The 57,671-nt window shown below is 61.1% G+C and carries 49 protein-coding genes (2 of these 49 running past the window's edge); 25 read left to right on the top strand and 24 right to left on the bottom strand.

Annotated features, from left to right (window positions below):
• On the top strand, positions 1 to 874 hold the 3' portion of the coding sequence (locus A7J50_RS13695; protein WP_064452282.1) for a Ku protein. 2 nt of this gene lie to the left of the window's left edge; only the last 874 of its 876 coding nucleotides appear in the window; its start codon straddles the left edge of the window (only 1 of its three bases is visible, at position 1); it ends in the stop codon at positions 872 to 874.
• 18 nt (positions 875 to 892) lie between these two features.
• Positions 893 to 3,367, top strand: coding sequence for a DNA ligase D (ligD, locus tag A7J50_RS13690; protein ID WP_064452281.1), 2,475 nt, complete (start codon positions 893 to 895; stop codon positions 3,365 to 3,367).
• A gap of 19 nt (positions 3,368 to 3,386) precedes the next feature.
• Here the strand turns inward: ligD and lpxO are convergent, their stop codons facing one another.
• Positions 3,387 to 4,286: a lipid A hydroxylase LpxO gene (lpxO, locus tag A7J50_RS13685; protein ID WP_064452280.1), complete on the bottom strand. Its 900-nt coding sequence runs from the start codon at positions 4,284 to 4,286 to the stop codon at positions 3,387 to 3,389.
• A gap of 252 nt (positions 4,287 to 4,538) precedes the next feature.
• Positions 4,539 to 5,882 (bottom strand): Wzz/FepE/Etk N-terminal domain-containing protein, encoded by a 1,344-nt coding sequence (locus tag A7J50_RS13680; protein WP_064452279.1) that lies wholly within the window; start codon positions 5,880 to 5,882, stop codon positions 4,539 to 4,541.
• A gap of 375 nt (positions 5,883 to 6,257) precedes the next feature.
• Here A7J50_RS13680 and A7J50_RS13675 point away from each other — a divergent pair, with 375 nt between their 5' ends.
• Positions 6,258 to 6,644, top strand: coding sequence for a TIGR03067 domain-containing protein (locus A7J50_RS13675; protein ID WP_064452278.1), 387 nt, complete (start codon positions 6,258 to 6,260; stop codon positions 6,642 to 6,644).
• A gap of 136 nt (positions 6,645 to 6,780) precedes the next feature.
• Here A7J50_RS13675 and A7J50_RS13670 read toward each other — a convergent pair whose 3' ends face one another.
• Positions 6,781 to 7,593, bottom strand: a complete 813-nt coding sequence (locus A7J50_RS13670) for a class I SAM-dependent methyltransferase (RefSeq protein ID WP_064452277.1) — start codon at positions 7,591 to 7,593, stop codon at positions 6,781 to 6,783.
• Between the two features lie 154 nt (positions 7,594 to 7,747).
• On the opposite strand from A7J50_RS13670, the gene A7J50_RS13665 reads away from it, so the two are divergent.
• From A7J50_RS13665 to A7J50_RS13655, 3 genes are all read left to right on the top strand, one after another.
• Positions 7,748 to 8,986, top strand: coding sequence for an MFS transporter (locus A7J50_RS13665; RefSeq protein ID WP_064454930.1), 1,239 nt, complete (start codon positions 7,748 to 7,750; stop codon positions 8,984 to 8,986).
• 142 nt (positions 8,987 to 9,128) lie between these two features.
• The gene (locus A7J50_RS13660) at positions 9,129 to 10,715 is read left to right on the top strand and encodes an ABC-F family ATPase (protein ID WP_074851754.1); all 1,587 of its coding nucleotides are present in this window, start codon (positions 9,129 to 9,131) and stop codon (positions 10,713 to 10,715) included.
• A 265-nt stretch (positions 10,716 to 10,980) separates the two neighbouring features.
• Positions 10,981 to 12,156, top strand: a complete 1,176-nt coding sequence (locus A7J50_RS13655) for an MFS transporter (protein ID WP_064452275.1) — start codon at positions 10,981 to 10,983, stop codon at positions 12,154 to 12,156.
• Here the strand turns inward: A7J50_RS13655 and A7J50_RS13650 are convergent.
• The gene (locus tag A7J50_RS13650; protein WP_064452274.1) at positions 12,150 to 13,187 is read right to left on the bottom strand and encodes an alpha/beta hydrolase family protein; all 1,038 of its coding nucleotides are present in this window, start codon (positions 13,185 to 13,187) and stop codon (positions 12,150 to 12,152) included. The two genes, A7J50_RS13655 and A7J50_RS13650, sit on opposite strands and share 7 nt — an antisense overlap.
• Positions 13,188 to 13,428: 241 nt before the next feature.
• Positions 13,429 to 14,040, bottom strand: coding sequence for an FMN-dependent NADH-azoreductase (locus A7J50_RS13645; RefSeq protein ID WP_064452273.1), 612 nt, complete (start codon positions 14,038 to 14,040; stop codon positions 13,429 to 13,431).
• A 232-nt stretch (positions 14,041 to 14,272) separates the two neighbouring features.
• Here A7J50_RS13645 and A7J50_RS13640 point away from each other — a divergent pair, with 232 nt between their 5' ends.
• The 3 genes from A7J50_RS13640 to A7J50_RS13630 all read left to right on the top strand — a co-directional run bounded on the left by A7J50_RS13640 (position 14,273) and on the right by A7J50_RS13630 (position 16,839).
• Complete coding sequence (locus tag A7J50_RS13640) at positions 14,273 to 15,445, top strand: MFS transporter (protein ID WP_064452272.1); 1,173 nt, start codon at positions 14,273 to 14,275, stop codon at positions 15,443 to 15,445.
• Between the two features lie 135 nt (positions 15,446 to 15,580).
• Complete coding sequence (locus A7J50_RS13635) at positions 15,581 to 16,489, top strand: LysR substrate-binding domain-containing protein (protein ID WP_064452271.1); 909 nt, start codon at positions 15,581 to 15,583, stop codon at positions 16,487 to 16,489.
• Complete coding sequence (locus A7J50_RS13630) at positions 16,486 to 16,839, top strand: MmcQ/YjbR family DNA-binding protein (RefSeq protein ID WP_064452270.1); 354 nt, start codon at positions 16,486 to 16,488, stop codon at positions 16,837 to 16,839. Before A7J50_RS13635 ends, A7J50_RS13630 begins: the two co-directional genes overlap by 4 nt.
• A gap of 4 nt (positions 16,840 to 16,843) precedes the next feature.
• Here the strand turns inward: A7J50_RS13630 and A7J50_RS13625 are convergent, their stop codons facing one another.
• The 3 genes from A7J50_RS13625 to A7J50_RS13615 all read right to left on the bottom strand — a co-directional run bounded on the left by A7J50_RS13625 (position 16,844) and on the right by A7J50_RS13615 (position 19,461).
• Positions 16,844 to 18,130: an amidase gene (locus A7J50_RS13625; protein ID WP_064452269.1), complete on the bottom strand. Its 1,287-nt coding sequence runs from the start codon at positions 18,128 to 18,130 to the stop codon at positions 16,844 to 16,846.
• Between the two features lie 120 nt (positions 18,131 to 18,250).
• Positions 18,251 to 18,634 (bottom strand): DUF1294 domain-containing protein, encoded by a 384-nt coding sequence (locus A7J50_RS13620; RefSeq protein ID WP_064452268.1) that lies wholly within the window; start codon positions 18,632 to 18,634, stop codon positions 18,251 to 18,253.
• Positions 18,631 to 19,461, bottom strand: coding sequence for an undecaprenyl-diphosphate phosphatase (locus tag A7J50_RS13615; protein ID WP_064454929.1), 831 nt, complete (start codon positions 19,459 to 19,461; stop codon positions 18,631 to 18,633). Before A7J50_RS13615 ends, A7J50_RS13620 begins: the two co-directional genes overlap by 4 nt.
• Positions 19,462 to 19,690: 229 nt before the next feature.
• On the opposite strand from A7J50_RS13615, the gene A7J50_RS13610 reads away from it, so the two are divergent.
• The 3 genes from A7J50_RS13610 to A7J50_RS13600 all read left to right on the top strand — a co-directional run bounded on the left by A7J50_RS13610 (position 19,691) and on the right by A7J50_RS13600 (position 22,532).
• The gene (locus A7J50_RS13610) at positions 19,691 to 21,325 is read left to right on the top strand and encodes a methyl-accepting chemotaxis protein (protein WP_064452267.1); all 1,635 of its coding nucleotides are present in this window, start codon (positions 19,691 to 19,693) and stop codon (positions 21,323 to 21,325) included.
• 101 nt (positions 21,326 to 21,426) lie between these two features.
• Positions 21,427 to 21,990: a nicotinamide riboside transporter PnuC gene (gene pnuC, locus A7J50_RS13605; RefSeq protein WP_064452266.1), complete on the top strand. Its 564-nt coding sequence runs from the start codon at positions 21,427 to 21,429 to the stop codon at positions 21,988 to 21,990.
• Complete coding sequence (locus tag A7J50_RS13600; protein ID WP_064452265.1) at positions 21,987 to 22,532, top strand: AAA family ATPase; 546 nt, start codon at positions 21,987 to 21,989, stop codon at positions 22,530 to 22,532. The genes pnuC and A7J50_RS13600 overlap by 4 nt, the downstream gene beginning before the upstream one ends.
• Positions 22,533 to 22,542: 10 nt before the next feature.
• Here the strand turns inward: A7J50_RS13600 and ggt are convergent, their stop codons facing one another.
• Positions 22,543 to 24,267, bottom strand: coding sequence for a gamma-glutamyltransferase (gene ggt / locus A7J50_RS13595; protein ID WP_064452264.1), 1,725 nt, complete (start codon positions 24,265 to 24,267; stop codon positions 22,543 to 22,545).
• Between the two features lie 159 nt (positions 24,268 to 24,426).
• Here ggt and A7J50_RS13590 point away from each other — a divergent pair, with 159 nt between their 5' ends.
• Entirely contained in the window at positions 24,427 to 25,074 is a 648-nt protein-coding gene (locus A7J50_RS13590) for a TetR family transcriptional regulator (protein WP_064452263.1), read from the top strand.
• Between the two features lie 1,119 nt (positions 25,075 to 26,193).
• Here A7J50_RS13590 and A7J50_RS13585 read toward each other — a convergent pair.
• The 4 genes from A7J50_RS13585 to A7J50_RS13570 all read right to left on the bottom strand — a co-directional run bounded on the left by A7J50_RS13585 (position 26,194) and on the right by A7J50_RS13570 (position 32,177).
• Positions 26,194 to 29,718, bottom strand: a complete 3,525-nt coding sequence (locus A7J50_RS13585) for a molybdopterin cofactor-binding domain-containing protein (RefSeq protein ID WP_064452262.1) — start codon at positions 29,716 to 29,718, stop codon at positions 26,194 to 26,196.
• A complete protein-coding gene (locus tag A7J50_RS13580; protein ID WP_064452261.1) occupies positions 29,715 to 30,206 on the bottom strand; it encodes a (2Fe-2S)-binding protein in 492 nt (163 codons plus the stop codon). Before A7J50_RS13580 ends, A7J50_RS13585 begins: the two co-directional genes overlap by 4 nt.
• 292 nt (positions 30,207 to 30,498) lie before the next feature.
• Complete coding sequence (locus A7J50_RS13575; RefSeq protein WP_053256240.1) at positions 30,499 to 30,933, bottom strand: MarR family winged helix-turn-helix transcriptional regulator; 435 nt, start codon at positions 30,931 to 30,933, stop codon at positions 30,499 to 30,501.
• Positions 30,934 to 31,124: 191 nt separating this feature from the next.
• Positions 31,125 to 32,177, bottom strand: a complete 1,053-nt coding sequence (locus A7J50_RS13570) for a 2,5-dihydroxypyridine 5,6-dioxygenase (RefSeq protein WP_064452260.1) — start codon at positions 32,175 to 32,177, stop codon at positions 31,125 to 31,127.
• A 307-nt stretch (positions 32,178 to 32,484) separates the two neighbouring features.
• On the opposite strand from A7J50_RS13570, the gene A7J50_RS13565 reads away from it, so the two are divergent.
• The 6 genes from A7J50_RS13565 (at position 32,485) to A7J50_RS13540 (ending at position 38,561) form a co-directional block, all read left to right on the top strand.
• Positions 32,485 to 33,618: an FAD-dependent monooxygenase gene (locus A7J50_RS13565; protein WP_064452259.1), complete on the top strand. Its 1,134-nt coding sequence runs from the start codon at positions 32,485 to 32,487 to the stop codon at positions 33,616 to 33,618.
• Positions 33,615 to 34,412, top strand: coding sequence for an alpha/beta fold hydrolase (locus A7J50_RS13560; protein ID WP_064452258.1), 798 nt, complete (start codon positions 33,615 to 33,617; stop codon positions 34,410 to 34,412). The genes A7J50_RS13565 and A7J50_RS13560 overlap by 4 nt, the downstream gene beginning before the upstream one ends.
• 14 nt (positions 34,413 to 34,426) lie before the next feature.
• Positions 34,427 to 35,179 carry an Asp/Glu racemase gene (locus A7J50_RS13555; RefSeq protein WP_016977977.1) on the top strand — a complete coding sequence of 251 codons (753 nt, stop codon included), beginning with the start codon at positions 34,427 to 34,429 and terminating at the stop codon, positions 35,177 to 35,179.
• Positions 35,180 to 35,190: 11 nt separating this feature from the next.
• Positions 35,191 to 35,823, top strand: a complete 633-nt coding sequence (locus A7J50_RS13550; protein ID WP_064452257.1) for an N-carbamoylsarcosine amidohydrolase — start codon at positions 35,191 to 35,193, stop codon at positions 35,821 to 35,823.
• Positions 35,824 to 36,145: 322 nt separating this feature from the next.
• Positions 36,146 to 37,456, top strand: coding sequence for an MFS transporter (locus A7J50_RS13545; RefSeq protein WP_064452256.1), 1,311 nt, complete (start codon positions 36,146 to 36,148; stop codon positions 37,454 to 37,456).
• 28 nt (positions 37,457 to 37,484) lie between these two features.
• Positions 37,485 to 38,561, top strand: a complete 1,077-nt coding sequence (locus tag A7J50_RS13540) for a nucleoside hydrolase (protein WP_064452255.1) — start codon at positions 37,485 to 37,487, stop codon at positions 38,559 to 38,561.
• A gap of 40 nt (positions 38,562 to 38,601) precedes the next feature.
• Here A7J50_RS13540 and metC read toward each other — a convergent pair whose 3' ends face one another.
• From metC to A7J50_RS13490, 10 genes are all read right to left on the bottom strand, one after another.
• The gene (gene metC / locus A7J50_RS13535) at positions 38,602 to 41,307 is read right to left on the bottom strand and encodes a cystathionine beta-lyase (RefSeq protein ID WP_064452254.1); all 2,706 of its coding nucleotides are present in this window, start codon (positions 41,305 to 41,307) and stop codon (positions 38,602 to 38,604) included.
• 27 nt (positions 41,308 to 41,334) lie between these two features.
• Positions 41,335 to 41,982: a glutathione S-transferase family protein gene (locus A7J50_RS13530; RefSeq protein ID WP_064452253.1), complete on the bottom strand. Its 648-nt coding sequence runs from the start codon at positions 41,980 to 41,982 to the stop codon at positions 41,335 to 41,337.
• 136 nt (positions 41,983 to 42,118) lie between these two features.
• Complete coding sequence (locus A7J50_RS13525; RefSeq protein WP_064452252.1) at positions 42,119 to 42,715, bottom strand: hypothetical protein; 597 nt, start codon at positions 42,713 to 42,715, stop codon at positions 42,119 to 42,121.
• Positions 42,716 to 42,731: 16 nt separating this feature from the next.
• Complete coding sequence (locus A7J50_RS13520) at positions 42,732 to 43,556, bottom strand: amino acid ABC transporter ATP-binding protein (protein WP_064452251.1); 825 nt, start codon at positions 43,554 to 43,556, stop codon at positions 42,732 to 42,734.
• On the bottom strand, positions 43,543 to 44,226 hold the full coding sequence (locus tag A7J50_RS13515) for an amino acid ABC transporter permease (protein ID WP_064452250.1): 684 nt from the start codon (positions 44,224 to 44,226) through the stop codon (positions 43,543 to 43,545). The genes A7J50_RS13520 and A7J50_RS13515 overlap by 14 nt, the downstream gene beginning before the upstream one ends.
• Positions 44,216 to 44,941: an amino acid ABC transporter permease gene (locus A7J50_RS13510; RefSeq protein WP_064452249.1), complete on the bottom strand. Its 726-nt coding sequence runs from the start codon at positions 44,939 to 44,941 to the stop codon at positions 44,216 to 44,218. Before A7J50_RS13510 ends, A7J50_RS13515 begins: the two co-directional genes overlap by 11 nt.
• Positions 44,938 to 46,140 carry an aminotransferase class I/II-fold pyridoxal phosphate-dependent enzyme gene (locus tag A7J50_RS13505; RefSeq protein WP_064452248.1) on the bottom strand — a complete coding sequence of 401 codons (1,203 nt, stop codon included), beginning with the start codon at positions 46,138 to 46,140 and terminating at the stop codon, positions 44,938 to 44,940. Before A7J50_RS13505 ends, A7J50_RS13510 begins: the two co-directional genes overlap by 4 nt.
• Positions 46,137 to 47,558: an FAD-binding oxidoreductase gene (locus A7J50_RS13500; protein ID WP_064452247.1), complete on the bottom strand. Its 1,422-nt coding sequence runs from the start codon at positions 47,556 to 47,558 to the stop codon at positions 46,137 to 46,139. Before A7J50_RS13500 ends, A7J50_RS13505 begins: the two co-directional genes overlap by 4 nt.
• Positions 47,551 to 48,357, bottom strand: coding sequence for a transporter substrate-binding domain-containing protein (locus tag A7J50_RS13495; RefSeq protein WP_064452246.1), 807 nt, complete (start codon positions 48,355 to 48,357; stop codon positions 47,551 to 47,553). The genes A7J50_RS13500 and A7J50_RS13495 overlap by 8 nt, the downstream gene beginning before the upstream one ends.
• Before the next feature lies 1 nt (position 48,358).
• Positions 48,359 to 49,180 (bottom strand): transporter substrate-binding domain-containing protein, encoded by an 822-nt coding sequence (locus A7J50_RS13490; RefSeq protein WP_064452245.1) that lies wholly within the window; start codon positions 49,178 to 49,180, stop codon positions 48,359 to 48,361.
• A 243-nt stretch (positions 49,181 to 49,423) separates the two neighbouring features.
• Here A7J50_RS13490 and A7J50_RS13485 point away from each other — a divergent pair, with 243 nt between their 5' ends.
• On the top strand, positions 49,424 to 50,275 hold the full coding sequence (locus tag A7J50_RS13485; RefSeq protein ID WP_420492090.1) for a LysR substrate-binding domain-containing protein: 852 nt from the start codon (positions 49,424 to 49,426) through the stop codon (positions 50,273 to 50,275).
• 52 nt (positions 50,276 to 50,327) lie between these two features.
• Here the strand turns inward: A7J50_RS13485 and A7J50_RS13480 are convergent, their stop codons facing one another.
• Positions 50,328 to 51,749 carry a PLP-dependent aminotransferase family protein gene (locus A7J50_RS13480; RefSeq protein ID WP_064454928.1) on the bottom strand — a complete coding sequence of 474 codons (1,422 nt, stop codon included), beginning with the start codon at positions 51,747 to 51,749 and terminating at the stop codon, positions 50,328 to 50,330.
• A 131-nt stretch (positions 51,750 to 51,880) separates the two neighbouring features.
• On the opposite strand from A7J50_RS13480, the gene A7J50_RS13475 reads away from it, so the two are divergent.
• From A7J50_RS13475 to A7J50_RS13455, 5 genes are all read left to right on the top strand, one after another.
• Positions 51,881 to 52,357, top strand: coding sequence for a carboxymuconolactone decarboxylase family protein (locus A7J50_RS13475; protein WP_064452243.1), 477 nt, complete (start codon positions 51,881 to 51,883; stop codon positions 52,355 to 52,357).
• Positions 52,350 to 52,790 carry a GNAT family N-acetyltransferase gene (locus A7J50_RS13470; protein ID WP_064452242.1) on the top strand — a complete coding sequence of 147 codons (441 nt, stop codon included), beginning with the start codon at positions 52,350 to 52,352 and terminating at the stop codon, positions 52,788 to 52,790. Before A7J50_RS13475 ends, A7J50_RS13470 begins: the two co-directional genes overlap by 8 nt.
• Complete coding sequence (locus A7J50_RS13465) at positions 52,787 to 53,380, top strand: FMN-dependent NADH-azoreductase (protein ID WP_064452241.1); 594 nt, start codon at positions 52,787 to 52,789, stop codon at positions 53,378 to 53,380. Before A7J50_RS13470 ends, A7J50_RS13465 begins: the two co-directional genes overlap by 4 nt.
• Before the next feature lie 59 nt (positions 53,381 to 53,439).
• A complete protein-coding gene (locus A7J50_RS13460) occupies positions 53,440 to 54,585 on the top strand; it encodes a MalY/PatB family protein (RefSeq protein ID WP_064452240.1) in 1,146 nt (381 codons plus the stop codon).
• Positions 54,586 to 54,679: 94 nt separating this feature from the next.
• On the top strand, positions 54,680 to 57,671 hold the 5' portion of the coding sequence (locus tag A7J50_RS13455; protein ID WP_064452239.1) for a hypothetical protein. The gene runs 356 nt beyond the window's last position; the window shows 2,992 of its 3,348 coding nt (coding positions 1–2,992); it begins with the start codon at positions 54,680 to 54,682; its stop codon lies beyond the right edge, outside the window.

Here is a 57,671-nt window from a genome sequence, read left to right as displayed (position 1 = left end):
GCCAAGGGCAATCTGGAAAGGCGCCATCAGTTTCGGCTTGGTCCATATCCCGGTCTCGCTGGTCTCGGCGACGTCCTCCGAGGGCGTCGATTTTGACTGGCTGGACAAGCGCAGCATGGACCCGGTGGGCTACAAGCGCATCAACAAGGCCACCGGCAAGGAAATCACCAAGGACAATATCGTCAAGGGCGTGGCCTACGAGAAAGGCCGCTATGTGGTGCTCAGCGAAGAAGAAATCCGCTCCGCTCACCCTAAGTCGACCCAAACCATAGAAATCATCGCCTTTGTCGCCGCCGACCAGATCCCTCTGCAAAACATCGACACGCCCTACTTCCTGGCCCCGGACAAACGCGGCGGCAAGGTCTACGCCCTGCTGCGCGAAACGCTGAAGAAAACCGCCAGGGTGGCACTGGCCAATGTGGTCCTGCACACCAAGCAGCACCTGGCGGCGCTGATGCCACTGGACTCGGCGCTGGTACTGGTGATGCTGCGTTGGCCCGCCGAGGTACGCAGCCTGGACGAACTGGAACTGGGCAGCGACGTGACCAAACCGAGTTTGACCAAGGGCGAGTTGGACATGGCCAAGCGCCTGGTGGAAGACATGAGTGCCGACTGGCAGCCCGACGAGTACCGCGACAGCTTCCAGGAAAAGATCATGGCGCTGGTCGCGAAAAAGGCCAAGGCCGGCAAAATCGAAGATGTGGAAAGCCAGGAAGGCAGCGAGGAACGTAAATCGGCCGATGTCATCGACCTGACAGAGCTGCTCAAACGCAGTCTTGCCGGCAAAGCCACCGCCGCCAAGCCCGCGACGAAAAAGGCCGCGCCGAAAAAGCCTGCCGCGAAAACGTCCTCCAAAAAGGCCTCAAGAGCCTGACACCCGCCGGAGAACGTCATGGCGAAGCCCCTGAGTGAATACAACCGCAAGCGCGATTTTGAGATCACCGCAGAGCCCGCAGGCGACGCGCCTGCTGGTAAACGCAAGGCTTCGGCCCTGTCATTCGTGATTCAAAAACATGACGCCCGCAACCTGCACTACGACTTTCGCCTGGAGCTCGATGGCGTACTTAAAAGTTGGGCGGTGCCGAAGGGGCCGAGCCTCGACCCCAGCCAGAAACGCCTGGCGGTTCACGTTGAAGACCACCCTCTGAGCTACGGCACCTTTGAAGGCAGTATTGCGCCCGGCCAATATGGTGCCGGGGATGTGATTGTGTGGGATCGCGGTGTCTGGCAACCCCATGACGAGCCGCACAAGGCGTATGCGGCCGGCAAACTCAAGTTCACCCTGGTCGGTGAAAAACTTTCCGGCGATTGGGCGCTGGTCCGCACTCGGCTCAAGGGCAGCGGCGATAAGGAACAGTGGTTGCTGATCAAGGAAAAGGACCCGCAGGCCAGGCCGACCGCTGACTACGACATCGTCCAGGACCAGCCGAAAAGTGTGCTCAGCGGCGCCGTGGTTGGTACTCCCAAGCCGCCAAAGAAACGCGAGAAAGCGCCCACTGCCCTGCCCGAACAACTCACCCCGCAATTGGCGACCCTGGTTGACCGCGCACCGCCCGGCGACTGGCGGTATGAAATCAAATTCGACGGTTACCGCATGCTGACACGCATACGCGACGGTGAGGTGCGCCTGTTTACCCGCAACGGCAATGACTGGACCGACCGCTTGCCGCGTCAAGTCAAAGCGCTGCAAGCCCTCAAGCTCAAGGACAGCTGGCTGGACGGCGAAGTGGTCAGCCTCAATGCCGACGGCTTGCCAGACTTCCAGGCGCTGCAAAATGCGTTCGATATCGGCCGCAGCCTGGACATCGTCTATTACCTGTTCGACGCGCCTTTTCTGCAAGGGCAAGATCTGCGCGAAGCCCCCGTGGAGGAACGCCGTGCCGCGCTCAAATCCGCGCTGTCCGGCAGCCGCAGCAAATTGCTGCGGTTCTCCGAAGCCTTTACCGCCAACCAGCGCGACATCTTCGAAAGCGCCTGCGACCTGGCACTGGAAGGCGTAATCGGCAAGCGCGCAGGCAGCCCTTATGTTTCCAGCCGCAGTGCCGACTGGATCAAACTCAAGTGCCGCTTGCGCCAGGAGTTCGTGATTGTCGGCTACACGCGCCCCCAAGGCTCACGCAGTGGGTTTGGTGCGCTGCTGCTGGCGGTCAATGACGACGCCGGGCTGGTCTATGCCGGACGCGTAGGTACCGGGTTTGATCAGGCGGCGCTGAAGTCGATCTACGCGCAGCTCACGCCGCTGCAACGCAAAACCTCACCGCTGGAACAGCCCTTGACCCGCACTCAGGCACGCGGTGTGCACTGGGTTGAACCCTCGCTGGTCGGCGAAGTGAATTTCACCGAATGGACCCGCGAAGGCGTGGTGCGCCAGGCGTCATTCGTTGCGTTGCGCACCGATAAGCCGGCGACGCAGATCAATCGTGAGCAGCCACGTAAGGCCAAGTCCCTCACGAAGGCTACGCCGGCGAGAAGCGCCAGCAGCGCTGTGAACATCACCCACCCCGACCGCGTGATTGACCCGCAAAGTGGTACACAAAAACAGCAATTGGCCGCCTACTACGACAGCATCAGTGAATGGATCCTGCCCTTCCTGCGCCACCGGCCCGTCTCGCTGCTGCGTGCACCGCAAGGCATCGAGGGCGAGCAGTTCTTCCAAAAGCACTCTGAGCGACTCGCCATTGCGCATATCAAACAGCTGGACCAGAAGCTCGACCCGGGCCATGCACGCCTGATGGAAATCGACACGGCGAGCGCCCTGATCGGCGCCGTGCAGATGGGCACGGTCGAGCTGCATACCTGGGGCGCCACCTCGGACCACATCGAAACCCCCGACCTGTTTGTACTTGACCTGGACCCGGACCCGGCACTGCCTTGGAAAACCATGCTGGAAGCAGCGCAACTGACACTGTCGGTATTGGATGAGCTTGGGCTCCAGGCCTTCGTCAAGACCAGCGGCGGTAAAGGTCTGCACCTGGTTGTACCGCTCGCGCGCCGGGATGGCTGGGAGACCGTGAAGGCGTTTGCCAAAGCCATCGCGCAGTTCATGGCGCTGCAATTGCCCGAACGCTTTAGTGCTACCTCGGGCCCAAAGAACCGGATCGGCAAGATCTTTATCGACTACCTGCGCAACGCGCGTGGCGCGAGCACCGTCGCCGCCTATTCGGTCAGGGCACGACCTGGCTTGCCGGTATCGGTACCGGTGAGTCGAGAGGAATTGAAAGGGTTACGCGGAGCCCAACAGTGGACGATCGCCAACCTGCACCTGCGGTTGAACAACCTCAAGGGCGATCCGTGGACCGGTTATGCGCACCGGCAGAAGATCAGCAAGACGATGTGGGACAAGCTGGGCGCGAAACCACCGCAGTGATTCGCGCCCGCAGGGCAATTTAGATCAGGATAAAGATCAGCGCCAAACCGGCGAAGATTGCCCATTTTTCCAGGTAGTAGCGTGCACGATTGCGCTTTTTGAGCTCTTTACCACGCAGACGGATCTTGTACAGGCGCGTGAACGCGCGGTTCAAGCCCCCGGTCTTGTCGCCATCATCATTGGGCGAACCGGCAGCTGCCATCACGTTACGGCTGAACCAGCGGTTGAACGCCGCCGCCCAGCGGTACTTCATTGGGCGTTCGATGTCGCAGAACAAAATGATGCGGTTGTGCGGTGTGGTGTTTTCCGCGTAGTGAATGTAGGTCTCATCAAACATCACCGGCTCGCCGTCGCGCCAGTAATAGCTTTCGCCATCCACATTGATGTAGCAGCCAGGGTCATTGGGTGTATCCAGGCCCAAGTGATAGCGGTAGGAACCGGCGTACGGATCGCGGTGGCGTACCAGCTTGGAGCCCGGCGGCAACTCGGCAAACATCGCCGCCTTGATCGAGCCGATGCTTTGCACCAGTTCAGTGGTGCGCGGGCACAGCTTCATCGCCGACGGGTGACTGTCGCCATACCACTTGAGGTAAAAACGCTTCCAGCCGGACTTGAAGAACGAGTTGAAACCCACGTCGTTGTACTGGTCAGAGCGCTTGATCTCGCCTGCCCGCATCAGGTTCTGGCCTTCCTGGCGGATTTCCTCCCAATGCTCCTGTAGCGGGCTCAGGTCCGGAAAATCGCTGGGCGACAGAAAGGGACGGCTTGGCTGCTTGGAAAACATGTAGAGGAAGCAGTTGACCGGCGCGAGGAACGTCGAGTGGTCGCTAAGCTGGCGGCCCAGCTTGTGTCGCACCCTGCCACGCAGGTGAACATACGCAATGGAGGCAACGTAGAGAACAACAATGATGAGTTTCAAGGGATTCGTCACAAGTCAGAAGAGAACAGGCTGCTCCTGCATGCCCACAACGGCCGAGGATAAGTAAGCAGCACCTGAAATCACGATTACACATTGGCAGTTAGTCGCGGGTTTACTGTCCGGACCAATGCCATTGGTGGTTATTTAGCCACAGTTTGTAACCAAAGGTTAACTAAGAATTGTGAAAAGCTGTCTACTAAACGTCATAAGCAAGTATGGACCGGCCTGGTTACCGGCCCATTGCAGGCGTGTTTACCGCGGCGGCTGACCGTCTGTGCGCTCGCCACGTTGGAAACGGCCACTCCCCACAAAGGCGTACGGTTCAGCCTGGCGGTGCACGAGTATAAAGTGACGGATCAGCGCCACCAGCAAGCCCAGGAACACGCCCATCACCAGACTCACCGCGATGATCAGCAGTTTTTTCGGCTTGATGGAGGCCAGCGGCTCCTGGGCGCGGCGGTCGACGGCCACCAGCTTCAAATGGCTCATATCGATGTTGAGGCCGCGTAGCCTGGCGGCTTCCGCCCGAAGCGGTTCGACATCCCGCAAGAAGATATCTTCGTTCCCACGTTTTTGCAGAATCTCAACTTCACGGTTGGATTCCAGCAGTTGAAGCTCTTTGCCAATTTCAGCGACACGGCTATTGGTGAAGTCATCGCTGGTACGCTGTTGCAAGGCAGTTCGCTCGGCTTCCAGGGCTTCAGTGCCGAGGAAATACAACGGGACCTTCTGGTTGCTGATCTCGGTGCGCACCACCTGATTTGAGCCTGCTCGCGTGGTATCGGCCATGGACGATGGCGTCGTCGGCTTCCTGATGCCCATGGTTTTGGCAATCGAGATCGCCTCGGCCAGTTCTGCCAGGCGGTCGGTGCGCTCCATTTTCATCTGCAGGCGCAGCCCACCGAGCTCATCCTGCAATCGGGCACGCTTGAGCCTGTCGGCCTCAAGCAGCGTGGCGATTTTTGATTCCTTTTCCGTTTCATAATTGGCACGGGCGGCGTCGATTTTGCCCTTGAGCTCGCTCAGGCGGTTATTAACGATCACCTTGAGGTCGGCGCCGACTTGCTCACGCTCCGCGGCAATGGCGTAATCGACAAAACCGTTGAGGATCGCAACGCCGTCGACGCCAGCCGGGTATTGCAACTCCAGGCGGATAGAATTGCTCAGGGAATCGGCTTTCTTGGGGTCCGACAGGATCACGTTGATTGAGCTTCGATTGAAATCTTCAAAACTCTGCTCGAGGCTGCGACCCGGCTTCTGGTAGGCATTGAACAGTTGTTCATGACTTTTAAAGAACGCCAGGCGAGCCTCATAGGAATCCAGCTGCGCGCCTACTTTCGCCAGCGCATCAGCGGCAGGCAGTTTGTAAACCTCGGAGCGGTTCAGCGCATCCAGCTCATTGATCGCCGCCGGCCGCAGCACACTGCTGACCTCATACTGCTTGGGCGCCATAAACGCGTAACCCGCTCCCAGTAGGCCTGTAAGAATCGTACAACCCACTATCAACTTTTTTTGCCGCCACAGGGCTTGGAACAATTCAAACAGGTCAATTTCATCTGGCGTTGCCGGCGAATTGAGCGGAGAAGTTTGGTTCAAAATAAGAACACTCTAAAGTTGACAATAGAAAGCCACCGCCCCTGAAATTCGGACTTGAAGCCCGAGAGGCATGGAAACTCAGAGACAACGCCCTGAATACGAATGACCTATGGCAGTCAGACCACTGGGTATGGCGAAAAATCCGATGCTATTAGAGATTGTTTCTGTTTCATGTCGATGAACAGGCAAGGCCGTCCCTTATGTATGACTAAGAATGTCACCAGCGTAGTCAATAGATGACTAAATCGCTGTCAGCCCACAAAAAAAGGCTGTTTGCGCCGCCTGTCAGTAGCGTTACAGTTACACATTGGCCGATTCATTCCCCGTAATGTTGTGCTCACACGGCACCTCAACCTTCAGCAATAAGGAATTTGCATGCAATCTCTGTCAGACCCGGACTATCAAATGCTTCAGGGCGCTTGGGAGCAGACATCCCTGGAAGACAATGGCGTGGTCAACCCAGTTGATGCACACAGCGCACCAGGGGCGATTACCACGATTAGCGGGGATCAATTCGAAGTGAGAACCGTCAGTGGCGAAATATTGCTCGCCGGCAGCTTTTCTCTGGACAGCAGCACTCAGCCTAAAAGCATTACCTGGGTTGACTCCATGGGCGATGACGCCGGCAAGCCCTTGCCCGCCAGCTATCGTCTGGAAAAGAATGACTTTGTGTTTATCGCCGCGGACGAAGGCATGCCGCGCCCGGCTGTATTCAGCACCGGGCCCGGGCAAACCATGCGCACTTTTGTACGCCGAGCCTGAACCACGCGCCATCCGAACTTGCGACACGGTTTTCACATGACCTTCACTTTCCGGCCTATAGGGTGAGGCCTACCTACTCCAGTGAATCACTTGGCCCGCCTCTTCTCGCGGGCTTTTTTTTGCGCGGTCAACCGGCTCAGACGGGACGTTTGCTGGCGGTCAAGGTGAAGCATAGGGGCAACTGGGCCGGTTGGTGCTCGTATTGGTCATACAACTCTTCACGATTTGAATGCGGATACTCTCGCAGATGGTCAACCTGCAACTGCGCCGAGATCAACCCGCTTACGATGCTGCCCAGGGTATGCACGTACCAATAAGACGTCGGCCCGGGAACCTCGTCCAGCCCTTCATAGACAATCGACTGCTGTAACACGAACGGATCGCGCTGGAAGTACGAACTGGTGGGCAACAGCGGATTGGCGGCCCGCGGGTCGAACACTTCGAGGAACGGGTGAGTCTCGTAGATCACCAGGGTGCCACCGGGTTTGAGCGTACTGGCCGCATGCCGCATAAACAGCGCCACATCCGGCATCCAGTTCAGAACGCCAATCGTCACCAGGGCTACATCGAAACGCCCCTGCAAGCCCTCAGGCAGATGATGGATATCGGCTTCAATAAACTCCGGGCTGTGGGGCGAAACATCGGCCAGTTCCCGCGCTTGCAGGAGAAAGGCTCGGGATTGATCGACGCCCACCACGGCGCGCGCGCCCAAGGCGAACAACGACAGGCTTTCGCGACCGTTGTTGCAGCACAATTGCACCACGTCCTTGCCGGCAACGCCGACGTCCTGCAGCAGTGCAGTGATGGTTGGGTCGAGGCAGGAAAAGTCCGCGTGGGCAATCGAGGCCAGCAGTGCATTCCAGTGAGGGCTGTCTTTGTGCAGCGTGGCGGATGCATCCCAGGCGTCTTTGTTGCTGGCGATGGCCTGTTGGGCTGAGGGCATGTCCATTGCGTCTCCAGATAGTCGTTAAAGCAATCTGCGGAAAATAAGCCAATTACCTGTCGGACGAAACCCTCCGCGGAAGCGAAACTTCTACACAAGCCAACAGGTCACTAAGCCAATGAGTGTTCAGCCCTTGAACGCCCCTCCCGAAGAGTTCGCCGTGGCCAATCACGCTGACCTGCGTAATACCTTATCCCTGGACAGCCTGAATTTCTTCCTGGCCGACGTCCGCGACGGGCTGGGACCTTACCTGGCGATCTACCTGCTGGCCGTCCATAAATGGGACCCGGCCAGCATCGGTGTGGTGATGACGCTCGCGGGTATCGCCGGCTTGCTCACTCAGGGCCCGGCGGGCGCACTGATTGACCGCACGCGCAGCAAACGCGCGGTGATAGCCGTGGCCGCCATCCTCGTTACGGTCAGTTGCCTGACGCTGCCGTTTGTCAGCGCTTTCAGTTGGGTAGCCTTGACCCAGGCCGCCAGTGCCGTCGCCGCCTCAGTGTTCGCCCCGGCGATTTCGGCGATTTCGTTGGGGATTACCGGGCCGCGCGCCTTCACCCGCCGTACCGGGCGCAATGAAACCTTCAACCACGCCGGCAACGCCGTGGCGGCGCTGTTGGCCGGCGGGTTGGCGTACCTGTTCGGCCCGGTGGTGGTGTTCTACCTGATGGCCTTTATGGCGTTGGCCAGTATTGTGGCGGTCAGTTGCGTCTCGGCCAAGGCGATAGACCATGAGGTCGCTCGGGGCTTTGACCCGGCCCACACCCGCGATCACGAACAACCCTCCGGCATGAAGGTATTACTGGGCAATCGCCCGCTGCTGCTGTTCGCCATCTGTTGCGCCCTTTTCCACCTGGCCAATGCCGCCATGCTGCCGCTGGTCAGCCAGAAGCTGTCACAGATCAACCTGCAAATGGCCACGCCGCTGACCTCGGCGTGTATCGTCGCCGCACAATTGGTGATGGTGCCGATGGCGTGGCTGGTTGGGCTCAAGGCAGACCTGTGGGGGCGCAAGCCGCTGCTGTTGGCCGGTTTCATGATTTTGCCGCTGCGCGGCGTGCTGTATACGTTGTCCAGCGACCCCTATTGGTTGGTCGCCGTGCAGATGCTCGATGGCATCGGCGCGGGGATTTTCGGCGCGCTGTTCCCGGTCATCGTCAAAGACCTGACCCAGGGCACTGGCCGTTTCAATGTCAGCCTCGGCGCGCTGTCCACGGTGTTTGGGCTGGGCGCGGCACTGAGCAGCAGCCTGGCCGGTTTCGTCGTGCAACAGGCCGGCTATAACGCGGCGTTCCTGACTCTGGCGGGCGTCGCTGCGGTGGCGTTAGCCTTGTTATGGCTGGCCATGCCGGAGACGCTGATGAAACCATCCCTCGCTCGCCATACAACTGTCGCCTGACATATGCGACAATGCGCGCCAAATTCCAACACACATCCAAAATTTTCTGCTCAGCGACCGGGTTTCGCGCCTTGATGTCGCTGTTGACGCATGCCTGAAGGCTCCTGCCGCCACGCTCGCAACCCATTGATAGGTAAAGTAATTGATCTCCACAGCTAACATCACCATGCAGTTCGGCGCCAAGCCGCTCTTCGAGAACGTCTCGGTCAAGTTCGGCGCCGGCAACCGTTATGGTTTGATCGGTGCCAACGGTTGCGGCAAGTCGACCTTCATGAAAATCCTCGGCGGCGACCTCGATCCGTCCGGCGGCCAGGTCATGCTGGAGCCGAACGTACGCCTGGGTAAACTGCGCCAGGACCAGTTCGCCTACGAAGAATTCACCGTACTCGACACCGTGATCATGGGCCACGAGGAACTGTGGAAGGTCAAGGCCGAGCGCGACCGCATCTACTCGCTGCCGGAAATGAGCGAAGACGACGGCATGGCCGTGGCCGAGCTGGAAACCGAATTCGCCGAGATGGACGGCTACACCGCCGAATCCCGTGCCGGTGAGCTGCTGCTGGGCCTGGGTATTCCCCTGGAACAACACTTCGGCCCGATGAGCGAAGTGTCGCCAGGCTGGAAACTGCGCGTATTGCTGGCCCAGGCGTTGTTCTCCGACCCTGAAGTGCTGTTGCTCGACGAACCGACCAACCACCTGGACATCAACACCATCCGCTGGCTGGAAAACATCCTGACCCAGCGCTCCAGCCTGATGATCATCATCTCTCACGACCGTCACTTCCTGAACAGCGTGTGCACCCACATGGCTGACCTGGACTACGGCGAGCTGCGCCTGTTCCCGGGCAACTACGACGAGTACATGACCGTGGCAACCCAGTCCCGCGAGCAACTGCTGTCGGACAACGCCAAGAAGAAAGCGCAGATCTCCGAACTGCAATCGTTCGTCAGCCGCTTCTCGGCCAACGCCTCGAAAGCCAAGCAGGCCACTTCCCGCGCCAAGGCAATCGACAAGATCCAACTGGCCGAGGTCAAGCCTTCGAGCCGCGTGAGCCCGTTCATCCGTTTCGAACAAACCAAGAAACTGCACCGCCAGGCGGTCATCGTCGATCGTATGGCCAAAGGCTTCGACGGCAAGCCGCTGTTCAAGGACTTCAGCTTCCAGGTCGAAGCCGGCGAGCGCGTGGCGATCATCGGCCCGAACGGTATCGGCAAGACCACCCTGCTGCGCACCCTGGTCAATGAACTGACGCCGGATGCGGGTAGCATCAAGTGGACCGACGCCGCAGAATTGGGCTACTACGCCCAAGACCACGCTTCGGACTTTGAAGACGACATGAGCCTGTTCGACTGGATGGGCCAATGGACCCAAGGCGAGCAAGTGATCCGTGGCACCCTGGGCCGCATGCTGTTCTCCAACGATGAGATCCTCAAGTCGGTCAAGGTGATTTCCGGTGGTGAGCAAGGTCGCATGCTGTTCGGCAAGCTGATCCTGCAAAAGCCGAACGTGCTGATCATGGACGAACCGACCAACCACTTGGACATGGAATCCATCGAAGCGCTGAACCTGGCGCTGGAAAACTACCCGGGCACGCTGATCTTCGTCAGCCACGACCGTGAGTTCGTATCGTCCCTGGCCACCCGCATCATCGAGTTGAGCCCAAGCGGCGTGATCGACTTCAGCGGCACCTACGACGACTACCTGCGTAGCCAAGGCGTGGTGTTCTAAGTCACTTAGAGCGCCATTGTGGCAAGCGGGCTTGCCCCGCGTTGGGTTGCGAAGCGGCCCTAAAACCAGACACCGCGTTCTGCCAGGCAGAACGCGGTGTTTTTTATGGCGGCTGCTGCGCGGCCCAACGCAGGGCAAGCCTGCTCGCCACAAAAAAGCCGACCGGGCACACTCCCCTGCGAATCAAACAAACTAGTTAGCCTGCTTCCTTTTCCCCCAAGCCCTTGCCATCATGCCGTCACCGCCCGCCCGCGAACGAGTGACCATGCCTGCCGCCGCCCCCACGCCCCTGTCGATCACCCGGCAGATTGTCTCCATCGTCTTCTACACCTTCATCGCCTTTCTCTGCATCGGCCTGCCGATCGCGGTCATCCCGGGCTATGTGCATGAGCAGTTGGGCTTCAGCGCCGTAGTGGCCGGGCTTACCATCGGCTCGCAATACCTGGCAACGCTGCTCAGCCGTCCAATGGCCGGGCGGATGTCGGACAACGTCGGCACCAAACGCGCGATTGTGCTGGGCCTGTCGGGCATCCTGGCCAGCGGCGTGCTGACGGTTTTCGCAACATTACTCGAGAGCCTGCCTGCCTTGAGCCTGGGCATTCTGATCGTCGCCCGGTTGCTGCTCGGCGTAGCCCAGGGCCTGATCGGCGTGGGAACCATCAGTTGGTGCATGGGTGCGGTAGGCGTCGAACACACAGCACGCTCGATTTCCTGGAATGGCATCGCGTCCTACGGCGCCATTGCGATTGGCGCGCCGCTGGGCGTGGTGATGGTGGCGGACTACGGCTACACCAGCCTCGGAATCGCCCTGTCAGTATTGGCGGCAGTGGGCCTGGTGCTGATCCGCAATAAACCGTCGGTGCCGGTGGTGCGCGGCGAGCGGCTGCCATTCTGGGCGGTGTTCGGGCGCATCGCCCCGTTTGGCGCCAGCCTGTGCCTGGCCTCAATCGGCTACGGCACGCTGACCACCTTTATCACCCTGTATTACCTCAATCGCGGCTGGGTCGGCGCGGCGTACTGCCTCACAGTGTTTGGCGTGTGTTTTATCCTCTCGCGCCTGGTGTTTATCTCGGCCATCAGCCGCTTTGGTGGATTTACGGCGGCGATTGCCTGCATGACCATCGAAACCATGGGCCTGACCCTGCTGTGGCTGGCGCCCTCCACAGGCGTCGCCCTGATCGGTGCCGGCCTGACCGGTTTCGGCTTGTCGCTGGTCTACCCGGCGCTGGGCGTGGAAGCCATCAAACAGGTGCCCAACAGCAGCCGTGGCGCCGGGTTGAGTGCCTATGCCGTGTTTTTTGATTTGGCCCTGGCGATCGCCGGGCCATTGATGGGCGCCGTAGCGCTGAACCTCGGCTACGGCTGGATCTTCTTTTGCGCGGCGCTATTGTCCGTCACAGCGCTGGGCCTGACCGTACTGCTCAAGCGTCGAGCTTACTGATCAGCCGTCTGCAAACCGGCGCGGGTCGATTGCCCGAGGGTGTGGACGAAGAAGCGCCCCGCCTCTGAAATAAGGTCGCGGTGGATGCCTTCGCGGTCTACACCGTCGGCATCTGTACAGATGGCCGGCATTGTCGCCAATTGATCGCTGTCACACGGCGCCATGAATACGAAGTGCCCTGCTCCGGCCAACAGTTTGAAATCCGGTGGCTGCGGCAGTTTGCGGGCCAGGGCGGCGGCATTCTTGTCCACCGCCACCAACTTGTCGCCATCGCCACTGTAGAGCAGCACCGGCACATGCACGTCGGCCAGGGTATGGCGGCCAAACATCAGGCTCAACGGTGCCATCAGCATCAAGGCGTGGATTCGTGGATCGGCCTGCGGCTGCAAGTCATCGCGATCGACCACTAACTCGCCGTTGGTGGTGCAGGCGTCGCGGTCTTCAGGGCGTTCGTGGCAATAGCGACGCAGACGGTCAAAATCCGGCTTGGCACCCGCGAGGATCAATGCAGTTTCTCCGCCGGCCGAATAACCGATAACACCTACCTGATCAACGTTCACGAACGGCGACAGCATCGGGTCGCCGAGGGTGGCCGTGATCGCTGCGGAAATCTGGATCGGCCGCCCATACAAGTTGCTCACCGTGCCCAGTCGGCTGTGGTCCTTGTAGTTGTCGCCAGGGTGCAAAACAGCCACCACCACAAAGCCTTTGCGCGCCAGCGAGGTGGCCAGGTCATGCAGCGCCAGCGGTGTGCCTGTGTTGCCGTGGGACAACATCAGCATGGGGAAACGGCCAATGGCGACCTTGGAGTCTTCCGTGGCGGCGACGTGATAAGGCCCCATCTGCGTGCTGTGGTCATCGTCGGTAGACGGATAGAACGCGATGGCTTTCATCGGCTGCTGATCCAGCGGGTCGAGAAAACTCATGCGGTGGAAGCCCACACTCCAATGCGGGTGCGGTGCTGGCGCGGCGTGCACTGAAATAAGGCTACCGAGCAGGGAAAGAACCAAAACGGCACAAAGACGCATCATGGGGATGTCCACCTTTGCTGCGCGACCACGATTAACACCCGCGGCATATCGATTTGAAAAGTCCATGGTTCAAGGCACTCGCACCGGGTGATAAACCCATACCTGCATAACCTGGGCCAAAGTAGTGACAGCGGGTAAACGAAAAAACTCCGTACTCCGATCGTTTTGAGGCGATCAGAATACAGAGTTTAGGCGCCTGGGCTCAGATTGGAACCGAGCAAAGGCGAAATTTACACAAGCCTTACGCGGCGGCGAACAATTGTTCGTTGATGACGACGTTAGCGTCGCTCAGTGCTTTGCTGCGCACTTCCTCACCGTAGGCCAGGCCTTGGGCGCGGACAAACTCAATGTCAGTGATGCCGAGGAAGCCAAACACCAGCTTCAAGTAGTCTTCGTGGCCGACATTGCTCGCCTGACCGGCGTGCAGGCCACCTGCTGTGGACACAATGATCAGTTTCTTGCCACCGCACAGGCCTTCAGGGCCGGCTTCGGTGTAACGGAACGTCTGGCCGGCCACCGCGATGCGGTCGATCCAGGCCTTGAGCTGCGAAGGCACCGAAAAGTTGTACATCGGCGCGCCAATCACCACAGCGTCGGCAGCGATGAATTCAGCCAGCGATGAAGCGCTCAGCTCAGCTTCGTGCTTTTGTACGGCGTCACGCAACTCGGCAGCGGTGCCCAGCGCACCGAGGGTCACGCCGGAAAAGTGGCTGATGCCTTCGCTGGCCAGGTCGCGGTAAGTCACTTCCACACCCGGCTCAGCCGCTTGCCAGGCCTTGACCACACCAGCGCTGAGCTGACGGGAAGCCGAGTTGTCGCCGAGGATGCTGGAATCGATATGCAACAGTTTCATGTGGGATCTCCAAGTGAGGATCGCGACGAGGCGACCGAGTGAGGTTGATGCTACACATGAACCCAATGTTCGATTAGAGGGCTGAAATGCGATTGTTTGTCCTGCCAGCAGGACAATCCAAATTCAGCAAAAACCCAATCCCACACCGTCGCTGTCCAATCCTCTGCCACGCTGGATTTAACGCGCGCTTCACTTCATTCTCGCCGCAGATTCGACAGCCACCGGGCACGCCATGCACGCACACTCCCCCACCCTGACCAAAGGGCTGACCCTTCTTCTCGCCATTTGCTGCGGGTTTTCGGTCGCCACGATCTACTACAACCAGGCCATGCTGCCGCTGATTGCCAACACCTTCGAGGTGTCCACCGCGCATGTCGGGCAGATCGCCATGCTCACGCAAATCGGTTACGCCTGCGGCCTGCTGCTGTTTGTACCGCTGGGCGATCGCATCAGCCGGCGCACCTTGATCCTGGCGGTGCTGTGCATCAACTTCATCAGCCTGCTGGCCTCGGCCACGGCGCCGTCTTATGCCTGGCTGCTGATAGCGAGCTTGCTGTTGGGGCTGTCGGGCATCAGCGCGCAGGTGATCATTCCCGCTGCCTCGGACCTGAGCGCGCCCGAGCAGAAAGGCGCAGTGCTGGGCCTGATGGTCAGCGGCCTGTCCGCGGGTGGTTTGCTGGCCAGGACCGTCAGCGGTGTGGTCAGCGGCTGGCTGGGCTGGCGCGGCATGTTCGCGATGGCGGCGGCATTGGATGTGGTGCTGTTCCTGGCGATCCTGACGCGCATGCCCGTGTCGATTTCCACCAGCAAACTTGCGTATGGCGCCTTGCTCAAATCCCTGTGGGGCCTGGCCAGGCAATACCCGACCCTGCGCCAATCGGCGATCAAGGGCGCCCTGGTATTTGGCGCATTGAATGTGTTTTGGGGCTCTATGGCCGCGCTGCTGGCCTTGCCGCCGTATGGGTTTTCCAGCGCGCAGGCTGGGCTGCTGGGCCTATCAGCTATCGTCGGCATTCTCTGCGCCTCGACCATCGGCCAACAAACCCGCCGCCATGGCCGTCTGCTGGAGCGCGTCGGCATCACCACGGTGCTCGTGGCGTTTATCCTGATTTACACCCTGGGGCCCCAAGGCTGGTGGTGGCCGATCCTGATCGCGGCGACGTTTCTCGACCTGGGAAACCGGACCAACCAACTGGCCAACCAGACCCGCGTATTGGCACTGGAGCCGTCAGCCACCAGCCGACTCAACACGGTGTTCATGGTGGTTTATTTTATCGGTGGCGCCTTGGGTTCCGCAGCCGGTGCTTTGGCCTCGGAACTCTACGGCTGGCAGGGCCAGGCACTCACCGGTGCGGCGTTTGCCGGGATCGCCCTGTTGCTCACGGCGTTCAGGGCAAGCGAATAAGTCTGTGGCCGGCTGCAGTTCTGAGCCTTGCATGCCTGTCATAGCCAGCGTCCACAAGGCGCTGGCTTTTTTGTAGTGGATTTGCCCTCGTCAGACGCGGATAGTTCGTCCCACTGACAGGACAACAGGTTGACCATGCAAGACCTCAACGACCTCTACTATTTTGCCAAAGTCGTCGAAGCCGGCGGCTTTGCGGCCGCCGGGCGGCTGCTCGGGATTCCCAAGTCACGGTTGTCGCGACGGATTGCCGAGCTGGAAGAACGCCTTGGTGCACGCCTCTTGCAGCGCACCACTCGCCAATTGACCCTCACCGCCGTCGGCGAGCGCTACCTGCGCCATTGCCAGGCCATGCTGCTGGAGGCGGAAATGGCCGACGAAGCCGTGGCGAGCATGTCCAGCGAACCGCGCGGGCGCTTACGGGTCAGTTGCCCGGTGGGCATGGCCCAGCACATGCTGCCGGACATGGTCGCCGGTTTCCTTGCCGCTCACCCGCTTGTACAACTGGAAATGACCCTGGTTAACCGCCGTGTCGACCTGGTGGCCGAAGGCATCGACGTCGCCCTGCGCGTGCGCGAGTTAGGCGATGAAGACCCACTGCTGGTGACCAAGCGCCTGCGCCAGGCCCAGACTATCCTCGTCGCCAGCCCTGAATTCATCCAGGGGCGGCAAATCAACAGCCTCGAAGACCTCAAGCAACTGCCGGTGCTCGGCGCACTTGAAGCTGACCGCCTGGTGCACCTGCGCCTGATCGATCCGCAAGGCAATAGCGAAGACCTGGCGCTGGAAGCCCGCCTGGGCATCGACGATTTCATCGTGCGCAAAGCCTGCGCCATGAAGAGCCTGGGCTTTACCGTGCTGCCAATGATGTATTGCGAAGAGGAATTGGCCAGCGGTCAATTGGTGCAGTTGTTGCCGCAGTGGTCGTCACCCGGCGGCTGGCTGCAGGCGGTCTACCCGCACCGCCGTGGCGTACTGCCGGCCATCCGAGCCTGGATCGACTACCTGGAAGAAGCCTTCAAGGGTTGCGGAGACCGTTTGCTATGAAAATGACCGAAGAACAAGTCGCCACCTTCTGCCTGAGCCTGCCCGGCGCACGGGAAGACTACAAATGGGGCGGCGTGCGGGTGTTTTCCATCGCCGGCAACAAGATGTTCGCCGTGCAGCACCTGCGGGGCGATTCATTGGCGTTCAAGGTCGACAAAGAACTGTTCCTGGGCCATGTGGACCGCCCCGGCATCCACCCGGCGCCGTACCTGGCACGGGCGCAATGGATCATCATGAACACGCCCTACCCGCTGAACGCCGAGGAACTGCGTGGCCTGTTGCAGCGCTCACACCAGTTAGTGGTGAGCAAGCTGCCCAAGCGCACGCAAGTGGGACTCAAGCTGGAGTGACCGCTCAAAGCGGGAACGGCAGCGCGCGCTCAATGGCCGCTGCCGCCGCCAACGCGAGATGCTCGTGCCAGGGTCGCGCGACAATCTGCACGCCAACCGGCAAACCGGCGTGATCAGTTCCGCCGCGCACCACCACACAAGGCCAACCCGCCAGGCTGTAAGGCAACGTGTGACTGAACAGCCCTGGCCGAGTCTCTCCCAGGCGGGTTGCCGGCGCCGCGTCGACAGGGCACAGGATAAGGTCGTAGTCGGCCATGAACCCCAGCATGGCCGTGCGAAACTGATCCCAATCTGAAAGCAACTGTATCGACTGCGCGCCGGTGCCTTTACTCATTGCCCAGTAGCGTTCGGTAATGTCGCGGGCATTGCTCAACGCCGATGGAAAGGCCGGACGGATCAAGGCGCCTGCACGTTCCAACAGAGCGGCCACTACCTGCAGTGTCTCTTGCGTGATTGCGTCGACGGACTCAATGCCGCCATCGCTGTACCAGGCGACTCGCAAACCCTTCAGCGTTTGAGTCTGCATACCGCGCAACGGCATCGGAATCACCCCGGCATCGCGCCCATCTTCACCGGCAATGACCTGCAGCACCAGGGCCAGGTCTTCGACATGCCGGGCCATCGGGCCAATCTGACTGCGATAGTCACTCAACCCGCCCGGGTGATCAAAGACACCGGTGTTAGGCACACGGCCGCTGGTGGGTTTCAACGTACAGACACCACAAAAATGTGCGGGGACGCGCAAGCTGCCACCGGAGTCGCTGCCCAGCCCCAACGGTGAAAGCCCAGCAGCAATCGCCGCCGCTTCGCCACCACTGCTGCCTCCGGGGCTATAGGCAAGCGCATGCGGGTTGCGCGTGGCGCCGTAGACAGGATTGTGGGTGACACCGCCGCCGCCACCCGGCGGGCAGTTGCTTTTGCCAAGCAAAATGCCGCCGGCGGCTTTCATGCGCGTCACCACCACGGCGTCCTGTTCCGGCAGGTAGTGAGCCCGCTCAGTCAAACCCACCGCCGACACCACGCCGCGCGTGTCGATAACATCTTTGACCGTAAAGGGAACGCCGTGTAACGCGCCCCAATACTCACCGTTGGCGACTGCATGATCCGCCGCCCACGCACTGGCCAGCGCCGCCTCGGCACACACTTGAACCAAGGCGTTAACCGAAGGGTTGAGCGCCTCGATACGTGCGAGGTAGGCGGAGACAATGGCGGTAGATGAGAGCTTGCGCTGTTGAATCAATGCGCCAAGTTTGGTAGCAGAATGGCGTAGCAATGAATCCGATAAAGACATCCGTATTACCCCACTGCGTTCAGTGCTTTGAGCATAACGCCGGTGTATCGCCCATTCATATGGTCGATTGAGTGAGGCGCTTCCCGCAGGCTTGTAGGGTATATCCCAAGCGCCTCTACCCTATAAAACCGCCAGCAACGTGCCGCCCAGGAATAGCTGATCGAGCCAGAACACCTCGTGCAGCAACACAATCACCCAGAACAGCACCTGGTAAGACACCTTGCGCGTTTTGTGGCGAAACACCTGCTGGGCAATCAGCGCCCCCGGCCATCCGCCCGCGAGCTCCACGGCATGCAGGATATTTTCCCGAACGCGCGGGCCCTCCGATTGCGCCTTGCGCTTGTCACCCCAGTACAGAAAAAACGCCACCACACTGACGACGCCGTAGGCAGCCAGCGGAATCACCGTCTCGCCGCGATACCACACCAACGCCGCCCCAATCAGCGGCGCGGCGCACAACAACACAAAGATCAGCGACTTCAGGCGCGGGTGCTGAATGTTCATGGCTTGACCGCCGTCCAGTCGATCCAGCCAAACTGCCAGGTCGCCAGGATCACCAGGCCGAACGCGATCCGATACCAGGCAAAGGCCGCATAGCTGTGGCTGGCAATAAACTTGAGCAAGGCCTTGACCGCAATCATCGCGAAGATGAATGAAGTGACAAAACCGATGGCAAACACCGGCAAATCATCGGGCTGGAACAGATGACGGTACTTGTAGCCCGAGTACACCGCCGCACCGACCATGGTTGGCATGGCCAGGAAGAACGAGAATTCGGTAGCGGTTTTGCGCGACAGACCGAACAGCAAGCCGCCAATGATGGTGGCGCCGGAGCGCGAGGTGCCCGGAATCATCGCCAGGCATTGAGCAACGCCGACTTTGAGTGCGTCTTTCCAGGTGATTTCGTCCACTGTTTCAGCGTGGACCGCATGTTGGCGGCGCTCGGCCCACAACATGATCACGCCACCCACCACCAGGGCGGTGGCCACGGTGATCGGGTTGAACAGGTAGTGCTTGATCAGGTCGGCAAAAATCACCCCCAAGACCACGGCCGGCAGTACCGCGATGATCAGGTTGACGGTGAAGCGCTGCGCGTTGCGCTGGGTCGGCAAGCCGATCACCACGTCGAGGATCTTGCGCCGAAACTCCCACACCACAGCCAGGATCGCGCCCAACTGGATGATGATGTTGAACGCTTCAAAACGTTCGCCGCCGAAGCCGATCAAGTCGGCAACGATGATCTGGTGCCCGGTGCTGGAAATCGGCAGGAACTCAGTCAGCCCCTCCACAACGCCAAGAATCAGTGCCTGTATGGCGGTCCAAAAGTCCATGTTTCCCCCAAAGGTCATGCGCGGCGGCATGCCTTGTCTGTCTTTTTAATAGTTCACTGACGACGAGCACACTCAAGGCCCGGTGTGGATTTTCAACATCGGGCCGCAAAAATTTCGTGAAAAATCAGGGAGTACTCAGGTTTTTTGATTACAGGCCGAAAGCCTATCAGACAAGCCGGAAATGTCGATGCAGCGCCCATTATTATAAAAAGCACGGAGTGACAGGACGATGAACAGTTTGCGCAGCATGTCGATCAGCCGCCGTCTTTGGCTGATCCTGATAGTCGCCGTGTTGATGCTGCTGACCCTCGGGTTGCTGATGCTCAAACAGATCCATGGTGACCTCTACCAAGCCAAAAGCCAGCAGACACAACACGTGGTGCAGACGGCCAGCGGTGTATTGGCTTATTACCAGAACCTCGAGAAAACCGGCGTATTGACCCGCGAAGCGGCGCAAAAGCAGGCTCTGAGCGCGGTGCGCGGCCTGCGCTACGACCACGACGATTATTTCTGGATCAACGACCTGACGCCCGTGATGATCATGCACGCGGCCAACCCCAAGCTGGATGGCCAGAACCTCTCGGCCATCCGCGACCCGGACGGTTTTGCGGTGTTCAACGAGTTCGTGAGCCTGGCCAAGGCCAAGGGCGCCGGCATCGTTAACTACCGCTGGCCGAAACCGGGTGCTGAAGCGCCGGTGGAAAAGACCTCCTATATCCAGCTGTTCGAACCCTGGGGCTGGATTATCGGCTCCGGCGTCTACGTGGATGATGTGCAGGCCGAATTCAAAGGCCAGGTGTGGAAAACCTCGCTGATCGGCCTGGTCATTGCACTGATGATGGCGGTGCTGGTCACGTTGATTGCCCGCAGTATCGTGCAGCCGTTGCAGACGGCCGTGAACGCGATGGCCAATATTGCCAGTGGCGAAAGCGACCTGACCCGCAGTCTCGACACCCACGGGCGCGATGAAGTCACCCAGCTTTCGCAGCACTTCAACAGCTTTACGGCAAAGTTGCGCCAGGTGGTCAGCCAGCTGCAGGTGTGCGCCAACGCCCTGGGGCAGTCCTCCACGGAGTTGGGCACCAACGCCCAGCAGGCCCATGACCGCAGCCAGCAACAATCGCAACAGATGGAGCTGGTGGCGACGGCGATCAATGAAGTGACGTACGGCGTGCAGGACGTGGCGAAAAACGCCGAGCACGCCGCCAGCGAAATGCGTGATGCCCAGGCCCAGGCGCAGCAGGGCCAAGTGAATATCGACGGCAGCTTGCAGCAGATCGACCAGCTCTCCGGCACCATCAGCCAGGCCGTGGAGGTGATTCGCACGCTGTCCAGTGAAAGCACGCAGATCGGCGGCGTGCTCGAAGTGATTCGCTCCATCGCCGACCAGACCAACCTGTTGGCCCTCAACGCCGCCATCGAAGCCGCACGCGCCGGTGAGCAAGGCCGTGGGTTTGCCGTGGTGGCCGATGAAGTGCGGCTGTTGGCCCAGCGCACGCAAAAATCCACCGCAGAGATCCAGGCGATGATCGAGCGCCTGCAAGGTCACTCGGAAGCGGCCGTCAAGGTGATCAGCGACAGCCATAGCGCCTCGCAACTCACCATCGCGCAAGCCGGCCAGGCCGGTGCCAGCCTGACTGCCATCGGCCAGGCGTTACATAACCTCAATGGCTTGAACGCCTCGATTGCCAGCGCGACCTTGCAACAGGCGCATGTGGTGGAAGACATCAACCAGAACGTCACCCAGGCAGCCGGTTTGTCTCACAGCACAGCGCTGGCGGCGGAACAATCCAGCGTGGCGAGCGCACATCTGCGCGAGTTGAGTGAACAGCTCAATGGGCTGCTGCGCCAATTCAAGGTCTAGCACCGTTCAACAGGTGGGAGGCGGCTCGCCCCTCCCACATTGGTCCTTCGACATTTTGAAGTTACAATCCCCGCCCTCTCCCACCTCCCCAAGGAACCGCCATGTCCGGGCTTGAACTGTTCGCCGCCGCCCTGGGGGTGATCGCTGTCTGGTTGACGGTCAAACAGAACCCCTGGTGCTGGCCCATCGGGCTGGTGATGGTGCTGCTTTACACCTGGGTGTTCTTCGACGTGAAACTCTATTCCGACATGCTGCTGCAGGTGGTCTACGCCGCCCTGCAACTCTACGGCTGGTGGCAATGGACCCGCGCCGGTGACGTCAAGCAAGGCCGCCAGGTCAGCAGCCTCGGCTGGCCTTCGATCATGACCAGCCTGGCCGTCGGCGCAGTCTTCAGCCTGCTGCTCGGCGCCGCCATGGCCCACTGGACCGATGCCGCCCAACCCTGGCTTGACGCCGCCCTCACCGGCTTCAGCCTGGTGGCACAAATGTGGATGGCGCAAAAACGCGTGCAATGCTGGCCGCTGTGGATTGCGGTGGACGTGATCTTCGTCGGGCTGTTCCTCTATAAAGGCCTGTACCTGACGGCCGCGCTTTACGCGCTGTTCACCGTGATTGCCGTGCAAGGCTGGCGTGAATGGCGCGCCGACCCGGCGTTGCACGCATGAAAGTTGTGGTACTGGCCGGTCCTGAATCCAGCGGCAAAAGCTGGCTGGCGGCTGAACTGCATGCACACTTCGGCGGGCTGATGGTCGGTGAATACGTGCGGTACTTCATCGACCACTATCAGCGTGACACCACCCTGGCGGATATCCCCGCCATCGCCCGGGGCCAACTGGCCTGGGAGGACGCCGCGCGCGCCGAGCAACCCGGGCTGCTGATCCTCGACACGCACCTGCTGACCAATACGCTGTGGAGCCAGACGCTGTTCGGCGACTGCCCGGCGTGGCTCGACAGCGAGTTGCTGGCGCGGCATTACGACCTGCACCTTCTGCTTTCGCCCGAGGATGTGGAATGGACCGCCGACGGCCAGCGTTGCCAACCGGAACTGGCAGACCGCCGGGCGTTTTTCCAGGGCAGCCTGGACTGGCTGCAACAGCACCGGCAGCCCGTGGTAGTGATTCGTGGGGGTTGGCAGGCACGCCGCGACCAGGCCTTCGCCGCAGTCGAACAACTACTGCAGGAGCAAGCTGGCTCGCTCATGCAGTAGTTGACGGCGTTTAGTAGCCCAAAGACAGGCCGGTGTTGCGACGCGGGTCGTTAGCCCCGTAGAAACGGTTGTTGCCTACCGGCTTGCCACCCAGTGACGGTGCGCCCACCAGGATCGCGGCCAAGTGGTTGGCGTCCTGTGGACCGGCAAACTTGTGGCCCCAGCTTTCCAGGATCTTCTGGGTGTCCGGGCTGACGGCGAAGGCCTCGAGGTTGGTGGTCTCAGGCATCCACTGCTGGTGGAAACGCGGGGCGTCGACGGCCTCCTGGATGTTCATCTTGTAGTCGATGACATTCAGGATGGTCAGCAAGGTCGCCGTGATAATCCGGCTGCCTCCTGGCGTACCCACCACCATCACGGCCTTGCCGTCTTTGGTCACGATGGTCGGGCTCATCGACGACAAAGGCGCCTTGCCCGGAGCGATGGCATTGGCCTCACCCTGGACCAGCCCGTACATGTTCGGTACGCCGACCTTGACGGTGAAGTCATCCATTTCATCGTTGAGGATCACCCCGGTCTTGCTCGCCATGACGCCGGCACCAAACCAGTCGTTCAGGGTGTAGGTCACCGATACGGCGTTGCCCCACTTGTCGACGATGGAGTAATGCGTGGTGTTGTTGCCTTCATGGGGCGACACACCCGGCTTGATCGCCTGGGAATCCCCGGCTTTCTGCGGCTCGATGGCTGCGCGCAGCTTGGCGGCGTAGTCCTTGTCCAGCAAATGAGCGACCGGGTTCTTCACGAAGTCCGGGTCGCCCAGGTAGCTGTTACGGTCCACGTAGGCGTGGCGCATCGCTTCGATCTGGTAGTGCAGGCCTTGGGCCGAGTGATAGCCGAGGTCGGCCATCGGGTAGCCTTCAAGGATGTTCATGATCTGGCAGATCACCACGCCACCCGAGCTCGGCGGCGGTGCCGAGACCACGTGGTAGCCTCGGTAGTCGCACTCGATGGGCGCCAGTTCACGGGTCTTGTACTTGTCGAGGTCAGCCTGGGTGATGATGCCTTTGCCGGCCTGGCTGGAATCCACCAGCGCCTTGGCGACCCAGCCTTTATAGAAACCGTCGGCGCCCTTGGCGGAGATTTCCTTGAGGGTCTTGGCCAGGTCTTTCTGCACCAGCTTCTGGCCGACCTGCATCGGCTGGCCGTTGTGCAGGAAGATTGCGCGCAGGTCCTGGTCTTTTTCGAACTCGCCGGTGGCGGTGTGCAGCAGGTCGATATCACCCTGCTCCAGTTCGAAACCGTTTTCCGCCAGCTTGATCGCCGGGGCAATCACCTGGGCGCGCTTGAGGGTGCCGTATTGGCTCAGCGCCGTTTCCATCCCGGACACCGTGCCGGGTACGCCGACCGCCAAATGGCCCTTGGCGCTAAGGCCGTCGATGACCTTGCCGTCTTTGTCCAGGTACATGTCGGCCGTCGCCGCCAGCGGGGCTTTTTCGCGGAAGTCGAGGAAAGTCTTGCGCCCATCCGCCAGTTGCACGGTCATGAAGCCGCCGCCGCCCAGGTTGCCCGCCGCCGGGTAGACCACGGCCAGGGCGTAGCCCACGGCCACAGCCGCATCGACCGCGTTGCCGCCGGCCTTGAGCACATCGACGCCCACGTGAGTTGCCAAATGCTGGGCCGTGACCACCATGCCATTTTCACCGGCCACCGGGGCCTGGGAAGCGGCTTGCACACCGCTGACGGTCAACACCAGTGCGGTGGCAATCAGGGTACGGCTGAAGGGTTGGTATTTCATCCATGGCTACTCTAGTTATTAAGACGCACCAAAATAGCCCGACTGGATTCCAATCCCCAGCGCAATGGCGTTTTTATTACAGAACTTGTCGGTCACAGAACGGCCGCAAAAATGCCCATGCTATATTTCGCGCCTTGACTGTCGGTAAGGCGCTTTTTAATGGTGATCAAGAAGACCGGTATTCGCGCCCAACAGGCCGACCAGACACGTGCGCGCATTCTGCAGGCGGCGGTCCAGGTGTTCACCCGCGACGGCTATTCCGGTGGGCGCGTCGATACCATCTCCAAGGCGGCCGACTCCAACGACCGTATGCTTTATTACTATTTCGGCAGCAAGGAACACCTGTTTGTCTGCGTGCTGGAGCACATCTACGAGCAGTTCAATAAAGCCGAAAGCAAACTCAAGCTGAACCCGGATGCGCCGGTGCAGGCGCTGCGCGACTTGGTGGCGTTTATCTGGAATTACTACGTCAAACACCCCGAGTTCGTGGCGATCCTGAGCATCGAGAATTTGCACCAGGGCAAGCATGCCCAGCAGTCCGGCGAGATGCGCCGGCTGTCGGGAGAAGCCGTCGGCGTATTGCGGCCGATCATAGAAGCCGGTCAAGCCCAAGGTGTGTTCCGCCTGGACATCGACCTTAAGCACGTGTACTTGATGATCGCCTCGCTGTGCTACTTCTATAACTCCAATCGCCACACCCTCAGTTCCTTCCTCGGTGAAGACCTGTCGGCTAAAGGGCCGCAGCAGGATTGGCTGGGGTTTATCAGTGATTTGGTAGTGCGTGGGGTCACGCCGACCTCGCTGTAGAAACCGGCTCAAACAGTGGGAGCTGGGTTGCCTGCGATAGCCATAGGTATCTACATATCTTTTTTTACGGGTTGAGTGCTGTGGTTGTCGGGGGGCGCTGAGTGCATATCCGTTGTTTGGGTCACGGCTGACATGGGTTCCGCCCTTACGGCGGGTCACTTTTGAAAAGAGCCCAAAAGTAACCAAAAGGCTCATGCCCCACCACTCGGCACCTCGCCAGGGCTCGGTGTGCCCTCACTCCGGCTTTGGACCGTGGGCCGCCGCCATGGGCCATCCTTGGCCCATCGCGGCTAACCCGGCATCCTGCCGGGTTACCCACGCTCCAAAGCCTGCGTTCGGCCAGCGTGGTTAACGGGGCGCCTAAGATCAAAATCAAAAACAGATCAAGATCAAAAGCAGAGCACGGCGGCCTAGTAGCCGACCTGAGTGGTTAGATCAAAAGCAAAACCGAGGCGGCCTGACAGCCGACCTGATCTTGGAAGCTGAACCTAATCAAATGTGGGAGCGGGCTTGCTCGCGAAAGCGGTGTGTCAGTTACAAATAAGTTGACTGACACACCGCATTCGCGAGCAAGCCCGCTCCCACAGTTGGATCTCATTTCATCCGGTAAAAGTGGTGTTGCTGTGCTGTTGCCCTGCTTTTGCTTCAACCACTCAGGTCGGCTACCAGGCCGCCGTGCTCTGCTTTTGATCTTGATCTGACAGGCCCCGTTAACCACGATGGCCGAACGCAGGCTTGAATCCGTGGGTAACCCGGCAGGACGCCGGGTTAGCCGCACTGGGCCAAGGATGGCCCATTGCGGCGGCCCACGGATTCAAGCCGGAGTGCGGGCATGCCGAGCCTGGGCGAGGCACCGAGTGGTGGGGCAAAGACCTTTTGGTTACTTTTGGGGCGTTGCCAAAAGTGACCCGCCGTAAGGGCGGAACCCCAAGCAGCCGTTACCGCAGCAACGGATATGTACTCAATCTACCCACCCCCCACAGACTTAAAGCGACACAAAGAGTTGCGTAGATACCTATGCTGCGACAGCAGTGTGTCAGTCAGTGCAGATATCAACTGAACCGCCGCCATCGCAGACAAGCCAGCCCCCACAGTTGATCTTCAAATGTCTTGGACATATCAGTGAGTGCCGGGGTTGGCACGCAGGTGCGCAACCGTCTGTTCCAGCCCTTCCCAGCGCGGTGCATTCGGCGCAAATTGCCCTCGCAGGTACGCAACCAAATCCGCCACTTGAGCAGTGGACAAACTGTCCTTGAAGCCCGGCATATACCCCAGGTCCTTGGTCGCCGGGTTGCTGATACCCTGCAAAATCACCTTGATCAGGTTATCCGGCTGGTCGCTGTGCACATTGGTGTTGGTCGCCAATGACGGGCTGACGCCGAACAACTTCGGCCCCAGGCCATCGGCATGGCAGGCCTTGCACGCCCCTTCAAACACGCGACGGCCATTCGGATTCGGTACAGTCGCCGCCACAACCTGCGCTTGCGCCGTCGCTTCGCCATTGAGCGAAGCCAAATACACCGCCATCGCGCGGATATCCGCCTTGGGTAACTTCGACAGCTCACTCACCACCGGGCCCATCGGCCCCGCGGCCACGCCATGGGCGTCGGAATAACCGGTGCTGAGGTAGCTGAACAACTGGTCTTCAGTCCACGGCGTCGGGGCCTTGGACAAGCCGGTCAATGCCGGCGCTTCCCACCCATCGACACGGCCACCGGCGAGGAACGCCTTGCCGCCCTTCTCCGCGCCCATCAGGTTACGCGGCGAATGGCACGCCGCGCAGTGCCCCAGACCATTGACCAGATAATTGCCGCGGTTCCACTGCTCACCGCGTTCAGGCTGCGGGGTGATTTCTGCACGCCTTAAATTCAGCGCATTCCAACCGGCCATCAACGGCCGGATATTGAACGGGAAATTCATCGCATTCGGCGTCGGCGCCTGGCTCACCGGCGCCTGCGACATGAGGTAGGCATACAGCGCCTGCATATCGGCATCGTTGATATTGCGAAACGCCGTATAGGGAAACGCCGGATACAAATTGCGCCCATCGCGGCCAATGCCGTCGCGCATCGCGCGCTCGAATGCCGGGTACGACCAGGCGCCGATCCCGGTCTTCACATCGGGGGTGATATTGCTGCTGTACAACGTGCCGAATGGCGTCTGCATCGCCAGCCCGCCTGCGTTGGTCACCCCGCCCGGTGCCGTATGGCAGACCGCGCAATCGCCCACCGCCGCCAGCAAACGCCCGCGTTCCAGGGTGGCCTTGGACCAGGTGCCGGCACCGGGCGGTGCAATCGGTGCGATTTCAGGCTGAAACGGCCAGGCCGTGGCCAGCACCGCGCCCAAGGTTGCAAACAGCGCACCGAACCACCATTTTTTGCGTTTTTCCGGCGACCTGGCAGGTTCGCCCAACGTACCGGCGTTCAGCGCGGCCAAGACCCGCTCGGGCGTGATGGGCAACTCGCGAAAACGAATGCCGGTGGCATCATAAATCGCGTTGGCAATCGCCGCCGCGCTCGGCACCGACGCCGATTCACCGGCGCCCATTGGCGGCTGGTCCTGACGCGGCATCATCAGTACATCGATCTGCGGCACTTCGGGGAACGTCAGGATCGGGTAGCCGCCCCACTCCTTGCTCGCCACGGTCGACTCTTCAAAGGTCACGCGCTCCTTCAACACGCGGCTGGTGGACTGGATCACATTGCCGTGAATCTGATGCTGCACGCCCGCCGGGTTGATCATCATCCCCGCGTCATGGCCGATCACCACGCGCGTCACCGATACGTCGCCGGTCTGTTTGTCGATGGCCACATCCGCCACCCAGGCCGCCCACGCCGCGCCGAAGCCGGGGAACTTGCTGTGGATATAACGCGCGTACGCAAAGCCCCGGCCGCGCAGCAGGTGGTCTTCGTTGGCGGTTTGCATCGGCGCGGTGCGCGGTGACCAATTGGCGCGTTCAGCCGTGGACTTCACCAGGTCGATGGCACGCTCATCCTTGAGGTAGCGCAGGCGGTATTCCACCGGGTCGACACCGGCCGCAAACGCCAGTTCGTCGATATAGGATTCATGGGCAAAGGTGTTGGGCAAGGCCGACACGCCGCGCATCCACGAGGCGCGTACGATGGGCGCCATGTCGTTGATGGTCACGCGCATGTGGTCGATGTCATACGGCGGGATCGAGGTGCGGTCGCCCATCTCGAACATCGCCGCCACCGGCTCGACGCGACCGGTGAGCAACAGTGCCAGGGTCGGTGCGCCGTTGGAGGGGTAACTGGTTTCAAAATCATAGCCGGCAATGCTGCCGTCGGCGTTGAGGCCGCCGTCCACATCCATCAACTGCGCCGTGCCCTTGGGCTCCCACAGGTGTTCCTGTTCACGGGTCAGTTGCACCCGCACCGGCTTGCCCACGGCGCGGGATAACAGTAAGGCATCGGCGCACACATCATCGGCACAATTACGCCCGTAGCAGCCGGCGGCTTCCATACGGATGACATCAATCAGGTTTTCATCGCACTCAACCAACCACGCCAGATCCGCCCTTAACAGGTGGGGGTTCTGGCTGCCGGACCACACCCGACTCCCGGCTGCCTGGTAATCGGCCACGCCACACGAGGGACCAATCGAGCCATGCATCTGGTACGGCCACAGGTAACTGCGCGGCATGCGCTGGCTGGCACCGGCCAGGGCTGCATCGACATTGCCCTGGTCAAGCACCGTGCGGCGCACCCGTGGGTTGTCGCGGATGGCCTGCTCGACATCACTCATGTCCGGCAAGGCGTTGTTCCAGGGTTTCCAGTGCACCTGTAATGCTTGGGCGGCCTTGATCGCCTGCTCTTCACGCAACGCGACCACGCCGACAAAATCCCGAATCACCACTACGGCGACGATTCCGGGGATAGCTGCGATAGACGTCTCGTCCACACTTAACAGGCTGTTACCGACAAAATCCCCGCAATCCAACCCGGCATACGGCGGGCGAATGACGCGACCATGGAGCATGTCCGGCACGCGCATGTCGTGCACGTAAGTCAGTTCACCGGTGGCCTTGCCGGGGATATCCACGCGCGCAGCGCCCTGGCCCACCAGACGGTAATCCTCGACAGCCTTCAACGGTGCATCACCGCTGATGCGCAACTGGTCGTGCTGGCCGCTGACCAGTTCACCGTAGGTCGTGCTGCGCCCGTCCTGTGCGCGGATAACCCCGGCTTCAACCTTGAGGCTGCCCGTACTCACTCCCCAACGGCCCGCCGCCCGCGCCAGCAAAAAACGTCGCGCCTCGGCCGCAGCGTTACGCAAGGGGATCGCTGAAATCTGCACGGTCGCACTGGCAATGGTCGCGCCCTGGTTAGGCGCGCGCTCGGTATCCCCCAGCACCATCTTGACCTGGTCCAGGGTCAGGTCCAGCTCTTCGGCGACGATCTGCGCGAGTGAGGTGCGAATGCCGGTGCCCAGATCCACATGGCCGTTGAACGCATAGACCACACCGTCATCGTTGACGGCGATAAACAGCCCCAGCTCCTTGGGTTTCACGGTGGGCGTGCCGCCCTTGGCCACCGGGCCCGAAGGCGGCAACACGTCATCGACGACGAGTAAGACGCCGGCCTTGGCCAGCCACTGGTCACGGGAAAGTGGGGTGTCGGTCATGGTCGGCCATCCACGGTCAAGAGGTGAGCGGCACGCAGCACGGCGCGCAGGATTTCGATATGAGTGCCACAGCGGCAGAGGTTGCCCGAGAGTTCATTGCGGACCTCGGTTTCGCTGGGGCTGGGGTTGCGGTCGAGCAAGGCCTTGGCGGTCATGATCATGCCGTTGAGGCAGTAGCCGCATTGCGCGGCCTGCTCATCGATAAACACTTGTTGCACCGGATGCGGCGCCTGGCGTGTCCCCAGGCCCTCGAGAGTGACGATCTCTCGCCCTGCCGCACCGGACAATGGGAACACACAAGAACGCGCCGCCACGCCATCGATGATCACAGTGCAGGCGCCGCACTCGCCCAAACCGCAGCCGTATTTGGCGCCGTTGAGCGCCAGGTCATTGCGCAACACCAGCAACAGCGGCGTATCCGCCATGGCGCTGACTTCTTGGGTGTGGCCGTTGACCTCAAGCGCTACCGTGATGAGGGGGCTGATCATTCGCTTCGCCTGTATCAGTTGGTGAAGTGCCTACTACACGAAACAGTCAAAAAAAAGCGTCGCCGGCCTGGGGCCTCGCGACACACTTGATGCGTGAAGTGACTACTACATGAACCGAGAGCAAAAACGATGCCAACGGATGGTGGCACACCCTGTGGCGAGCGGGTTCGCCCCGCGTTAGGGCGCGAAGGGGCCCTATCAAGGCCGCCGCGCTTTTTCAGTGAGAACCCAGCGGCTGGGTCAGTTTAGGGCTGCTGCGCTGCCCAATGCGGGGCAAGCCCGCTTGCCACACTTATTCCTGCGGGTCGTCGATCATCTTGCGCAACAGGAACAACACCGCCACCCGTTCGGCCGGGTTGAGGTTGCTCATGGTCAGCTCGCTGATCTGCGCGGCACAGGGCACGGTTTGATCTACCAGCACGGCACCGGCAGCGGAAAGGTCGACCACCACCTTGCGTTTATCTTGCGGGTCCGGCTCCAGGGTAATCAGCTCCTTGGCCTTTAACCGCTCGACAATACCGCGAATGGTCGCCTGGTCCACGGCGGTGGCCTTGACCAGTTCGGTGAGGGAACTTGCACCGTGATCGCGCAGCGCGCACAGGGTGACAAACTGCACGGCAGTGAGCTGGGAGTCGCCGACATTCTGCTGAAAGATCGCCAGGTGGCGCTGGTAGGCCTTGCGCAGCAGGTGGCCAACTTGTTCAGAGAAAACGTAGGAATCAGGCACGGCGGGCTCGGTGGGTGACTAGCGATGGGCAGGCATGATGGCGGGGATAATGCATGGACTCAAGCTTCTCACTGAAGAAACCCGGACAACCCTGTGGGAGCGGGCTTACTCGCGAATGCGGTGGTTCAGCCACTGAATCTGTTAACTGATACACCGCTTTCGCGAGCAAGCCCGCTCCCACCTTTGAATCTTCAGCGGGCCAGTGAGGCGGCTGGCGCGACGACGTCACCGGCGATAACAACCGCCTCATCATCCAGATACACATCACAATGCCGCAGCGGAATATCCATATGGCACGGCGTCTTGCGCGTCCCACCCACCTCGGTATTGGGCCCGGTGGAGAACAGGAAATTGCCATAGAACGCCCGCGCGTCCATGCACATACCGTCGTTCTTGTCATGCAGCCCCATGGCAGTCCACTGCGCCCGTGGCTGCAAACCCCAGCCGATATGAGAGATGCCGTACACCTCGGGGTCGTTGAAATACTTCATGTAATCACGCAGGTATTCAGCCTCGAAGCCGCCGTGGATCTTGGTGATAAAGCCCTTCTCGATCTCCAGCGTGATCTTCTCGCGCGCGTAGGTCTTGAACGGCAGCAGGATGTCACCGATGTCCAGCACCAGCACGCCCTCGGCGGTTTCTTCATTGGGCCAGGAGAACAGGAAGCCGCTGGGCCAGTGGTCCCAACGCCCCGGCTCATCGGCAAAACCGTACTCGGTCACTGACGGGTACTGCCCCAATGCCGCACGAAAGTCACTGCCGGCGCGGGATTTGACGTGAATCGAGCGCGCCTTTTTCAGCAACTGCTCGGCCGCCAGCACACGCACCTTGTCTTCTTCTGTGGGCAGCATGCGCGCCAGCACTTCCGGGGGCTCCACGGCCAGCAGGATGCGGGTGCCGGTCTTGAGGATCTGCTCCTGCTCTGGCGAGTGCAGCAACATCATGGTGTCGACGACCAGGTCAGCCGCTTCCAGCGCACGCTGGGCGGCAATATTGCCGGTGAGCGCGGTGTCGCCGCAGTAGGCGGTCATGTCATTGCCCATCGCCTTGGGATGGTTGAACGACGGCAGCTCCACCGCATACACCTTGGCCCCCAGGCGCTGCGCAGCATCCATCGCGGCGCGCACGGTGCGTGGGTCGGAGTAATGGCTCTTGAGCACGGCAACGCTCTGGGTCGGATCGACCTTCGACAGCGTCAGCACGTGTTCAAACATCTGGGTCAGTTCGCAATCGCTTACCGGCATTTTCCTGTCTCCTGTTGGGCTGCACCACGTTCAAGCACCGCGCTTCACTTTAGTGCATTTATATAGCGTATACGCCAATTAATAACGATGAGACCTGAATTGCAGACGGACTGCAAGTAGCGCACCACAACGTTACCTTACGAAACAAACCCAACAGATAAAGGGATAAAAGCGTTACAGATGACCATAACGCTCAAAAAATTATTTTGCGAGCACAGGCTTCCCATTTCAAAAAATGAGCGTATACACTTTAAAAACCTTGCGGACAGACGCCGCCAAAAATCAAAAAGAGAGAGGATCACGCCCCATGGGAAGCACACAAAAAATCGCTATCGTCGGTGCCGGCCTGGGCGGTGCCGCAGCGGCCACCCTGTTGCAGCAAGCCGGTTTTGACGTAGACATCTACGAGCAGGCGCCAGCGTTTTCCCGATTGGGTGCGGGGATCCACATGGGCCCCAACATCATGAAAATCTTTCGCCGCATGGGCATCGAACAACAGCTGGACTTGATGGGCTCACACCCCGAGCACTGGTTCAGCCGTTGCGGCGAAACCGGCGATTACCTCTCGCGCATTCCCCTCACCGGCTACGGCGCCTCCTACATCACCGTGCACCGTGGCGACCTGCACGCCTTGCAAATGTCCACCCTCAAACCCGGCACGCTGCACTTCAACAAACGCCTGGATACCCTCGAGGAAACCGACACCCAGGTACGCCTGACCTTTGCCGACGGTGAAGTGACCTACGCCGACATCGTGATCGGCGCCGACGGCATCAATTCGAAGATTCGCGAAGAACTGCTCGGCGTGGAAAAACCGCTGTACAGCGGCTGGGTGGCGCACCGCGCGCTGATCCGTGGCGACCAATTGGCCAAGTACGACCTCAGGTTCGAAGACTGCATCAAGTGGTGGACCGAAGACCGGCACATGATGGTGTATTACACCACCGGCAAACGCGACGAGTACTACTACGTCACCGGCGTGCCCCATGCCGAATGGGACTTCCAGGGCGCGTTCGTCGACAGCAGCCGCGAGGAGATGTTTGATGCCTTCAAGGGCTATCACCCCACCGTGCAGGCATTGATCGAGTCCACCGAAAGCGTGACTAAATGGCCGCTGCGCAACCGCAACCCACTCCCACTGTGGAGCCGTGGCCGCCTGGTATTGCTGGGGGACGCGTGCCACCCGATGAAACCGCACATGGCCCAGGGCGCCGGCATGGCCATTGAAGATGCCGCCATGCTCACGCGCTGCCTGCAGGAAACCGGAATCAGCGACTACCGCACGGCGTTCGAGCTGTATGAAGCCAACCGCAAGGAGCGCGCTTCCCGCGTGCAGGCGGTGTCCAACGCCAATACCTGGTTGCGCACCCAGGAAGACCCGGCCTGGGTCTACGGCTATGACCTGTACGCCCAGGAGCTGAAATCGGGGGTGGCCGCGTGAGCACCTTTTTGTATGGCGGTAACGTCCAGGCCAATGGCATTCGCCAGCACTACTTGCGTTACGGCGGCAAAGGCCCGGCGCTGATCCTGATCCCGGGCATCACCAGCCCGGCGATTACCTGGGGGTTTGTCGCGCAGCGCCTGGGCGCGCAGTTCGACACCTATGTACTGGATGTACGTGGACGCGGCCTGTCGTCCACCGGCCCCGAGCTGGATTACAGCGCAGACACCTGCGCCGAGGACATTGGCGCGTTTGCCGATGCGCTGAACCTGGACAGCTACCACTTGGTCGGCCATTCCATGGGCGCGCGCTTTGCCGTGCGCAGTGCCGTCAAACATCCCCAGGGCGTAAACCGCGTGGTGCTGATCGACCCGCCGGTGTCTGGCCCTGGTCGGCGTGAATACCCGAGCAAACTGCCGTGGTACGTCGACTCGATCCGCCAGTCCCTGCTTGGGATGGATGCCGAGGCGATGCGCGCTTTCTGCGCCACCTGGACGCAAGAGCAGCTGCAACTGCGCGCCGAATGGCTGCACACCTGCTATGAACCCGCCATCGTGCGCGCCTTCAATGACTTTCACGCGGTGGACTTCCACCAGGACCTGCCCCACCTCAAGGCCCCTGCCCTGTTGATGGTGGCAGGGCGCGGCGGGGTGATCCTCGACGAGGACATCGCTGAAATCCAGGACCTGCAACCGGCCATCCAGGTCGCCCGCGTACCCAACGCCGGGCACATGATTCCGTGGGATGACCTCGAGGGTTTCTTCCACGCCCTCGGCGACTTCCTCACACAATAAGAATGGAGACCACCATGCAGAAGCCTTACCGCATCGGCCAGATCGTGCCGAGTTCCAACACCACCATGGAAACCGAGATCCCGGCGATGCTCACTGCGCGCCAGGCGATTCGCCCCGAGCGCTTTACCTTTCACTCCAGCCGCATGCGCATGAAGCAAGTGCGCAAAGAAGAACTGGCGGCGATGGACGGCGAATCCGACCGTTGCGCCGTTGAACTGTCCGATGCCAAGGTCGACGTGCTGGGTTACGCCTGCCTGGTGGCGATCATGGCGATGGGGCTGGGTTATCACCGCAACTCCGAACAGCGCCTGCGCAAGGCCACGGCGGATAACGACGCCAACGCTCCGGTCATCACCAGCGCCGGTGCGCTGATCGAAGGCCTGAAAGTCATGGGCGCCAAGCGCATCGCAATTGTCGCGCCGTATATGAAGCCACTGACCGAACTGGTGGTGAACTACATCCGCGAAGAAGGCTTTGACGTGGTGGACTGGCGCGCCCTGGAGATCCCCGACAACCTCGAAGTGGCGCGCCACGACCCGGCCAACCTGCCGGCCATCGTCGCCGGTATGAACCTGGAAGGCGTCGACGTGATCGTGCTCTCGGCCTGCGTGCAGATGCAGTCGCTGCCGGTGGTGGCCAAGGTCGAGGCACAAACCGGCAAACCGGTGCTCACCGCCGCCATCGCTACCACCTACGCCATGCTCAAGGCGCTGGACCTGGAGCCGATCGTTCCTGGGGCCGGCGCCCTGCTCTCCGGCGCGTATTGAGGAGTTTTGCGATGAGCGAACAATCCGCCGACGCCAACTACCAGGGCGTATGGGGCAACCGCATTGGCTTCGGCAAAAAAGCCGCACTGCTGATGATCGACTTCATGCAGGGCTATACCACCGAAGGCGCGCCGTTATATGCCCCCGAGGTTGCAATTGCCGTCACTGAAAGCGTCGAACTGTTGGCCACTGCACGCAAGCACGGGATTGCGGTGGTGCACACCAATATCCGCTACCATCCCGGCCATTTCGCCGACGGTGGCATCTGGGTCAAGAAAGCCCCGGTGATGAAGGACATGGTCGAAGGCAACCCACTCGCGGCGTTCTGCCCCGAGGTCTTGCCCCGGGCCGATGAAGTGGTGATCACCAAGCAATATGCCAGTGCATTTTTCGGCAGCAGCCTGGCCCCGATGCTGCACGCCCAAGGCATCGACACGGTGGTGCTGGCCGGCTGTTCCACCAGCGGCTGCATTCGTGCCACCGCAGTGGATGCGGTGCAACACGGGTTTCGCACCATCGTCGTGCGCGAATGCGTCGGCGACCGACACCCCGCGCCCCACGAAGCCAACTTGTTCGATATCGACAGCAAGTATGGCGACGTGGTGAGCAAGCAGGAGGCGATGAGCAAGTTCAGGGAGCAATAAGACGTTATTAAGAACTGCGCCATAGAGCGTGGTCTTGAAAAAACTGAGGTCCGGCCTGGAAATGCATTCACCTATGGGAGCCGATCCCTGTGGGAGCCGGGCTTGCCCGCGATGCGCACGCTGCGGTGTAACTGTTACACCGCGCCGATGCCATCGCAGGCAAGCCAGCGCCCACAGATGCTCGCTCGCCACAGGTCAATGCCAAACCAGAAATATCTCAGTCTTCTGACACTGCCTTTGGAAGTCGCTTTTACAGCACTCCGAAGTGCTCGAACAAAAGCGGCTGTATAAAAACCATAAGTCACCGCCGGGAGACACCCCAATGCCCATTGCGAATGCAGCGCCCGCGACCACGGTCGCCGACCCCGTTACCACGCTTTACCACAAGATCACCTGGAAGCTGATTCCGTTCCTGTGTTTCTGCTACCTGGCCGCCTACCTCGACCGCATCAACATCGGCTTTGCCAAGTTGCAGATGCTCGACCAACTGCACTTCAGTGAAACCGCGTTTGGCCTGGGCGCCGGCTTGTTCTTCGTCGGCTACATCATCTTTGAAGTGCCGAGCAACCTGGTCCTGGAAAGGGTCGGCGCGAAGATCTGGATCGCACGCATCATGATCACCTGGGGCCTGCTCTCGGCCTGCACCATGCTGGTCACCTCCACCACCCAGTTCTACATCCTGCGCTTTCTGCTCGGCGCCGCCGAAGCGGGCTTTTTGCCAGGCGTGCTGTATTACCTCACCACCTGGTTCCCCACCCATCGACGGGGGCGCATCATCGCGCTGTTCATGATCGGCCTGCCGCTGTCCAGCGTGATCGGCGGCCCGCTGTCCGGCTGGATCATGGGCCACTTCGACAACATGGGCGGCCTGCGTGGTTGGCAGTGGCTGTTCCTGATTGAAGCGGTGCCCAGTGTATTGCTCGGCGTGCTGACATTCTGGGCGCTGCCCAATACCTTTCAACAGGCCAAATGGCTGTCGGACGAAGAAAAGAGCCTGCTCGAAAGCGAACTGCGCAAGGACGACGCGGACGCCACCGGCAGCAAGCACAGCTTCCGCGACGGCTTCTTCAATCTCAAAGTGTGGATGCTTGGCGGTATCGATTTTTCGATCCTGCTCAGCGCCTACGCCATGGGTTTCTGGATGCCGACATTCATCCGCAATGCGGGCATCACCGACACCTTCCATATCGGCATGCTCACTGCGTTGCCGAGCGTGGCGGCCTTGCTCGGCATGCTGCTGATCGGCGCCAGCTCCGACAAACATCGCGAACGCCGCTGGCACATCATCGTGCCGTTTCTGATCGGCGCGGCGGCGATGGCCACCAGCACATTCTTCACCCATAACGTGGTTGCCACGGTGCTGTTGTTCGCCATCGCCTCGGCCGCGATCATCGGCGCCGTGCCGGTGTTTTTCAGCCTGCCGGCGACCTTTCTCAAAGGCACGGCGGCGGCCACCGGTTTTGCCCTGGCGTGCTCGCTGGCGAATATCGCAGGCCTGGTGAGTAACTCGTTGATGGGTGTGGCGATCGACGTCACAGGCAGCAGCGCGGGCGCCTTGTGGTTCTTCGCCGGGTGCCTGATCCTCAGCAGCTTCCTGGTCATCGCCTTGCCGGCGAAACTGGTGAACCGTTAACAACAACAATTTTTTCGGATGAATCACCATGCAAGCTTTCCTTAAAAGCTGTGCCCTGATTGTCGCCGTCGGCCTGTGTGCCGGCACCGCGCAGGCGGCTGAAAAAGTCATCTTCGACACCGACTTCAACGTGCTCAACGATGACGGCCAGGCCTTTATCATGCTCGCCCAGTTGCATGCGCAAAAACGCATCGACCTGCTGGGCATGACGCTCGTCAGCGGCAACGCCTGGGTCGACCAGGAACAAGTCGATGCCCTCAAGGCCGTGGAACGCATGGGGGTGGAGAACGAGGTGGGCGTCTACTCGGGCGCCGCCTACCCGCTGCTGCATGACTACGCCACTTACGAGGCAGAGAAAGCGCTGTTTGGCTCCGGCTGGCCGGGGGCGTTCAAACACCCGCGCCCTACCTCGGCCTCACAACTGATCGCGCCACCGGATGGCCTGGCGACCCACACCCAGTTGCGCAGTGAAACGGCCGCACAGTTCATCGTCGAAAGCGTGCGGGCCAACCCGCACCAGGTGACCATTCTCGCCGTCGGCCCGTTGACCAACGTCGCCCTGGCGATTCGCTCGGCGCCGGACATCGTGCCGCTGATCAAGCGCATCGTGTACATGGGCGGCGCCCTGGAGATCCCGGGCAACACCACCCCGGCGGCGGAGTTCAACTGGTGGTTCGACCCGGAGGCCGCGAAGATCGTGTTGCGCTCACCGATCGAACACGTGATTTTCCCGAATGATGTGTGCGAGAAAGTCACCTTCGACAAATCGGTTTACCAGCGCGTGATTGCCCAGAAAGGCGCGATTGCCGACCTCTACAAGCACGAGTTCGGGCCGCTGTTCGACAAAGACCCGAGCTACCACAGCTTTACCTGGGACAGTTTGCCCGCACTGTTCCTGGTCAACCCGCAAATCGTCACCGAATCCCGCGAGTTGTGGGTGGACGTAGATGCGACCTTTGGCGCCGACTACGGCCGTGCACTGGGCTACAAAAAAGGCGCACCGGTCGGTACGCAGAAAGCCAACGTGGTGTTTGGCGTCGATCAGCAGAAGTTCTGGGACGGCTACGTCAACCTCGTGACATTGCCAACCCCGGTCAAACACTGACCGGCGGATCGCTCCCACCTGGCGTGGGAGCGATCATCACTCAGCCTGCAAGTGCAAACCCGCGCTGCAAATCCTCAATCAATGCCGCCACATCTTCCAGGCCGATATGCAGGCGCACCACCGGGTTAAGCCCGCGATCCGCCGCACTGTCCCGGTCCTGGGTATTGGCCACGGTGACCAGGCTTTCATAACCGCCCCACGACGCGCCCAAGCCGAACAGTTGCAAGCCGTCGATAAAACGCTCGATGCAAGCCGGGTCTGGGTTCGCCAATTCAAACGACAACAAACCATTGCTGCCGCTGAAATCCCGACGCCACAACGCATGGCCCGGGTGCTCCGGCAATGCAGGATGGAACACCCGCTTGACCTGCGGTTGCGCCTGCAACCAATGAGCAATGTCCACAGCCTGGCGCTCATGCACATCCAGGCGCGAAGCCAACGTGCGTGCGCCGCGCAGAATCAGGTAGGCATCGTCGGCGCTCACCGCGTTGCCGAAGGTGTCGCTCATTTTGCCCAGCGCCGCCCAGGCTGCCTCGGTGGTGCACACACTGCCCATCATCACATCGCTGTGGCCGCCCAGGTATTTGGTCAGAGCCATGATCGAAATGTCCGCGCCCAATGCCAGCGGCCGATACAGGTAGCCCGAGCCCCAGGTGTTATCGACCGCCAACAGGATGCCATGCGGTTTGCACAGCGCCGCAATCGCCGGCAGGTCACACAGTTCATACAGCAATGAGCCCGGCACTTCGGCGTAAACCAGCTTGGTATTGGCTTGCAACTGCGCCTCCAAACCCTCGCCATCCGGCGAGAAGTAGCTGACTTCAATACCGAACGGCTGCAGGAACTCACGGGCCAGTTTGCGCACCGGGGAATACACCGCGTCAGTGATCAGCACATGATCGCCAGGACGCAGATAAGCCAGAAACACCTGCGCCGCTGCCGCCAGGCCGGTGCCGTAAAGCCGTGTGCGATGGCCGCCCTCAAGCTCAGTCACCAGGTCTTCCAGCGCATGCGACGTCGGGTTGCCGCGCGCGCCGTAGCTCAGCACGCGCTCACTGTCACGGCGAGCGCGGGCGTCGCGCATCTGTGCGAGGTTATCAAACAGCACAGTGCTCAAACGGGAGACCGGCACATTCACCGCACGAGCGCCATGGCCCTTTTCGGTACGCGCGGCGTGGATCAGCCGAGTACGCACGCGCGACGGCGGCGCCAGGGGCTTGAGGCTGGCGATTTCCGCTTCGCTCATCTGCGCCAACAGGCCTATTTCCCAGGCCAGGTATTGGCGGGCGGCATCCTTGTTGCCGCTGTGGCGGTCGTGGGTGAAAAACAGGAAGTCGATGCACTGTGCATCGCGCGGGGTTTGCGGGTCTTCGTTAACCGGCAGGCCGGCAGCGGCCCATGCACTGAAGCCGCCGTCGAGCAGCCTTGCAGGCAAGCCGTCGGCTGCGAATGCCGCCAAGGCGGGATCATCCGCGACCAGCACTAAAGGTCGATGATCAGTCTTCAACAGTGAACGAATCGACCATTGCGAACCCGCAATATGCCCTTTGCGGTACACCATGCTCGGCCGCAGATCGATCAGGTTCACATCGTTCAACGCCAACGCCAGCGCCAGCGCCTGGGCGCTGATCAACGGCAACGGCTGGTACGCCACCGGCTGCACAAGCGGTAGCACCAGGCCACTGTCGATACCCCCGCTCAGCACGTAAGCCTCATGCCCCAACTGGCGCAGCCAACTGGCAACAATCGGCGCGCGCACGCCGTCGCTGTCCACCAGCACAATGCGCGCGTGGCGCACGCCGATGTACAAGTCGGTGGACTGGATCAATTGCCCGCCCGGCGTGTGTTGCGCGCCCGGCAAGCTGCCGAGGGTAAATTCTTCGGCAGTGCGTACGTCACACAAGAACAGGCTGCGCTGCGCGTCATCCGCCCATTGCCGGACCTGATCCGCCGACACACTGACCACCCCTGCCCGCTCAGCCAGCTGCCGAGCGGCCTGGCGTTGTTGGGCCAGGTCGGTGCTGACCTGATCGGCGTAACGCCGGGTGCTGCCGTGTTCCAGGGCAAAGTCTTCCAGGTACCAACCCTGGGTACCGTTTTCCAAGGCGTAGATCGGGTTCTTCAGCCCCAGGTTGATCAACGTCTGCGCGCCGATAATGCTGCGGGTACGCCCGGCGCAGTTGATCACGATTGGCGTGCGCTCATCGGGCACCAGGTCATGCACACGGTAGCCCAATTCCCCGTTCGGGCAGCAGATGGAGCCGGGAATAGTCATCTTGCGGTATTCATCAAACGGCCGACCGTCCAGCAACACGAGAGGCTCGCCACGCGCCTGCCACTCGGCTAATTGCCGCGCGGTGACATGGGGTGTGTGGCTGGCCTCTTCGACCAATTCGCCAAAGGCCTTGGACGGCACGTGCACCCCCGCAAACAGCTGCAAACCCGCCGCTTGCCAGCCATCGGCGCCGCCTTCGAGCACCTGCACACCGCTGTAGCCCAGGGCGTGTAAACGCTCTGCCGTACGCGCCGCTACCTCACCACCGTCCTGGTCGTAAATCACCAGACGCACCTGGGGGTTCGGCGCCAGCCGGCGCACATCCAGCTCCAGGCGGCTATAGGGCAGGTTCACCCCGTGGAACAGGTGGGCTTCGCCGTATTGCCCGTGTTCGCGCACGTCGAATACGGCGATTTCCTGCCCGTCGAACAGCCATTGCTGCAGTTGACGTGGGGTGATGGTCTGGCTCATGGAAGTCCCAACAAGTTAAGAAAAGAGTTACTGCAACGCCAACGAGCGCTCGCCGGGTGCCACTTCGAGCCCCTTGGCATAGGCCCGCTGCACCGCCGGTCGCGCTTTGATGCGCAGGCGCCAGGCCTGGATATGTGGGTAGTCCGCCAATGCCTGGCCCTGGCGCAGCGGCTGAATCCACGGAAAGATCGCCATATCCGCCACCGAGTATTCACCGGCCACATACGGCACCTCGGCCAGGCGCTGTTCGAGCACGCCATAGAGGCGCGTGGCCTCGGCATTCAGCAGGTCGAGGGCGAACGGAATCGGCTCCGGCGCCTTCTCCTTGAAGAGCTGCAACTGGCTCAGGTACGGGGTGATATGCCCGACCTGCCAGAACAGCCATTCCTGCACCTTTTGCCGCGCGGCACTCCCGGCCGGCGGCAGGAATTGCCCGGCGCTGTCAGCCAGGTAATTGAGGATCGCCCCGGACTCAAACAGGCTCAGCGGCGTTTCGGTGCGATGGTCGACAATGGCCGGAATCCGCCCATTGGCGCTGATGCGCTGGAAGCTCGCCTGCTTTTGCTCGCCTTCGCGGATATTCACCGGCAGCAGGCGGTATTCAAGCCCCAACTCTTCCAACAGGATGCCGACTTTGAGGCCGTTGCCCGTTGGCCAGTAATACAGATCAATCATAAAAACCCCTGGGATGAACGCTGCACCCAATGTGGGAGCGGGCTTGCTCGCGAATGCGGTGTATCAGGCAATGCTGATGTGTCTGACCCGATGCTTTCGGGAGCAAGCCCCCGCCCACATTTGATCGTTGGCGTGCTTACAAATAGGCCTTGATCGACGGCGCCATCTGCGAGGCGTTGTAATTGAGGATGCGACCGTCAGCTTCCACGCCGTACCGGCCGTTCAGCGATTCCAGCGGCAAGCCGTAGAGGTGGAAATGCAAGGTCGCCTGCTCGCCTTCGACACGAATACCGTGCAGGTCTGCACCGAGAAACGAGATCGACGTGCCCGGCTGCACAATCACTTCTTTCTCAAGGGTCAGGGTGGTGAACCCCGGCTCACGGCCCTCGTCATTGCGCGCGTAGACGTAATTGATTTCCTGGCCTTCGATCGCACTGATGATTGCCCAGGTATCGTGGTTATGCGCGATCGTGCTTTTGCCTGGCAACAGCGAGTTGAGGTACAGCGTCGGGGTGTCACCGTCGTCATTCAAACGATAGCGAAACGCTGTGCTGCCCTGCCCTGGCACCGGCGCGGGAAATTCGTCGAAGTTGAACAGGTCGCGACGCTCAGCCAGGTCTTCCAGCAGGCTGACGATTTCCACCAGGGCCGCGCGGTCTACGCCGCGCTGGTTGATGACGCGAATCTGCTGCAAAAACGCCTCGATAACGGCGGCACGGTTTACGCTACTCATGACGGTATTCCTCTTATCAGACTGACAGGCTGTAACGGCTCAAATTGGTCAACAGGTACGGGTCGTGGGCGATGGGGCCACGGCGCCCCGAATCGCCCAGGGCATGACGCAGGAACGTCTGGGTGCGTTCGCTGCTCGGGTTCTGGAAAATATGGGCTGCGCTGCCGTGCTCGACAATCACGCCGTTTTCAGTGAAGTACACCAAGTCACTGATCTCTTCGGCGAAGCGCATTTCATGGGTGACCAGCACGCAGGTCATGCCCTCTTCGGTCAGCTCGCGGATCACCGTCAGCACTTCACCGACGGTTTCCGGGTCCAGCGCCGAGGTCACTTCATCGAACAGGATCAGCTCCGGGCGCATTGCCAGGGCACGGGCAATCGCCACGCGCTGCTGCTGGCCGCCGGACAACTGGCCCGGATAGGCGTCGGCCTTGTGCTCCATGCGCACTTTGGCCAACAGCGCTCGTGCGTCTTTCTCGGCGTCTGCACGGTTGCGGCCCAACACTTTGCGCGGCGCAATCACCAGGTTTTCCAAAACGGATAAATGCGGGAACAGGTTGTATTGCTGGAACACAAAGCCGACGCGCTTGCGCAACTCGATACGCTGGGTTTCCTGCGTCAGGGTGTCCACACGGGTGTCACCCACACGAATGGTGCCGCGCTGCGGCTGCAACAACCCCGTAATGCAACGCAGAATGGTGGACTTACCCGAACCCGACGGGCCGATAATCGAGACCGCTTGACCTCGGTACACCTCCAGGTCGATGCCCTTGAGCACCGGGTTGCTGCCGAATGACAGGTGGATATCCCGCAGGCTCACCAGGGGTTCAATAGAAGGCATAACGGCGCTCCAGGTGTTGGGTGAGACGGGAAATCGGGTAGCAATAGGCGAAGAACAACACCAGCAGGCTCAGATAGATCACCACGGTAAAACCGGTCAGATTCACGGTATTGCTGGCGATCTGCGCGGTGTCGATCACGTCATGCACACCCACCAGTGACGCCAGCGCCGTGCCCATGGTGACCACCGCATACAGGTTCATCCACGGCGGCAACATACGCTTGAAGCACTGCGGCAGGATGATCGAACGGAACAGCTGCCCGCGGGTAAACGCCAGCGAGCGTGCGGCTTCCCACTGGGTGCTGGGAATCGAACCGATGGCACCCCGGAAGATCTCCGCGACGTTGGCACTCGCCGGCAAGGCCAGGCCGATGGTGACCTTGACCCAGTCGGGAAACGACACGTAACTGCTGCCAATATGAATTTCGAACGGGAACACGTAGGTGGTGAAATAGATCAGCACCAGCCACGGCGCATTGCGAAACACCTGCACCCACAGTCGCGCAACAATCCCCACCGGCGATAACGCCAGCGCACCGATCAACAGGCCGAGCAACGAGCCGATGGCAATCGCCAACAGGCTGATCAGGATGTTCTGGCCGAAGCCCGCCACCAGCGCCGGTGACCACTGCCACAACGCTGACAGCACCGGAAATGAATCAATGGCCATAGCCGGGCATCCTCAGGCGCGCTTCCAGCCAGCGCCCCACACAATTGACGATAAAACTCAGCAGACCGAAGAAGCTCAGGATCAGGATCATCAGTTCCAGCACGTTGTCGCTCTGGGTCCAGATCATGATCGCGGCGTAGGTGATGTCGCCCACCGCGATCGCGGAGGCCACGGCGGTCATCTTCACCAGGTCAATCAGGTTGTTGATCAGCGACGGCAAGGCAAAGCGCACCGCCAGGGGCAACTGCACATTCCAAAGCAATTGACGGCTGCTGAACGCCAGGGAACTGGCAGCTTCAAGTGTGACGGCGGGCACCGCTTCGATCCCGGCGCGCAAGGCCTCGGCATGGAACGCGCCTTTGTGCAGGGAGATCACAATCACCACCCAGGCAAACGGCGTCAGCGGGTTGGCCGCGCCGACCGCCTGGGTCAGCAACATGTTCAGCACCAGGAACGCGCAATACAGCTGCACCAGCGTCGGCGTATTGCGCGTGACCTCGACAAACACCCGCGCCGGCTTGGCCAGCCACGGATTGCCGCAGGTGAGCATCGCCGCCAGGCTGATACCCGCCAGCAGGCTGCCAATGATCGTGAACAGGCACAACAGGCCGGTGGTCAGCGCGCCTTGTACCAGGCTGCCGCGCTGGTAGGCGTCCAGCAGGAAGGTGTAGTTCAGACCAAAGCCTGCGGCCCAATGGACGAAAAGCTCCATCATCGCAATTTTCCGCAGGCTGCCGCGATACGCCGCCCGGCCTCGGCCACGCTGTCGGTCGCCGTGGCGATGGACAAGCGAAACCACGGCGACAGGCCATAGGCACTGCCCGCCACACCGGCTACGCCCTCCTCCAGCAGCCAGGCGACCACATCGCCGTCGTTGTCCACGCGCTGGCCGTCCGGGCGGCGGCGCCCCAGCAGCCCGGCGCAACGCACGAATACAAAGAAGCCGCCCTGAGGCTCAAGGACTTCCAGGCCCTCGACACCGTTAAGGGCCGTGACCAAAATGTCTCGCCGCAACTGGTAAGCCGCGACCTGCTCAGCGAGGAAGTCCAACCCGCCGGTGTACGCCGCCAACGCGGCCGCCTGCCCCACCGATGATGCGCCAGAGGTGGATTGGGATTGCACCACAGCCATCGCATCGGTCAGGGTTTTCGGCCCGGCACCGAAGCCGATGCGCCAGCCGGTCATGGCGTAGGTCTTGGACACACCGCCGACCAGCAGGCAACGGTCCTGCAGGTCCGGCGCGACGTTCAGCAGACTCTGGGCCGGGCGACCATCGAAGCGGATGTGCTCGTACAGTTCATCCAGCAGGATCAGCACCTGAGGATGGCGACGCAGCACCTCGGCCAACGCCTGCAATTCGGTGTCGCTGTAGACCGCGCCGCTGGGGTTGCCCGGGCCATTCAGAATCAACCAGCGCGTGCGCTCAGTGATGTGTTGTTGCAACTCGGCCGGGAGCAACTTGCAGCCCTGCTCCAGCCCACATTCGATGAACACCGGTTCGCCGCCGTTGAAGCGCACGCTGTCCGGAAACGACGGCCAGTAAGGCGTCGGTACCAACACTTGATCACCTTCATCCAAGGTGGCGGCGAAAGCATTGAAGATGATTTGCTTGGCGCCGTTGGCAATCACGATGGACGCCAGTGGGTAGTCCAGGTGATTTTCCCCGGCCAGTTTGCGTTGCACAGCCAGGCGCAGCGCCTTTACACCCGGCGTCGGCGTGTACTTGGTGGCGCCCGCCGCGATGGCGGTGTAGGCGGCTTGCTTGATGTGTTCCGGGGTGTCGAAATCCGGCTCGCCGGTGGTGAGATCGAGGATATCGCGGCCAGTGTCACGCAATTCGGTGGCGCGGGATTTGGCCGCGGCGTTGGCCGACAGCGACACGCGCTGCACGCGTTTGGACAAACGTACGGTCATGGCTGCACCTCAAGGACTTTGCCCGGGTTGAGCAGGTTGTACGGGTCAAGCGCCTGCTTGATGCGGCGCATCAGGTCCAGCTCCACCGGGCTCTTGTAGCGGCTGAGCAGGCCGACCTTGCGCTGACCGATGCCATGCTCGGCACTGATCGAGCCGCCGTGGGCATGGGCGCTGTCATGCACCAACGCGCTCAACTCGGCGTAGTGAGCCATGTGTGCGTCCACCGTCGAATCCAATGGGTGTGCCACGTTGTAATGCAGGTTGCCGTCGCCCAGGTGGCCGAAGGTGAAGTTGCGCACGCCGGGGAAATGCTGTTGCAGCAGCGCGTCGGTGTGGGCAACGAAGGCCACAACCTGGGAAATCGGCACCGAGATATCGTGCTTCATGTTGCGCCCGGCGCGCTTCTGCGCCTCGCTCATGTTCTCGCGCAGCAGCCACAGCGCCTCGCTTTGCGCCAGGCTCTCGGCGATCAAGGCGTCACTGAGCAGTTGCTGCTCGAAGGCATCGCCGAGCACCCGCTCGAAGGCCTCGCGGGCGTGGCTTTCGCCGTGGTTATCCGAGAGTTCAATCAACGCAAACCAGGGCTGGCTCGCCGTTTTAAAAGGCTGCGGACCGTCCGGAAATTGTTCGCGCAACAACGCAAGGCAATCAGCGGTCAGCAGTTCAAAGGCCGTCAGGTTGGCGCCAAAGCCGGCGCGGGCATGGGACAAAAACGCCACCGCCTGGGCCAGTTCATCAAAGGCTAATAGCGCCGTAGCCTGGGCTTTCGGCAGCGGGAACAGCTTTAAGGTGGCGGCCGTGATAATCCCCAGGGTACCTTCGCTGCCGATGTACAAATCACGCAGGTCGTAGCCGGTGTTGTCCTTGCGCAAACCGCGCAGGCCATGCCAGATTTCGCCTTCGGCAGTCACCACCTCCAGGCCCAGGGTCAGCTCGCGGGTATTGCCGTAACGCAATACCGCTGTGCCGCCGGCATTGGTGCCGAGGTTGCCGCCGATGGTGCAACTGCCTTCGGCGCCGAGGCTCAACGGGAACAAGCGATCGGCATCGCGCGCCACGTCCTGGATGTTCTGCAGGATGCACCCGGCTTCCACCGTGAGGGTGTCGTTGTCGGTATCGACAGTGCGTACGCGGTCCATGCGGTCGAGCAACAGCAACACCGAGCGCCCGCTGGCGTCCGGCGTGGCGCCGGCCATCAGACCGGTGTTGCCGCCCTGCACCACGATGGGCGCGCTCAAGGCCACGCAGGCACGCACCACCGCCGCCACTTCATCGGTATTGGCCGGGTGCACTGCCGCGATTACCTGGCCGGTGTAGCGCCCTTGCTTGTCAATGAGGTACGGCGCCGCTTCTTCGCTGGTTTGTACATGGGTTGCGCCGAGCAGCTGTTGCAAGGTGGCAAAAAGCGCTTCACTCATGGCTGTATTGCTCGTGCAAATCCCGCAAGGCCTGGGACGGCGCCATACCGGTGCGCTCGCCGAGGGCAATCAGAAATCCGGTTTTATGCCAGTCACGCACGATGGCATCGAGCTTGGCCTGGGTGTCGTGTTCGCCCTTGCGAATCCAGATCACCGACTTCGACGGGATCAAATCACCCGGCAAGGGGATTTCGTAACCGTCCCATTCGGCTTCATTGAGCAGCGCATGCATGGTCGGACTGACGTGTACGGCGGCCACGCAACCGTTGCCGCGCAGCGACAACAACGATTCGGACTGGCTGCGGAACGCCTTGATCTGCGCGCCGTAGGTTTCCTGCAGCGGCTTGATGAAGTTGCTGCCCTGGGACACGCACACCGGCTTGTCCTTGAGGTCGGCCCATTGCGTGATGCCGGCGCCCTTGCGAATCAACGCCGCACCGCCGACTTCCTCATACGGTGTGGGCACGTAGTCGAGGATGTCGGCACGCTCTTCGGTGAATTGCATATTGGCGATCAAGATGTCGACCTTGCCCTGTTGCAGGAACTGCACGCGGTTGGGCGCCAGTACCGAGACCGTTCTGGTCTCCACGCCCAGCACCTGGCCAATGCCCTTGGCCAGTTCGACGTTGTAGCCCAGGTGCTCGCCGGTCTTGGGGTCGATAGTGCCGAACGGCGGGCCGCTGAGGATCACGCCGACGCTGATGGCGTGGCGTTGCTGGATTTTGTCGAGGGTGGCATCGGCGTGGGCGAAGCCGGCGCACAGGGCCAGGCCGAGTGCGGTCAGGGTTTTCAGATTCATCTCAAGCGCCCTTGAACTGTTGTTGCAACTCCACCAGCGCTGGCGACGCCGGGCTGATGCGGTTGCGCGTCTGGGCTTCGATCAGCCAGCCGCTGCGGTGCAGTTCCTTGACGATCGGGTCGAGCCGGGCCTGGGTATCGCCTTCGCCGCGACGGGTCCAGATCACCGACGGCGCCGGGTTGAGCTCCGGGCTGAGGGCGCGGTAGTCCTTCCATTCGGCGCTGTCGTTGATCAGTGGGTTGATCAGGGTGGAGTCATGCACCGCCGCGACGCAGTTGTTGCCGCGCAGTGCCAGCAGCGATTCGGACGAGCTCTTGAACGCCTTGATCTGGGCGCCGAACTCGGTCAGCGGCTTGACGTAGCTGCTGCCTTGAGAGGTGCACACGGGTTGGCCACTAAGGTCTTCCCAACGGGTGATCTTGCTGTCTTTGAGCACCGCCGCAGTGCCGCCGACGCGATAGAACGGCGTTGGCACAAAGCCAAGGATTTCGCCGCGCTCGGCGGTCCATTCCATATTGGCAATCAGCAGGTCAACCTTGCCTTGCTGCAGAAACTGCACGCGGTTGGCGGGCAACACCGGCACCAATTGCACATCGGCCTTGAGCTGACGCCCCAGTTCGTTAGCCAGGTCCACGTTCAATCCCTTGGGCTTCTGCGTGGCGGGATCAATGCTGCCGAACGGCCCGCCGGACAACAACACGCCGACCACCAGCACATGGCGCTGCTCGACTTTGTCCAGTGTCGCATCGGCCTGGGCCGCCGCAGTGGCGCCCAAGGCGATCATCGATCCCAGGGCCACCGGCAACCATTTCTTGAACATCATTGGACTTCCCCCTGGCGAATGGTCGGCGTACCCCGACCTGATGGAGGGGCATGCTAGGGAGAGTGCGGTGGCAACGGAAATGCAAATATCTCATATCGTTATAACTTGCAGTGTAAGCACCGCCTTTCATTCAGGCATAACCCATTATTTATTGGTCTTTTTAAAAAACACTCCCGACAACACATTAAAATATGTAATGTTTAACTTCGCACTCTTGATATAAAACCGCCCTTGGAAATGGCCATGTCGACCCTTGATTTAGAGCTCCTGCGCACATTTATCGCGGTGGTCGATCACCACAGCTTTGCCGAAGCCGGCACGCACCTGGCGCGTACCCAATCGTCCGTGACCCAGCACATGCAGCGCCTGGAGCAGCAAGTGGGCGTGAGCCTGTTCGAAAAGCGCGGCCGCCAAAAACAACTGACCGAGCCGGGTTTGCAACTGTTGCGCCATGCGCGACAGATGCTCTCGCTGAATGATGACGCGTTGAACTCCCTGCGCGAAAGCAGCTTGAGCGGGGTGCTGCGTATCGGTTCGCCCCACGACATCGCCGACACCATTCTGCCGCCCATCCTGAGCCACATCGCCCGCTCGGCCCCGCGACTGCGCCTGGAAATCGACGTGGGGCGCAGCCCGTTTTTGATGGATGACCTGCACCGGGGCAAGGTGGACATGGTGATTTCCACCCGCTCCGACCCGAATCTTGAGGGGTTTGCGTTGCGCACCTCGCCGGTGTGGTGGATTTGTTCGGCGCAGTACATTCACCAGCCAGGTGAACCGCTGCCGTTGATTCTGGTGGATGAGCCAAGCATCTACCGGCGCTACGCGCTGGAGGCGTTGGAACGGGCCAATATTCCCTGGCGGCAGGCGTACCTGGCGTCGAACCTGATCGGCATCAAGGCCGCAACCCGCGCAGGCCTGGGCGTAACGCCGCGCAGCATGGAGATGTTGGGGCCGGATATGCGCGTGCTCGGGGAAACGGATGGGTTGCCGCGACTGCCGGAGGTGACCTATTACTTGTGGATTCGGCCGAATACAGCGAATCCGATTGCGCGCAAGGCGTATGACTTGATTCGCGCCAGCCAGGGTTTATAAGCCGAACACCGACAAATGTGGCCGCGGGCTTGCTCGCGATGCGATCTTTCAATCACGGGCGGCCCGACGGGTTCCCTGCTTTGTCGAGCAAGCCCGCCCCCCTCTTTGGATTGAGGCAGGCCTGTAGAATGCCGGACAATTTCAGGGCCACATCCGTCGCCTGCTGCGCTGTTACGACATTGGTGAAGCCCATCAATAAGCCTTGCTCGCGCCCCGGTTCAAGCATCCACTGCGACAACGCTTGAAGGGCAAGGCCTTCGCGATTCGCCGCCTCGGCGACAACGTGATCCGGCACCGCCACCACCAACCGCGCCAACAGATTTATCCCCCCGGCTTGCTCATCCACGCACAAAAACGCCGCGCAATGCACGCGTAACGCCTCCACTAAAAACCCTCGGCGCTGCGCATACAACAGGCGCATCTTTTTCAGGTGTCGGGTGAAATGGCCCTGTTCCAGAAAATCCGCCGCCGTCAGCTGCAATAACTGCGCACTGCGCTGTTGCAACGCGTGGGCGCTGTGCTCGAAAGCCTCCACCAACTGCGCGGGCACCACCAGATAGCCCAGCCGCAACCCCGGAAACAGCATTTTGCTGAAGCTCCCGACATGGATCACCCGGTCTTGCACATCCTGACTCTTGAGCGCCGCCAACGGCTGCCCCTGGTAGCGAAACTCACTGTCGTAATCATCCTCTACCACCCAACTGCCCTGCTCCTGCGCCCAGGCCAGCAAAGCCTGCCGCCGCGCCCAGCTCAACGCCACGCCCAGGGGGCTCTGATGGGCCGGGGTCACGACCGCCAGTCGCGCCTGCCGATCACGCTGGATGCCCTGCCCGACATCCAGTCCATCCCGATCCACCGGCACCGGCACCAGCTCAACACCTTGATGGATCAATAGCTGCCGTGCGTGCAGATAACCCGGGTCTTCATACCAGCAACGCTGCCCCGCCATCTGCAGCGCATCGCACACCAGCGTCAGGCACCCCGCATAGCCTGAGCACACAAATACCTGCTGTGGCGTACATTCCACGCCCCGGTACAACGCCAGGTAGCTGGCAATCGCCACACGCAACGCCTGGGCGCCACGCACGTCGCCCATGCCCAGGCTGTCGGCATCGGTGCGGCGCACCTGCCGGGTGACCAGTCGTGCCCACAGTTTGCGCGGGAACGCATCCAGCGCCGGCTGCCCCATTTGCAACGCCGGGGTTGCCGAGGCCTGCGGCAGTGCGGCCGGCTGCGGTTTCATCGCAACCTGCGGCAATGCCCTGGAAATGACGGTGCCCGCCTGCCCCCGCGCCTCAAAGAAACCCTCACTGACCAACAGTTGATAAGCCGCTTCCACCGTTCCGCGCGCCACCTTGAGTTCCAGCGCAAGGCTGCGCACCGACGGCACGCGATCACCCGGGCCAAGCTGGCCCTGATCAATGGCCAGACGAAAGCGGCGGTAGATTTCCTGGTATTTGGGCAGTGACGACATCGCAAACAGGCTCGGCAGAATGACAAAGCGGAGTCTGATCATGTCCCAACCCACTTGTCCAATCATGCCCCTGTTGAGCGGCCGTGCCGCCACCGAAAATGGCGCATCCCTTACGCAAACAAGGATCGCCCATGAAACACCGTCTCGATTACGCCAAAGCCGCCCCTGCAGGTTACAAAGCCCTGGGATCAGTCCACAGCTATATCCATGGCTGCGGCCTGGAGAAAGAATTGATTGAACTGGTGTACCTGCGGGTCTCGCAACTCAACGGCTGCGCTTATTGCCTGGACTCGCATTCGCGCGACCTGCTCAAGCAAGGCGTGAGCCTGGAAAAAATCATGCTACTGGCGGCCTGGCACGAAGCATTGCCGCTGTTTACCGCGCGTGAACGTGCCGCCCTGGCCTGGGCCGAGGTGGTCACCCAGGTCGCGCAAACCCAGGTGCCGCAAGCGGATTACGTCAGCGTGGCGGCAATGTTCAGCGAGAAGGAAGTCGCTGACCTGACCCTGGCCATTTCCCTGATGAACGCTTTGAACCGCGTCGCCATCAGCTTTCGCAAAGTGCCGACGGCGGTCAAGGCCCATCAGGAGAACCTCAACGATGAATGAGCACGTCGAATTCGCGCCGATGGAAACCGAGGCCGACTGCATCGCCAGCTTTGCGCTGATGCAGCAACTGCGGCCGCACCTGACCGACGCCATCAGCTTCGCGGAACAAGTCCAGCGCCAGCGCCAAAATGGCTACCACTTGCTGGCCGCGCGCGAGCACGGCCGGGTCATCGGCCTGGCCGGCTACCGGCTGACCGAAAACACCCTCTACGGGCGGTTTATCTATGTCGATGACCTGGTGGTCGATGCGGCTTTGCAACGTCGACGCCTGGGCGAGCAACTGCTCGAGCGGGTGCGCGAAGAAACCCGCACCCGGGGTTATCGCTACCTGGTGTTGGACACCGGCTTGCATATGGTCCTGGCCCAGCGTTTCTACTTCCGTCAAGGCTTGTTGCCGCGCGGCATGCATTTTTCCCAGGACCTGAGCCAATGACCCGCGCCCTGTTACTCAGCTTCAGCCCCCACGGCAAGGCCGCGCAGACCTTCAAGCTGGCCCGCGCGCTGCTGGATGACGTGGTGCCGGGCGCCGAGGTCAGCGAGCGCGATTACGGCGGCCAGGCATTGCCGCCGCTGACCCGTGAGTATGCGAATGCACTCACCACGCCTGGCGGCTTAAGCGGCAACGCGACGGCGTTGTCGGAACAATTGATCGTCGAGCTGGAAGCCTGTGACCTGCTGATCCTCTGCACCCCGGTGCACAATTTCACCGTGCCGGCGGCGCTCAAGGGCTGGATCGACCATGTGGTGCGTATTCATCGCAGTTTCACGGTGAATGCACAGTTCGAAAAAGTCGGGTTGCTCAAGGATCTGCGTACGTTTGTGCTGGTCAGTTGCGGCAATTCACGCAAGGGGCATGAGCCGGATTTCCTGACACCTTATCTGACCGCGATCCTGTCGACGGTGGGCATCCACAGCGTGGATTTCGTCTACCTGGGCGCCATGGTGCGCGGAGAACAAGCGGTCGCCCGGGCGGTGGAACAGGCACACCGACAATTGTCGCAGGCAATCAGCACTGGCCTATAAAATTAATGGCGCTAGAATCAGCGCCATTCTTGCACCTGCCTCTCTGATACGAGCCGCCCATGAGCTTTGATTTCGACACGATCCACCCCCGCCTCGGCACCGGCAGCACCAAGTGGAGCCGCTACCCGCAAGACATCTTGCCGATGTGGATCGCCGACATGGATATCGCCGCGCCACCCGCGATATTGCACGCGCTGCATGCTCGCCTTGATCAGCAAATCCTTGGCTACAGCGTCGCCGGCCCGGACGTGCGCGAAGCCATCGTCGCTGACCTGTGGGCCAAATACGCCTGGCGCGTGCAGCCTGAAGAGCTGTTGTTCCTGCCCGGCGTCGAGCCCGGCTTCAATATGGCCCTGCATGCGTTTGTGCAACCGGGCCAACCGGTGGTGCTGCAAACCCCCAATTACCGGCCGATCCGCTTGGCACCGGGTCACTGGAACCTGCCGCGTATCGAAGTGCCGTTCGAACTGATCAACGGCGAATACATCACACCAATGCCCGCGATACGCCAGGCACTGACCGGCGCCGGTGCACTGTTGCTGAGCAACCCGCACAACCCCATGGGCAAAGTCTTCCCCCGCGAAGAACTGCTCGCCGTGGCCAACGCCTGCCTGGAAAACGGCGCGCTGATCATCAGCGACGAAATCCATGCCGAACTGTGCTTCGATGGCCGCCGCCACATCCCTACCGCCAGCCTCAGTCCCGAAATCGCCCAGCGCACCATTACCCTGATGTCGGCGAGCAAGGCCTACAACGTGGCCGGTTTGAAGACCTGCTTTGCCGTGGTGCAGAACGCCGAGGTGCGCGAGCGCTTCAATAATGCCCGCTGCGGCATGGTCGACAGTGTCAGCCCGCTGGGCCTGGAAGCCACCCGCGCCGCCTATAGCCAGTGCAGCGACTGGCTGGACGCGCTGGTGCAGTACCTGCAAGCCAACCGTGACTATCTGCTCAATGCCGTGCAAACCCGTTTGCCGGGTGTGGTGATGCATGCCCCTCAGGGCACCTTTCTGGCTTGGCTGGATTGCAGCGCCCTGGGCCTGGATGACCCACAGCAATTCTTCCTGGAACAGGCCAAGGTCGGCTTGAGCGCAGGCATCGAATTCGGCGATGACAGCCAGCAGTTTGTACGCCTGAACTTCGGCTGCCCACGGGCGATGCTCGAAGAAGGCCTGCAACGCATGGCGCACGCACTGCGTCACCGTTAGGGCGCAATTCACAACGTTTCGCAGCGAGTGCCGAACCCCTGCTGTTACTGTTTTTGCCTTTCAGTCCCACCGGCAACAGCAGGAGTTCCATGGCATGGCGACCCAGCCCCTTGATCGTTCGTCCGACCCCAAATCCCTTCCCGGTACGCCGCTTAAGTCAGCCGCAGCGTTCCATGTGCTACTCAAGAACAGTGCAAACAAGAAAGTCGAGTCCCAGGACAAGACGCCATCGGGGCTCGATGCCAGCAAGCAACAAGGCTACGAACTGGCGGCCAAGGACGCCACGCCGCCACCTGCTCTGTCTGACTACAAGGCCATCGGCCCGCCGGATGAAGTGGGCCCGGGGCTGATTCGTTACGAGACCCAGGACGGCAAGAAGGTCATCGTCAGCGAGCACGACAGCCCGGACCTGTTCAAGCAAGTCAGCGCAGACTTCAAGTCCCTCTCCGGCGTGGTTGCCAGCCAGAACGCCGGTTACCAGAGCCTGGGCGCGGACGGCAAGGCACCGGAAAAACTCGCCGATTACAAATCTCTCGGCCCGCCTGATGAAACCGGCCCCGGCGTGATCCGCTATGAAACCCAGGACGGCACCAAGGTCGTTATCAGCCAGCGTGACAACCCCGAAGCCTTCCAGAAAGCCAAGGACGACTATGCGAGTTTCACCGGCCTCACCAGCAGCGAAGACGCCGGCTACAAGCGCGCCAGCGATAACGAAGTGTGGCCGCCGTATGGTGGCACCACCGTCGGCCCGGTCGATGAAGTCGGCCCGGGGCTGATCCGCTTCGAAAGCAACGGCCAGAAAATGGTCGTGGCCCGTGATGACAACCCCAAGCTGTTCGACTACCTGGCCGGCCTGCACGAGGTCTATACCGACCCGGGCAAGAAGGCCGTGGTGGAAGGCGAACTGAATAACGGCGCGACACTGGCCGACGCCAACACGCCAGTGCCGGGCCTGAATGACTACAAGACGTTCAGTTGGAACAACGACCAGAAAGACAGCATCCTCACCTACGAACTCCATGACGGCACCAAGGTGGTGGTGTCCTCGAATGTCAGCCCCGAGCTGTTCAAGAGTGTCGCCACCGCGCATGACACCTGGGACAAAATCCACACCAGCGAAAGCGAAGGCTACAAGCTGGCGGGGCCGAATGACTTCCTGAAAAATACCGACATCACCTTTGGTTCCCCCGATGAACTGGGCGATGGCCTGATCCGCTACGAGACCAGCGAAGGCAAAGTCATCGTGTCCAAGGAACTGAGCCCGCAGCTCTACGATGACGTCAAGGCCAAGTGGGACGCCTTCAGTGCCGGTGCAGTCGATGACACCCGCACGAAGCACAACCTGCCCAAGTCCGCTGACCTGGATGTGCTGAACATGGACACCGGCGTGCACGCCGATGAAAAAGACGACAAGTCGCCAACCCTGAGCGTCAGCGAACTGGCCACCACCCAACTGATCGACACCTACCGCGCCGGCGTCAAAGACGGCTCGATTCCCAAGGATGACCCGCGGGCCAAGCTGGTGCGCGCCCTGGAAGCCCAGGCCGCCTACCAGAATGGCCACGGCATCACCGGCTACGAAGAATCCAAGCGCCCGTTCAACACCACCTGGCGCGAGTTCGATGACAAGCAGACCGAGCTGACCTCGGCCGACATGCACGACATCATCGACGGCAAGGCCGTGCAACAGCAGATCGGCGAACTGTTCAAAGACCCGACCGTGCAGGCCGACTACAAGTCGAAGATGGACGACGCGATCAACAAGCTGCCGAACAAGGACGAGATCAAGCAGAAGCTGCTGGACCTCACATCCAACCCGGATTACGTGCTGTACCTCAAGGACCTGCAAAACCAGGGCAAGACCTCCGAGGCGCAAAAAGACCTGAGCGACACCCTGACCTCGCTGTCACTGTTCGATCCCGAAGCGGCCAGCAAAGCGGCGCAGAATATCCAGGCCGATGGTTTGACCACCGACCTCAATGCGATTCTTTCGGACCCGAGCAAGATCTCCGACGAGAACAAGGAACTGGCCACCAAGGACCTGTTCGGCCTGCTCAAGGGTGTATTGAAAGGCACCCTGCTCGACCTGCCGCGCCGTACCCAGGAAACCCTCGAGAAGTTCCTCAACGAAGGCTTGCAGGGCAAGGAAAAGTCGGCCGGGGTGACCAAGGCTCTGGAAGAGTTGGGTGAGGTCTACAAGAACAACGGCTCCATCAGCGAAGCCGACCTGAAAAGCGCACTGAACAAACCCTATATCGCAGTGGCCGATCGCGGCATGCTCGGCGAGGTCTTCAACACCCTTAACAGCAAGGGCATTCTTGGCTCCCTCGGCGCCGGCGTGACGCTGTTTTCAGCGATTTACCAACTGGTGGGCAAAGGCGGCAAGCTCGGTGAAACCCCGGCGCAGCGGATGTCCATCGCCAAGGATTTCCTCAGCTTTGCCGGCGGTTCCAGCCACTTTGTGCGCCTGGGCGACAAGATCGGCGAGACCTTGGGCAAAGGCGGCCTGGTGGACTTCCTCGGCCTGGACAAGACCTTGCCGGAGATTTGGGGCAAGAACGGGCTGCAGGAGCCTAACTTCGAGTTTCGCGTCAACGAGTTGCCAAGCGACGTCAAAGCCAAGATTACCAGTGCCCTCGATGCCGTGCCCGACAGCCAGTACGACGGCATCTCGACAATGTTCGGCGAGGGCGACAAAGCCGTCACCGAGGCCACCGAAGGCCTGGCCACTCACCTGGATGACGGCCTGGCGGCAGCAGGCGCGGCCAAGTTGGGTGCGTCCAAGTCGGCGAAGATTGCCGGTTCGGTGATCAAGGTCCTGGGCCCGGCCACGGATATCGTCGGGGGTTTTGCCGATATCGTGTTGGGCGCCCTGGCGATCAAGAGTGGGGTCGACAGCAAAGACCCGCTGGCCCAGGCGGCGGGTGGCCTGCAAGTGGCGGGCGGTGCGTTCGGCGCATCGGCCGGGGTGCTCGGCGCCGCCGCACTGTTTGGCGCGGGCACGGCGGCGGCATTGACCGGGCCGCTGTTCCTGGTGGGTGTGGTGCTGGCGGTAGTCGGCGGGATCATCGGCTACTTTGTCGACC

It is taken from the genome of Pseudomonas antarctica, assembly GCF_001647715.1.
Lineage (GTDB): Bacteria > Pseudomonadota > Gammaproteobacteria > Pseudomonadales > Pseudomonadaceae > Aquipseudomonas > Aquipseudomonas antarctica_A.
The sequence above is the reverse complement of the archived record's forward strand: the minus strand, read 5'-3'. Positions and strand labels throughout refer to the sequence as shown.

Coding starts and splice junctions, on each gene's coding strand:
- ligD (WP_064452281.1), top strand. CDS start 893: ATGGCGAAGCCCCTGAGTGAATACAACCGCAAGCGCGATTTTGAGATC.
- A7J50_RS13675 (WP_064452278.1), top strand. CDS start 6,258: ATGCAATCTCTGTCAGACCCGGACTATCAAATGCTTCAGGGCGCTTGG.
- A7J50_RS13670 (WP_064452277.1), bottom strand. CDS start 7,593: ATGGACATGCCCTCAGCCCAACAGGCCATCGCCAGCAACAAAGACGCC.
- A7J50_RS13655 (WP_064452275.1), top strand. CDS start 10,981: ATGCCTGCCGCCGCCCCCACGCCCCTGTCGATCACCCGGCAGATTGTC.
- A7J50_RS13650 (WP_064452274.1), bottom strand. CDS start 13,187: ATGATGCGTCTTTGTGCCGTTTTGGTTCTTTCCCTGCTCGGTAGCCTT.
- A7J50_RS13645 (WP_064452273.1), bottom strand. CDS start 14,040: ATGAAACTGTTGCATATCGATTCCAGCATCCTCGGCGACAACTCGGCT.
- A7J50_RS13640 (WP_064452272.1), top strand. CDS start 14,273: ATGCACGCACACTCCCCCACCCTGACCAAAGGGCTGACCCTTCTTCTC.
- A7J50_RS13635 (WP_064452271.1), top strand. CDS start 15,581: ATGCAAGACCTCAACGACCTCTACTATTTTGCCAAAGTCGTCGAAGCC.
- A7J50_RS13630 (WP_064452270.1), top strand. CDS start 16,486: ATGAAAATGACCGAAGAACAAGTCGCCACCTTCTGCCTGAGCCTGCCC.
- A7J50_RS13625 (WP_064452269.1), bottom strand. CDS start 18,130: ATGTCTTTATCGGATTCATTGCTACGCCATTCTGCTACCAAACTTGGC.
- A7J50_RS13620 (WP_064452268.1), bottom strand. CDS start 18,634: ATGAACATTCAGCACCCGCGCCTGAAGTCGCTGATCTTTGTGTTGTTG.
- A7J50_RS13615 (WP_064454929.1), bottom strand. CDS start 19,461: ATGGACTTTTGGACCGCCATACAGGCACTGATTCTTGGCGTTGTGGAG.
- A7J50_RS13610 (WP_064452267.1), top strand. CDS start 19,691: ATGAACAGTTTGCGCAGCATGTCGATCAGCCGCCGTCTTTGGCTGATC.
- pnuC (WP_064452266.1), top strand. CDS start 21,427: ATGTCCGGGCTTGAACTGTTCGCCGCCGCCCTGGGGGTGATCGCTGTC.
- A7J50_RS13600 (WP_064452265.1), top strand. CDS start 21,987: ATGAAAGTTGTGGTACTGGCCGGTCCTGAATCCAGCGGCAAAAGCTGG.
- ggt (WP_064452264.1), bottom strand. CDS start 24,267: ATGAAATACCAACCCTTCAGCCGTACCCTGATTGCCACCGCACTGGTG.
- A7J50_RS13590 (WP_064452263.1), top strand. CDS start 24,427: ATGGTGATCAAGAAGACCGGTATTCGCGCCCAACAGGCCGACCAGACA.
- A7J50_RS13585 (WP_064452262.1), bottom strand. CDS start 29,718: ATGACCGACACCCCACTTTCCCGTGACCAGTGGCTGGCCAAGGCCGGC.
- A7J50_RS13580 (WP_064452261.1), bottom strand. CDS start 30,206: ATGATCAGCCCCCTCATCACGGTAGCGCTTGAGGTCAACGGCCACACC.
- A7J50_RS13570 (WP_064452260.1), bottom strand. CDS start 32,177: ATGCCGGTAAGCGATTGCGAACTGACCCAGATGTTTGAACACGTGCTG.
- A7J50_RS13565 (WP_064452259.1), top strand. CDS start 32,485: ATGGGAAGCACACAAAAAATCGCTATCGTCGGTGCCGGCCTGGGCGGT.
- A7J50_RS13555 (WP_016977977.1), top strand. CDS start 34,427: ATGCAGAAGCCTTACCGCATCGGCCAGATCGTGCCGAGTTCCAACACC.
- A7J50_RS13550 (WP_064452257.1), top strand. CDS start 35,191: ATGAGCGAACAATCCGCCGACGCCAACTACCAGGGCGTATGGGGCAAC.
- A7J50_RS13545 (WP_064452256.1), top strand. CDS start 36,146: ATGCCCATTGCGAATGCAGCGCCCGCGACCACGGTCGCCGACCCCGTT.
- A7J50_RS13540 (WP_064452255.1), top strand. CDS start 37,485: ATGCAAGCTTTCCTTAAAAGCTGTGCCCTGATTGTCGCCGTCGGCCTG.
- metC (WP_064452254.1), bottom strand. CDS start 41,307: ATGAGCCAGACCATCACCCCACGTCAACTGCAGCAATGGCTGTTCGAC.
- A7J50_RS13530 (WP_064452253.1), bottom strand. CDS start 41,982: ATGATTGATCTGTATTACTGGCCAACGGGCAACGGCCTCAAAGTCGGC.
- A7J50_RS13525 (WP_064452252.1), bottom strand. CDS start 42,715: ATGAGTAGCGTAAACCGTGCCGCCGTTATCGAGGCGTTTTTGCAGCAG.
- A7J50_RS13520 (WP_064452251.1), bottom strand. CDS start 43,556: ATGCCTTCTATTGAACCCCTGGTGAGCCTGCGGGATATCCACCTGTCA.
- A7J50_RS13515 (WP_064452250.1), bottom strand. CDS start 44,226: ATGGCCATTGATTCATTTCCGGTGCTGTCAGCGTTGTGGCAGTGGTCA.
- A7J50_RS13510 (WP_064452249.1), bottom strand. CDS start 44,941: ATGATGGAGCTTTTCGTCCATTGGGCCGCAGGCTTTGGTCTGAACTAC.
- A7J50_RS13505 (WP_064452248.1), bottom strand. CDS start 46,140: ATGACCGTACGTTTGTCCAAACGCGTGCAGCGCGTGTCGCTGTCGGCC.
- A7J50_RS13500 (WP_064452247.1), bottom strand. CDS start 47,558: ATGAGTGAAGCGCTTTTTGCCACCTTGCAACAGCTGCTCGGCGCAACC.
- A7J50_RS13495 (WP_064452246.1), bottom strand. CDS start 48,357: ATGAATCTGAAAACCCTGACCGCACTCGGCCTGGCCCTGTGCGCCGGC.
- A7J50_RS13490 (WP_064452245.1), bottom strand. CDS start 49,180: ATGATGTTCAAGAAATGGTTGCCGGTGGCCCTGGGATCGATGATCGCC.
- A7J50_RS13485 (WP_420492090.1), top strand. CDS start 49,424: ATGTCGACCCTTGATTTAGAGCTCCTGCGCACATTTATCGCGGTGGTC.
- A7J50_RS13480 (WP_064454928.1), bottom strand. CDS start 51,749: ATGTCGTCACTGCCCAAATACCAGGAAATCTACCGCCGCTTTCGTCTG.
- A7J50_RS13475 (WP_064452243.1), top strand. CDS start 51,881: ATGAAACACCGTCTCGATTACGCCAAAGCCGCCCCTGCAGGTTACAAA.
- A7J50_RS13470 (WP_064452242.1), top strand. CDS start 52,350: ATGAATGAGCACGTCGAATTCGCGCCGATGGAAACCGAGGCCGACTGC.
- A7J50_RS13465 (WP_064452241.1), top strand. CDS start 52,787: ATGACCCGCGCCCTGTTACTCAGCTTCAGCCCCCACGGCAAGGCCGCG.
- A7J50_RS13460 (WP_064452240.1), top strand. CDS start 53,440: ATGAGCTTTGATTTCGACACGATCCACCCCCGCCTCGGCACCGGCAGC.